The organism is Rhodopila sp., from assembly GCF_035548095.1.
Classification (GTDB): Bacteria; Pseudomonadota; Alphaproteobacteria; order Acetobacterales; family Acetobacteraceae; genus Rhodopila.
This window is the reverse complement of the sequence record NZ_DASZUV010000001.1, coordinates 230,687-288,357: the sequence shown is the minus strand read 5'-3', so window position 1 is coordinate 288,357 and position 57,671 is coordinate 230,687. Positions and strand designations below refer to the sequence as shown.

47 protein-coding genes (2 of these 47 running past the window's edge) are annotated in these 57,671 nt (G+C 66.6%); 23 read left to right on the top strand and 24 right to left on the bottom strand.

The genetic code is table 11. From position 1 onward, the window contains the following. Positions 1–1,489: the 3' portion of a tetratricopeptide repeat-containing glycosyltransferase family protein gene (locus tag VHC04_RS01240; RefSeq protein ID WP_325677104.1), read on the top strand. 17 nt of this gene lie to the left of the window's left edge; only the last 1,489 of its 1,506 coding nucleotides appear in the window; its start codon lies off the left edge, out of view; its stop codon occupies positions 1,487–1,489. A gap of 144 nt (positions 1,490–1,633) precedes the next feature. Here VHC04_RS01240 and VHC04_RS01235 read toward each other — a convergent pair whose 3' ends face one another. Further along, a complete protein-coding gene (locus VHC04_RS01235) occupies positions 1,634–2,806 on the bottom strand; it encodes an MFS transporter (protein WP_325677103.1) in 1,173 nt (390 codons plus the stop codon). 428 nt (positions 2,807–3,234) lie between these two features. Between VHC04_RS01235 and VHC04_RS01230 the strand changes: the two genes are divergently transcribed. Then, on the top strand, positions 3,235–5,202 hold the full coding sequence (locus VHC04_RS01230; protein ID WP_325677101.1) for a Hint domain-containing protein: 1,968 nt from the start codon (positions 3,235–3,237) through the stop codon (positions 5,200–5,202). A 228-nt stretch (positions 5,203–5,430) separates the two neighbouring features. Here the strand turns inward: VHC04_RS01230 and VHC04_RS01225 are convergent, their stop codons facing one another. Beyond that, positions 5,431–6,258 carry a nidogen-like domain-containing protein gene (locus VHC04_RS01225; RefSeq protein ID WP_325677098.1) on the bottom strand — a complete coding sequence of 276 codons (828 nt, stop codon included), beginning with the start codon at positions 6,256–6,258 and terminating at the stop codon, positions 5,431–5,433. Positions 6,259–6,758: 500 nt separating this feature from the next. Beyond that, positions 6,759–7,709 carry a thiamine-phosphate kinase gene (gene thiL / locus VHC04_RS01220; protein WP_325677096.1) on the bottom strand — a complete coding sequence of 317 codons (951 nt, stop codon included), beginning with the start codon at positions 7,707–7,709 and terminating at the stop codon, positions 6,759–6,761. A gap of 198 nt (positions 7,710–7,907) precedes the next feature. Here thiL and VHC04_RS01215 point away from each other — a divergent pair, with 198 nt between their 5' ends. After that, entirely contained in the window at positions 7,908–9,434 is a 1,527-nt protein-coding gene (locus VHC04_RS01215) for a hypothetical protein (protein WP_325677094.1), read from the top strand. A 31-nt stretch (positions 9,435–9,465) separates the two neighbouring features. Continuing rightward, positions 9,466–10,320 (top strand): isocitrate lyase/PEP mutase family protein, encoded by an 855-nt coding sequence (locus VHC04_RS01210; RefSeq protein ID WP_325677093.1) that lies wholly within the window; start codon positions 9,466–9,468, stop codon positions 10,318–10,320. Here the strand turns inward: VHC04_RS01210 and pdeM are convergent. After that, positions 10,268–11,011: a ligase-associated DNA damage response endonuclease PdeM gene (gene pdeM / locus VHC04_RS01205; RefSeq protein ID WP_325677091.1), complete on the bottom strand. Its 744-nt coding sequence runs from the start codon at positions 11,009–11,011 to the stop codon at positions 10,268–10,270. The genes VHC04_RS01210 and pdeM overlap by 53 nt on opposite strands. Beyond that, positions 11,008–13,596, bottom strand: coding sequence for a ligase-associated DNA damage response DEXH box helicase (locus tag VHC04_RS01200; RefSeq protein ID WP_325677089.1), 2,589 nt, complete (start codon positions 13,594–13,596; stop codon positions 11,008–11,010). Before VHC04_RS01200 ends, pdeM begins: the two co-directional genes overlap by 4 nt. Before the next feature lie 173 nt (positions 13,597–13,769). Between VHC04_RS01200 and VHC04_RS01195 the strand changes: the two genes are divergently transcribed. Then, positions 13,770–14,588, top strand: a complete 819-nt coding sequence (locus VHC04_RS01195; RefSeq protein ID WP_325677087.1) for an enoyl-CoA hydratase/isomerase family protein — start codon at positions 13,770–13,772, stop codon at positions 14,586–14,588. Between the two features lie 185 nt (positions 14,589–14,773). After that, complete coding sequence (locus VHC04_RS01190) at positions 14,774–16,180, top strand: patatin-like phospholipase family protein (protein ID WP_325677085.1); 1,407 nt, start codon at positions 14,774–14,776, stop codon at positions 16,178–16,180. A 25-nt stretch (positions 16,181–16,205) separates the two neighbouring features. On the opposite strand, the gene VHC04_RS01185 is transcribed toward VHC04_RS01190, so the two are convergent. Then, entirely contained in the window at positions 16,206–17,720 is a 1,515-nt protein-coding gene (locus VHC04_RS01185) for a tetratricopeptide repeat protein (protein WP_325677083.1), read from the bottom strand. Positions 17,721–17,850: 130 nt separating this feature from the next. On the opposite strand from VHC04_RS01185, the gene VHC04_RS01180 reads away from it, so the two are divergent. The 3 genes from VHC04_RS01180 to VHC04_RS01170 all read left to right on the top strand — a co-directional run bounded on the left by VHC04_RS01180 (position 17,851) and on the right by VHC04_RS01170 (position 20,478). Then, positions 17,851–18,882 carry a ligase-associated DNA damage response exonuclease gene (locus tag VHC04_RS01180; RefSeq protein WP_325677081.1) on the top strand — a complete coding sequence of 344 codons (1,032 nt, stop codon included), beginning with the start codon at positions 17,851–17,853 and terminating at the stop codon, positions 18,880–18,882. Between the two features lie 5 nt (positions 18,883–18,887). Continuing rightward, on the top strand, positions 18,888–19,400 hold the full coding sequence (locus tag VHC04_RS01175) for a cupin domain-containing protein (RefSeq protein WP_325677079.1): 513 nt from the start codon (positions 18,888–18,890) through the stop codon (positions 19,398–19,400). 283 nt (positions 19,401–19,683) lie between these two features. Then, on the top strand, positions 19,684–20,478 hold the full coding sequence (locus VHC04_RS01170) for a DUF4436 family protein (RefSeq protein ID WP_325677077.1): 795 nt from the start codon (positions 19,684–19,686) through the stop codon (positions 20,476–20,478). 112 nt (positions 20,479–20,590) lie between these two features. Here VHC04_RS01170 and pyk read toward each other — a convergent pair whose 3' ends face one another. Further along, entirely contained in the window at positions 20,591–22,024 is a 1,434-nt protein-coding gene (pyk, locus tag VHC04_RS01165; protein ID WP_325677075.1) for a pyruvate kinase, read from the bottom strand. Positions 22,025–22,090: 66 nt separating this feature from the next. After that, entirely contained in the window at positions 22,091–23,374 is a 1,284-nt protein-coding gene (locus VHC04_RS01160; protein WP_325677073.1) for a glycerate kinase type-2 family protein, read from the bottom strand. A 194-nt stretch (positions 23,375–23,568) separates the two neighbouring features. Between VHC04_RS01160 and VHC04_RS01155 the strand changes: the two genes are divergently transcribed. The 3 genes from VHC04_RS01155 (at position 23,569) to VHC04_RS01145 (ending at position 26,050) form a co-directional block, all read left to right on the top strand. Beyond that, a complete protein-coding gene (locus VHC04_RS01155) occupies positions 23,569–23,880 on the top strand; it encodes a DUF1244 domain-containing protein (RefSeq protein WP_325677071.1) in 312 nt (103 codons plus the stop codon). A gap of 524 nt (positions 23,881–24,404) precedes the next feature. Beyond that, a complete protein-coding gene (locus VHC04_RS01150) occupies positions 24,405–25,640 on the top strand; it encodes an ABC transporter substrate-binding protein (RefSeq protein ID WP_325677069.1) in 1,236 nt (411 codons plus the stop codon). Between the two features lie 143 nt (positions 25,641–25,783). Then, positions 25,784–26,050, top strand: a complete 267-nt coding sequence (locus VHC04_RS01145) for a DUF2312 domain-containing protein (protein ID WP_325677067.1) — start codon at positions 25,784–25,786, stop codon at positions 26,048–26,050. A 246-nt stretch (positions 26,051–26,296) separates the two neighbouring features. On the opposite strand, the gene VHC04_RS01140 is transcribed toward VHC04_RS01145, so the two are convergent. The 6 genes from VHC04_RS01140 to VHC04_RS01115 all read right to left on the bottom strand — a co-directional run bounded on the left by VHC04_RS01140 (position 26,297) and on the right by VHC04_RS01115 (position 32,148). Next, positions 26,297–27,208, bottom strand: coding sequence for a YeeE/YedE thiosulfate transporter family protein (locus VHC04_RS01140; protein ID WP_325677065.1), 912 nt, complete (start codon positions 27,206–27,208; stop codon positions 26,297–26,299). A gap of 193 nt (positions 27,209–27,401) precedes the next feature. After that, on the bottom strand, positions 27,402–28,334 hold the full coding sequence (locus VHC04_RS01135) for a branched-chain amino acid ABC transporter permease (protein ID WP_325677063.1): 933 nt from the start codon (positions 28,332–28,334) through the stop codon (positions 27,402–27,404). 1 nt (position 28,335) lies between these two features. Beyond that, positions 28,336–29,223 (bottom strand): branched-chain amino acid ABC transporter permease, encoded by an 888-nt coding sequence (locus VHC04_RS01130; protein ID WP_325677061.1) that lies wholly within the window; start codon positions 29,221–29,223, stop codon positions 28,336–28,338. A 38-nt stretch (positions 29,224–29,261) separates the two neighbouring features. Then, entirely contained in the window at positions 29,262–30,506 is a 1,245-nt protein-coding gene (locus VHC04_RS01125; protein ID WP_325677059.1) for an ABC transporter substrate-binding protein, read from the bottom strand. 201 nt (positions 30,507–30,707) lie between these two features. Beyond that, the gene (locus VHC04_RS01120; protein WP_325677057.1) at positions 30,708–31,403 is read right to left on the bottom strand and encodes an ABC transporter ATP-binding protein; all 696 of its coding nucleotides are present in this window, start codon (positions 31,401–31,403) and stop codon (positions 30,708–30,710) included. Next, positions 31,396–32,148 (bottom strand): ABC transporter ATP-binding protein, encoded by a 753-nt coding sequence (locus tag VHC04_RS01115; RefSeq protein WP_325677055.1) that lies wholly within the window; start codon positions 32,146–32,148, stop codon positions 31,396–31,398. The genes VHC04_RS01120 and VHC04_RS01115 overlap by 8 nt, the downstream gene beginning before the upstream one ends. A gap of 303 nt (positions 32,149–32,451) precedes the next feature. Between VHC04_RS01115 and VHC04_RS01110 the strand changes: the two genes are divergently transcribed. Beyond that, positions 32,452–32,574: a hypothetical protein gene (locus VHC04_RS01110; RefSeq protein ID WP_325677053.1), complete on the top strand. Its 123-nt coding sequence runs from the start codon at positions 32,452–32,454 to the stop codon at positions 32,572–32,574. Between the two features lie 107 nt (positions 32,575–32,681). Here VHC04_RS01110 and VHC04_RS01105 read toward each other — a convergent pair whose 3' ends face one another. The 3 genes from VHC04_RS01105 to VHC04_RS01095 all read right to left on the bottom strand — a co-directional run bounded on the left by VHC04_RS01105 (position 32,682) and on the right by VHC04_RS01095 (position 36,861). After that, the gene (locus VHC04_RS01105; RefSeq protein ID WP_325677051.1) at positions 32,682–34,451 is read right to left on the bottom strand and encodes a mechanosensitive ion channel family protein; all 1,770 of its coding nucleotides are present in this window, start codon (positions 34,449–34,451) and stop codon (positions 32,682–32,684) included. A 353-nt stretch (positions 34,452–34,804) separates the two neighbouring features. Continuing rightward, complete coding sequence (locus VHC04_RS01100; RefSeq protein WP_325677049.1) at positions 34,805–36,409, bottom strand: GMC family oxidoreductase; 1,605 nt, start codon at positions 36,407–36,409, stop codon at positions 34,805–34,807. Continuing rightward, positions 36,406–36,861, bottom strand: a complete 456-nt coding sequence (locus VHC04_RS01095) for a hypothetical protein (protein ID WP_325677047.1) — start codon at positions 36,859–36,861, stop codon at positions 36,406–36,408. Before VHC04_RS01095 ends, VHC04_RS01100 begins: the two co-directional genes overlap by 4 nt. A gap of 149 nt (positions 36,862–37,010) precedes the next feature. Here VHC04_RS01095 and VHC04_RS01090 point away from each other — a divergent pair, with 149 nt between their 5' ends. The 3 genes from VHC04_RS01090 to VHC04_RS01080 all read left to right on the top strand — a co-directional run bounded on the left by VHC04_RS01090 (position 37,011) and on the right by VHC04_RS01080 (position 40,069). Further along, positions 37,011–38,279 (top strand): amidase, encoded by a 1,269-nt coding sequence (locus VHC04_RS01090; RefSeq protein ID WP_325677045.1) that lies wholly within the window; start codon positions 37,011–37,013, stop codon positions 38,277–38,279. A gap of 14 nt (positions 38,280–38,293) precedes the next feature. Then, the gene (locus VHC04_RS01085) at positions 38,294–39,076 is read left to right on the top strand and encodes a metallophosphoesterase family protein (protein WP_325677043.1); all 783 of its coding nucleotides are present in this window, start codon (positions 38,294–38,296) and stop codon (positions 39,074–39,076) included. Between the two features lie 153 nt (positions 39,077–39,229). After that, the gene (locus VHC04_RS01080) at positions 39,230–40,069 is read left to right on the top strand and encodes an amidohydrolase family protein (RefSeq protein WP_325677041.1); all 840 of its coding nucleotides are present in this window, start codon (positions 39,230–39,232) and stop codon (positions 40,067–40,069) included. Between the two features lie 109 nt (positions 40,070–40,178). Here VHC04_RS01080 and VHC04_RS01075 read toward each other — a convergent pair whose 3' ends face one another. The 3 genes from VHC04_RS01075 to VHC04_RS01065 form a co-directional block, all read right to left on the bottom strand. Next, positions 40,179–41,936, bottom strand: a complete 1,758-nt coding sequence (locus VHC04_RS01075) for a monovalent cation:proton antiporter-2 (CPA2) family protein (RefSeq protein ID WP_325677039.1) — start codon at positions 41,934–41,936, stop codon at positions 40,179–40,181. Continuing rightward, entirely contained in the window at positions 41,936–42,916 is a 981-nt protein-coding gene (locus VHC04_RS01070; RefSeq protein WP_325677037.1) for a D-2-hydroxyacid dehydrogenase, read from the bottom strand. Before VHC04_RS01070 ends, VHC04_RS01075 begins: the two co-directional genes overlap by 1 nt. A 75-nt stretch (positions 42,917–42,991) precedes the next feature. Beyond that, positions 42,992–44,092: a TRAP transporter substrate-binding protein gene (locus VHC04_RS01065; RefSeq protein WP_325677035.1), complete on the bottom strand. Its 1,101-nt coding sequence runs from the start codon at positions 44,090–44,092 to the stop codon at positions 42,992–42,994. Between the two features lie 321 nt (positions 44,093–44,413). On the opposite strand from VHC04_RS01065, the gene VHC04_RS01060 reads away from it, so the two are divergent. Continuing rightward, on the top strand, positions 44,414–45,295 hold the full coding sequence (locus tag VHC04_RS01060; RefSeq protein WP_325677033.1) for a DMT family transporter: 882 nt from the start codon (positions 44,414–44,416) through the stop codon (positions 45,293–45,295). On the opposite strand, the gene VHC04_RS01055 is transcribed toward VHC04_RS01060, so the two are convergent. Beyond that, entirely contained in the window at positions 45,296–45,817 is a 522-nt protein-coding gene (locus VHC04_RS01055) for a GNAT family N-acetyltransferase (RefSeq protein WP_325677030.1), read from the bottom strand. A 169-nt stretch (positions 45,818–45,986) separates the two neighbouring features. Between VHC04_RS01055 and VHC04_RS01050 the strand changes: the two genes are divergently transcribed. The 5 genes from VHC04_RS01050 to VHC04_RS01030 all read left to right on the top strand — a co-directional run bounded on the left by VHC04_RS01050 (position 45,987) and on the right by VHC04_RS01030 (position 52,403). Beyond that, positions 45,987–49,190, top strand: coding sequence for an EAL domain-containing protein (locus VHC04_RS01050; RefSeq protein ID WP_325677028.1), 3,204 nt, complete (start codon positions 45,987–45,989; stop codon positions 49,188–49,190). 90 nt (positions 49,191–49,280) lie between these two features. After that, positions 49,281–49,574, top strand: coding sequence for a YciI family protein (locus VHC04_RS01045; RefSeq protein ID WP_325677026.1), 294 nt, complete (start codon positions 49,281–49,283; stop codon positions 49,572–49,574). A 98-nt stretch (positions 49,575–49,672) separates the two neighbouring features. Then, positions 49,673–50,590, top strand: a complete 918-nt coding sequence (locus VHC04_RS01040) for a nucleoside hydrolase (RefSeq protein ID WP_325677024.1) — start codon at positions 49,673–49,675, stop codon at positions 50,588–50,590. 16 nt (positions 50,591–50,606) lie between these two features. Then, entirely contained in the window at positions 50,607–51,737 is a 1,131-nt protein-coding gene (locus tag VHC04_RS01035; RefSeq protein WP_325677461.1) for a M20/M25/M40 family metallo-hydrolase, read from the top strand. A 6-nt stretch (positions 51,738–51,743) separates the two neighbouring features. Beyond that, positions 51,744–52,403, top strand: coding sequence for a DUF1345 domain-containing protein (locus VHC04_RS01030; protein ID WP_325677022.1), 660 nt, complete (start codon positions 51,744–51,746; stop codon positions 52,401–52,403). 155 nt (positions 52,404–52,558) lie between these two features. Here the strand turns inward: VHC04_RS01030 and VHC04_RS01025 are convergent, their stop codons facing one another. From VHC04_RS01025 to VHC04_RS01015, 3 genes are all read right to left on the bottom strand, one after another. Further along, the gene (locus VHC04_RS01025; protein ID WP_325677020.1) at positions 52,559–53,176 is read right to left on the bottom strand and encodes a carbonic anhydrase; all 618 of its coding nucleotides are present in this window, start codon (positions 53,174–53,176) and stop codon (positions 52,559–52,561) included. Positions 53,177–53,314: 138 nt separating this feature from the next. Next, positions 53,315–54,115, bottom strand: coding sequence for an SDR family NAD(P)-dependent oxidoreductase (locus VHC04_RS01020; protein ID WP_325677018.1), 801 nt, complete (start codon positions 54,113–54,115; stop codon positions 53,315–53,317). Positions 54,116–54,198: 83 nt separating this feature from the next. Then, complete coding sequence (locus tag VHC04_RS01015; protein WP_325677016.1) at positions 54,199–55,485, bottom strand: MFS transporter; 1,287 nt, start codon at positions 55,483–55,485, stop codon at positions 54,199–54,201. Positions 55,486–55,654: 169 nt separating this feature from the next. On the opposite strand from VHC04_RS01015, the gene parE reads away from it, so the two are divergent. Then, positions 55,655–57,671: the 5' portion of a DNA topoisomerase IV subunit B gene (gene parE, locus VHC04_RS01010; RefSeq protein WP_325677014.1), read on the top strand. 23 nt of this gene lie beyond the right edge of the window; 2,017 of the gene's 2,040 nt are visible here — the first part of the coding sequence; the start codon lies at positions 55,655–55,657; the stop codon falls past the right edge of the window.

Below are 57,671 nucleotides of genomic sequence, written 5' to 3'. Positions count from 1 at the left end.
CCATTCAGAAGACGCTGTCGCCCTCCATACGTTCGGCTTTGAGCTGCATCGTCAGGGGCGGGTGACCGAGGCGGAGGCGTTTTATCGCCGAGCGCTGCACCTGGAGCCGGATTTCGTAACGGCATGGATGAATCTGGGGCTCGCGCATGTCGAGCTGGGCAGCTACGATTCCGCCGAGGAGTGCGAGCGTGAGGCGCTGCGGCTCGACCCCGACCAGCCGGACGCGCATAACCAGCTGGGCATGATCCACTACAAGCGCGGCCGTCTGGCCGAGGCGGAGAATTGTTTCCGCTCCGCGCTGCGGCTTGACCCGGCTCACGCGAATGCAACCCTCAACCTGGGGTCTGTGCGCCAGGTCTTCGATCATCCCGAGGAGGCGGAAGGCCTGTTTCGCCGCGCGATCGCGCTAGGCGTCAATGCGGCGCATGCGCACAGCAATCTGGCGTTGTGCCTGATGGAGCAGGTGCGGCCGGTAGAGGCCGAGGCAATGTGCCGCGAGGCGCTGCGGGAGAGGCCGAACTACCCCGAGGCGAAGGCCAACCTCGCGCTGGCGCTGATGATGATGGGCAGGCTGAAGGAAGGATGGGACTATTACGAGACCCGCTGGGAGGTGGAGGGCAGAAACCGCCCGGTGCCGAAGCTGGATACCCCGCGCTGGACGGGTCAGCCGTTGAACGGGGAGACGGTGTTGCTGTTCGCGGAACAGGGGTTCGGCGACACGCTGCAGTTCTGCCGCTATGCACCGATGGTCGCCGCCCGCGGCGGGCGAGTCGTGCTGGTGGTGCCGCGCGCGCTGCGTCGCCTGCTGATGACGCTGGACGGCGTGTCGGTACTACTGGCCGAGGACGACGATACCATGCCGGGGTTTGACTACCATTGTCCGTTGCTGAGCCTGCCTTATGCGTTCGGGACCGAACTCGATACAATTCCGGCGGCGGTACCGTACCTGAAGGCAGATTCGCATGCCTGGCGGCCGTTTCTCGGCTCGCTGCCGGGGCTGAAGGTCGGGCTGGTCTGGGCCGGCCGGTCGCGTACGGACCAGCCGCACGCCGTGGCCCTGGACAAGCGCCGCTCGATGCACCTGTTCGACATGGCGGCGTTGTTCGACGTGCCCGGAGTCAGCTTCGTGTCGCTGCAACTGGGCCCGCCGGCGCGCCAGATGCGCTGTCTGCCGGAGGACGTACTGCTGCACGACGTGTCCGCTCGGATCGCCGACTGGGCGGACACGGCGGACCTGATCGCCGGGCTGGACCTGGTGATCGCGGTCGATACCGCGGTGGCGCATCTGGCCGGTGCGCTGGGCAAGCCGGTGTGGATGCTGAACCGTTACGATTCCTGCTGGCGCTGGTTCGTTGGCCGCGAGGACACGCCGTGGTATCCGACGATGCGCATCTTCCGGCAGAAGGCGCGCAATGACTGGACCGGGGTGATCGCCGAGGTCCATGCCACCTTGTCCGCGTACGCCAGCCGGGCTGGCGCGGGCGGCTGACCCCGCGGCGGGAGGGCAGCCTACTCTCCTGATATCATCCGGCACGACGTTTGCCCTATCGTGACCCCCGTCGTCATGGCGACGTATCCTCCGGCAGCCGCCTGCGGGGCTCAGGCGCCGGACCGCCTGGCTCCGCGGCCGGTATCAGGCCCGGGCGACGGCTGGCCGGGGTTTCGCCGCCCAGTGCCAGAGAACGACGACGGCGGCGATCGCGACCGGTGGCAGCGCGGTCAGGTTCAGCGCGTCCCATCCATACAATGCCTGGATGGCTCCTGACGTGACGGCGGTGCCGGCGACGCTGCCGAAAACGATGAAGTCGTGGGTCGCCTGCACGCGCACACGCTCCTCGGGCAGATAGGCGGTCGTCAGCAAGGTGGTGCCGCCGACGAACATGAAGTTCCAGCCAACGCCGAGCAGCCCCAGCGCGATCATGAAGGTGCTGAACAGCGGGGCAAGATACAGGTTGACGGCGACGCAGCCCAGGATCAGCGCTGCCCCGACCAGGATGATCCGATGCACGCCGACGCGCTGGATCAGCCGTCCGGTAACGAAGCCCGGGGCATACATGGAGATCGAGTGGGCTCGGATCACGTCGGCGCTGGCGGCGACGCCGAAGCCGCACAGCATCATCTCCAGCGGCGTGGAGGCCATGACGAGGTTCATCGCCCCATAGCCGGCCAGCGAGCTGACCACCGCCGCGACGAAATTCGGTCGGCCGACGATCGCCTTGAACGGCACTTTAACGCCGATGGTCCGCGTGGTCGGCGGCACCTCGACGAAGGCCAGCAACACCATGGTCAACACCGGCAGTACCGGCAGGTACAGGTAGGTCGCCAGGAACGGATAGTCTGGGATCAACGCGTTGGTGCGCTTGACCATTTCGGGCCCAACGACCGCCGCGATGAGGCCGCCGGCGAGGACCAGGGAGATGGCCCTGGCCTTGGCCTCGGGCGTGGCGACTTCCGACGCGGCGAAGCGCAGGTGCTGGGCGATGCCGAAGCCGAGGCCGGCCGGGATCGCCCCGGCGCAATACAGCGGAAAGTTGCGCAAGTAGACACCGGCGGCGAAGGTCAGACTGCCGCTCATCATGATGGCGCAGGCCAGCCAGAAGCCGCCCCGCCGGCCAAGCCGCGGGAAGGCATAGCCAGCGACGATCGAGGCGCCCATGACGGCTACCATCTGGATGGCCATCGGAAGCGTGTTCAAGGCGCTGCCGGACAGATGATAGCCGACCAGGGACGCCATGATCGTCTGGCCGGACATTACGGCATTGGTCAGCGCCTGGCAGACGAACAGCAGCCACACGTTGCGGTTCATGGTGCCCTTGGACCTCCCGGAACCATGACCGTAACCCGAATATGGCCGGACGCAAGTGCGGCGGCGTTTATTTTATTAACCGTCAATATATCTATTGATTCATGTCAAAGACAACGGTATGGCGGCAGCCGATCATTCCCAAGCGTGGTGGCGGGTCCGGCCGGGTCTGCCTGCCCTTGCATGGTCAAACGTATCATTCGTGAGTCTCTAACCACCTATAGAGACTTCCGATCTGTAACCAAACAATACATCACTCCCGATCTGTCGCACGAATATGGGGGATAAGTGCGGTTTTTGCCGCCGTATCTGGAAATATTTGTTGACGAAAGGTAGCGTCTTTCGGGTAAGTGGTGTCTAGGAAATGTGCCTCACGCGTTAGTGAGCGGACACCGGGAGCGACGATGGGAACGTATTCATGGCATACCGCGGTGAGCGGTCTCTGGAGCACGTCGGGGGACTGGTATCCGGTCGGCATTCCCGGATCTGGCAGCAGTGGCGATACCGTCACCATCGGTGCGAGTGGCGCTGCCTACACAGTCACATACGACTACGTTCCGCAGTACAGCCTCAGCCAGCTGCTCATCAACAGCTCCTACGCCACGCTGTCCTTTGCCTCGAATGAGACCCTGACGGTTACCGGCCAGACCTCGGTACGGGCGGGGACGCTCGACCTTGAGGCGGCGGGGGACGTTTTCAACACCGGCAGCCTCTACTCGTCGAGCGGTTCGCTCATCATGCTCGGGGCCGGCGACGTGGTCGGCTACTCCGCTGCGACAATCGGCGGGGTGGTCAACATCACCGGCACCACAAGTTTCGGCACGTCAGGCAACAACATCGCCCTGTCCGGCACCATCGAGGTGACGGGGGGTACCGGGACGGTCAACTTCTCCGGCCTCAACAACAGTACCAGCGGCGGTTGGTTCTATGCCAATGGTGCCACGATGGTCATCGCCGGTTCGCTGGCCAACGCGGCGGTCCACAACGTCCTTTCCGACTCATCGTCGTCGATCTTCCGCCTGACCGGCTCGCTGTATTACGGCAGCAGCATCATCGTTAATTTCCAGGGGACACACGGCGAGTTCGAGTACCAGAATACCCAGGATGACCACATCACGTTCAACGTCAGTGGCCTGAACGCCGGTGGCTCCACGATCACGCCGACCAACTTCATCCACCTGACAGATTCGTCCAGCATCACGATCGCATCGGGTGGAACGGGAACCAGTGCCGCGGGCAGCGTCATCCTGTCGAACGGCGATACACTCTCCCTCTCAGGCATCACCGGCTACGGCGCTCTCGGCTGGAAGGCCGTGGCCAAGGCCGATGCCTCCGGCGGTACCGACATCTTCCTGGCGGTGATCTGCTACGCCGCCGGCACGCATATTCGCACCCAGGATGGCGACAAGCGCGTCGAGGACATCGCCGAGGGCGATCTGGTCATCGCCGTAGCTGGCGGGGCTCCGGCCGTTCGTCCAGTCCGCTGGGTCGGCCGCCGCCGCATCGACCTGACCGCGCATCCACGGCCAGATGCCGTCGCGCCGATCCGCATCGCCCGCGGCGCGGTGGCCGAGAACGTGCCGGCTCGTGACCTGTTCGTCTCCCCCGACCACGCGATTCACCTGGACGGCAAGCTGATCTGCGCCCGCCAGCTGGTGAACGGCTCGACGATCCGGCAGGAGCAGGGCTGGACCTCGGTGGAATATTTCCACATCGAGCTGGACTCGCATGACATCCTGCTGGCCGAGGGGTTGGCGGCGGAAAGTTACCTGGACACCGGCAACCGGGGCTTCTTCATCAATGGCGACGCGCCGCTGGTGCTGCATCCGACGCTGCTGAGCGAGGCTGACGTCCCGACCCGCGAAGCCCGCTCTTGCGCGCCGTTCGTCTGGCAGGACGCGGATGTGCGTCCGGTATGGGCCCGCTTGGCGGCGCGTGCCGCGGAACTGGGCGCGCCGGTGGCAGAGCTGGAGACGACGACCGAACCGGCGCTGATCGTGATGGCCAACGGCAAGGTGCTGCGCCGGATGGCAACGGTCGAAGGCCGTCACCAGTTCGTGCTGCCCGCCGGGGTCAATGAGGTGCGCGTGGTATCGCGCGCGGCTGCCCCGAACGATATCCACCCCTGGACGGAAGACCGCCGCCGCCTGGGCGTCTATGTCGAACGGGTCGTGCTGCGCGGCCACAACCACGTGCAGGAAGTGCCGCTGGACCATCCGACCCTGCACCAAGGCTGGTGGGCGGTGGAGCGTGACGGCCAGGAACTGCGCCGCTGGACCAGCGGCGACGCCGTTCTGCCGCTGCCGGTGATGCAGGGACCGGTGGTGCTGGAAATCGCCGCGACCAGCTCCGGCATGTCCTACCCGGTCGACGTCGGCCCCGCGTGCCGCGCCGCCTGAGCGGTGCCGTCCGATCCGCTGGAAATGGCTCCCAGCCGCAACGGCTTATCCCATGCTTTTCGACGGCCTCGACCACCCGGACCCGCAAATCCGATGATAACGGATTAGAGAGATCTCAGCCTGATTGGAACCGCGTGCTGATCCTTGGGCTGAGAATGGTGCTCGTGAAATAGAAGCTGGAGCGTATCCGGTCATCCCGGACACGCTCCAGCTCGTTATAACGGGTTTTCAGCGCGCGCCGCGGCGGCCACGCTTCCGGAATACGCCGATGCCGGCCACGCCTGCACTCAGCAACGCCAGTGTGGCAGGCTCCGGTACGCTGGTGGACGGTGGTGGCGTTACGATGCCATTGCGGACTTCAAACAGATACTGCCCTGGAACGCCGTCATTGGTTCCGACATTCAGGGCATATGGACCACCGTCGATGAACGAGCCGGGCACCAATGAACCGGGGAGCTCATCATAAGTGCCAGCCGCGCCGGTGCCGGTCGCATAGCCGACCGCGGCCGAGACGCCACCCAAGCCGTCGCTGCCGCCGCTGGCATCGCCGGTTTCCCACTGAATCGAGCCGTAGTTGTAGTAGATGTCGAAGTTGCCGGCGCCGGTGTCTGAGCGATCGACCAGGATTACCTGGAATGTGTCAGTCTTGTCGGTGTGCGCACCGTAGTATCCGACATTGTTCCAGGTCACGCCGAAGGCGGAGAAGCCAGCGTACGTGCCGGTTCCATAGGTGGTCGTGCCGATGCCGCGTGTGTCGACGTCGGCATAGAACGGAGCGATGATCGGTTGCCCATTGTAAGAGGCAGAGAGGCCTGTCGGTGTGTAGAAGCCTTGTCCGGAATTGAAGGTCACATAGCCGTTGTTGCTGACATAAGTGTCCGTGTAGGTCGTTCCGAAGAAGTTGGCACTGAAGCCGAGGGACACGGCACCCGTGTAACAGTCATCGCACACGGGAACGGAAGAGGTATCGAAACCCGATGCGATCGGGTTGGCGAATGCAGCGGGTGCAAGCACACTCGACATCGCGGTGGCAAAAAGGAGCCGCCTCAGTTTCATCTTTATTCCTCTCTCTTCTAGGCGTAGTCGCATGGGACGCTCTGATACAAATAGAGAGCATGGGCTACTATTTGTGTCATAATGACCATAAGCAGAATTCATGCCAGGGAGGAAATTGTATATTTTTCAGTGAGATGCACGCCAATTGACAAAAGGCCGGGTGGGACCTGTAAAGTATGGCGACTATCTTATGTAACTGAGCCGACGGCTCAAGGTAGCTCTATGTGCTGGATCAACGCACCCCACTCAACGGGGAGTTGAGGGGTCGCCTGTCGATTTGCTCAAAAATCGCGCTCCAGCTGTCGAATCCAAGCAGGTTGTTCATCCGATCGAATGGGTTTGGTGGTTGATGCCGCTTGGGTACGGCTGGTGTTGTAGGCTGTGATCCATCGGCACAGACCACAGCTTGAGCGTTGTAGGCCTGTCGGTACGGCACGAAGTTCGACATGCCCGATTCCAACCAATCAGCATGGATTGGGGTACCTCAATCCGACAGCCTGCTAGAAATGGCTCCAGCCGCGACGGGTGAGAGCCATTTCACGACCGTCCGACCGCCGCACGGTCACCTCGGCTGGTCCGTTCATCAACCGGCCGATCCGGGTCACCGCGATTCCGGCATCCTGGGCCGCCACCCGCAATGCCGTGGACCGTGCGGGCGGAACCGCCAACAGCAGCTCATAATCGTCCCCGCCGGTCAGGCAGGTGGCCAGCCACGGCTCTCCGGCCGCGCGCGCGGGCGCTGACCGCGGCACCGAATCGGCGTCAATTTCCGCCGCCAGATCGCTGGCGCGACAGATATGCCCCAGATCCTGAACCAGGCCGTCGGAGATATCCATGCCGGCCGACGCCACGCCCGCAATCGCCAGGCCGACGCGTGGCCGCGGCAGGCGGTATCGCTCCAGCAAATACCCGCTGAAATCGCTCAGCCGCCCGGTGGCAACCGCCAGGCCCAGCGCGCCGTCCCCTATCGTGCCGGTGACCCATATCTCATCCCCCGCGCTGGCGCCGAAGCGGTGCACCGCCGTGCCGGGCGCCACGTGGCCGATGATCGTCAGTGACAGAGACAACGGGCCCGGCGTCGATGTCGTGTCGCCGCCCAGCAGCGTCACGCGGTAAGTCGCCTGATCCTCCGCCAGGCCGGAGGCGAACCCCGCGAACCAGGTATCCGCCGTGTCTCTGGGTGCCGATACCGTCAGCAGATAGGCGAGCGGAACCGCGCCCTTGGCAGCCAGGTCGGACAGGTTTACCCGCAGCAGCTTGCGCGCGACCAGATCGGGCGGATCGTCCGGAAGAAAGTGCACCCCGCCCACCATCGCGTCTGCCGTCAGCACAAGGTCCCGGCCCGGCGGCGGCTGCAGTACCGCCGCGTCGTCGCGCAGTTCCAGCGCGCCTGGCCCGGCAAGCGGCCGGAAATGCCGAGAGATCAGGTCGAATTCGGCTGGCAGGGGCATCCGAGCCTCGTTGATGATGATCGGGCTGTTTACTGCAAGCATCCATAGCAGTGCAGGGAAGGGATCGCGGTACCCGTTCTGCCGGCTTGCCGCCAGCCATGAGCCGGGTGATCCCGTCCCACCGGTCGCCGGCGGCCGCTTATTTACGCCGTCTCCGGTCGCAAGGCAGCTCGAAACCGGCTATCTCCGCAGCCCGCGATGACATCCGTTCCACCCGCCCGCGACCGGCTTTGGTTGGCTGCGCTGAGCGCCCTTTGCCTGGTCCTCCTGGCACCCCTCCTGGTGGTCGATATGCCGCCGCTGGTCGACTATCCCAACCATCTGGCGCGCATCCTGGTTCTGGCCAGTTTGCCTGACGATCCGGCGATGGCCCGTTTTTACGCGGCGCAGTGGGCGATCATCCCCAACCTCGCCCTGGACCTTGCCGGGCCGCCATTGCTGCGCGTGCTGCCCGTTCATGATGCCGGACGAGTCCTGATCGGCGTCGCCATCCTGCTGCCGGCCGTCGGGGCCATCGCCTATGGCACCATGCTGGGCGGGCGATGGTGGCCCCTAGGGGTGGCGCTGGTTGCCTATAACCGGACGTTGCTGGAAGGCTTTCTCAACTTCAACCTCTCGGTCGGGCTGGCTTTGCTGCTGGCGGCGGCGTGGCTTCGCTGGCGGCGCCATGCCGTCATCACCACCGCCCTGGTGGCGGTGGGCGCTGTGGCCCTGTTCGCCTGCCATCTGATGGGGCTCGTGCTGTTTGCGATCCTCCTGGGTGCCCAGGAATCCGTGCGCCTGCTGCGACTTCCCCTGACATGTCGGACATTGCTGCCGGCGGCGGCGCGTCTGCTGGCGATCTTTACCGTGCCAGTTCTGTTGTACGGCCTGTCGCCGCTGCACGGCATGGGTGGGGAACCCGTCTACCTCGACCTCGGCGGCAAGGTTGCCCAGTTGACCGCCGCGTTCACCAATTATGTCGACACGCTGGACGTAGTCACCGCCTGCGCCGTCCTCGCGGTGCCGTTGACCGCCCTGATATTGGGGCGGGGGCGGCTGGCGCCGCCGGTGGCGCTGGCGATGTCGGTCCTGTTGGCCGGCTACCTGATGGCGCCATATGCCTGGAAGGGTACCCAGCAGATCGACACCCGTTTCGCCATCATGCTGGGTTTCCTGCTGTTCGCCGGGTTCGTCCCGCTTCGCTGGCCGCGCTGGTGCGGCATTGCGGCGGCGGCGGTGCTGAGCGGCCTGTTGCTGTTCCGCACGAGTGTGGTCGCGACGGCATGGACGCAGCACCGTGACGACCTGGCGGATATCCGCGCGGCGCTGGCACCGGTGCACCCGGGCCAGGCTGTCTTCGTCGCGATGGCGCGTCCGGACGATCCGGCTGCGTATCAACGTGCCGGCCCGTGGTCGCGCCGCCTGTCCGGCGGTATCGTGACGCCGACCCATCTGGGTGCGCTGACGCTGATCGAGCACCGCGCCTGGTGGCCCTTCGCGTTCGACAATCCGGAACAGCAGCCGATCCGCACGCTGGACCCGTATCGCGGCATGGCCTTGCGGATCGGCGACCTGCCCGACCAGGATGGTCTCGCCCGGGCGGATCTGTGCGGCTTCGACGTGGTCCTGCTGCTGCAGGCGGACGGCACGCGGCTGCTCCCCGATCCGCGGCTGCTCCCCCTGGCCGGGCAGGGATTCGCGCGATCCTATGCCGTGCGTGACTGCCACGCGGCCGAGCCGTAGGCTGGCGCGAATAACCGGGAGGTCCTGTCCAATGCGTTCCACCAGCAGGCTTCGCGACAGGCTGCGCCAGCCGGGCATGCTGATCGCCCCTGGCGCCTATGACGGGCTGACCGCGATGCTGGTCGCCCAGGCCGGATTTGCCGCTGTCTACATGACCGGCGCCGGCACCTCGGTCGCGCACGGCTATCCGGATTTCGGGCTGCTCACCGAGACCGAAATGGTCACCAACGCCGCGCGGATGACGCGCGCGGTGGACATCCCGCTGATCGCCGATGCCGACACCGGCTACGGCAATGAGCTGAACGTGTTTCGCACCGTCCGCGACCATGAGGCCGCCGGCGTCGCTGGTATCCATATCGAGGACCAGGTCTCGCCCAAGCGCTGCGGCCATCTGGACGACAAGGAAATCGTGCCGCGCGAGGACTGGATCGCCAAGCTGCGCGCCGCCGCCGCCGCTCGGCGGGATCCTGATTTCCTGATCATCGCCCGGACCGACAGCCGAGCGGTGGCGGGGTTCGAGGAGGCGGTGAGCCGCGCCAATGAGGCGCTGGCGAACGGCGCCGACATGGCCTTCGTGGAAGCGCCGCAGACGTCGGAGGAGATCGCCGCGGTGCCGAAGCTGGTGCGCGGGCCGTGCCTGCTGAACGTGGTCTGGGGCGGCAAATCCCCGGCGGTCGATCTTCAGGCGGCCGAGGCGATGGGGTTCAAGCTGGCGATTGTGCCCGGGTTGCTGTTCAAGGCGGTGATCGGCGCCTGTGACGCGGCGTTGGCGGCGCTGAAGGGACAACACGCGCATCCCGAACCCGCCGGCCGCATGACCGTGCGCGATGCCTTCAACCGCGTTGGCGCGCGGGAGTGGGAGGCGCTGCGGACCCGGTTCCGGTGACACCTGCCACCCTGACAGCGGCGCCGTGGCTGATCTGAAAGCTGAACAATCGATCCTTGCCCAGAAGGAACGCCCGCCCGCCGCGCGGGAACAGGCGCCGGATTGCCGGGTCGTGCACATCCAGCCCGCCGGTATAGGCGCCGAAGGCCGGCATCATCAGCCGCCGTCCGTCGGATACGAAGCATGGGCGGCTGATGGCGCCGGCGCGGGCCTGGATCGTTGCCTTCGGATGGTGATGCCCGACGATCTCCCCCACGCCGGCCGCCACGATCGCCTGGTGGCGAAAGGTCATCGGCCCGACCGCATATTCGGTGACCGCCTCGCCGCCAATGCCCGCCGGAGGGGCGGGGTCGTGATTGCCCAGCACCCAGACCAACCGGTGCGTCTTTGTCATGGACCGCAGCCGCTGCGCCTCCGTGTCCGGCAGGCGCGCCGACCCGTCACTGTCATGGAACGAATCGCCCAGCGCGATGACCGTCTCGGGCGACCAGCGGCGCAGCAGCAGGGCCAGGCGGTCCAGCGTGACATGCGTGTCCCAGGGCGGCAGCAGCACGCCATGGCGGGCCAGCGAGGTTCCCTTTTCCAGGTGCAGGTCGGATACCGCCAGCAGCCGCATCGCCGGCCAGAACAGCACGCCCATGGGATCGAGCATCAGGCGCTCGCCGGCGATATGCAGCGGCGCGGCGGTCAATGGAACAGGTCCGGCTGGCCGGTTGGCTTTGCGCGGGATGACGCCGGGCGCGGCGCCGGGCGTTTCGGTAGCCAGGTGCGTTTCGCACCGGTGGGGCTCTGGCCGCCGGACCGGCGCGCGGCATTGGGACGGTGAATGGCAGGCACATGGGTGGTCGCGGGGGCAGGCGGCTCCGCCTCGCCGGTGGCTTCGGCGATGATCGCCTCGGCCTCGGCCAACAGCGCGTCCTCGTCCTCGCCGGTGCGCACGCTCTCGCGGCCGATTTCCAGCAGCACCGGCACGGCCAGCGGCGACACGCGGGAGAGCACCATGTGCGTGATATGTCCTTTCACCCGCGCCAGCATGCCGGCGATACGGCCGACATCAATCAGCCCGCCGGCGGCGTCGGCGCGCGTGGCCCGCAGCAGGATGTGGTCCGGCTGATGGCGGCGCAACACCTCATAGATCAGGTCGCTGTTCACCGTCACCTGCTTGCGGGTCTTCTCCGCCCCCGGGTGATGGCGCTGGATCAGCCCCGCGATCACTGCGACATTCCGGAAAGTCCGCTTCAGCATGGAACTGTCGGCCAGCCAGGTCTCCAGGTCATCGCCCAGCATGTCCTGGTCGAACAAGGCGGCAATGCCGGTGGGGCGGTTGACCGACCAGATGCCCAGCACATAGTCGGTCGCGACGAAACCCAGCGGCGCCATGCCCGCCCGCTCCATGCGCCTGGTGATCAGCATGCCCAGGGTCTGGTGGGCGTTGCGGCCCTCGAAGCAATAGGCCACCAGGTACCAGCGATCGCCGCGCGGAAATGTTTCCACCAGCAGGTCGTCGCGGCCGGGCAGCAGCGACACGCCTCGTTGCAGCCGCAACCACTCCCGCACCTGCTCGGGGAACAGGTCCCATTTGTCGGGGTTCTGCAACAAGCCGCGCACCCGGTCGGCCAGGTTGGTGGTCAGCGGCATCCGTCCGCCTTCATAGGCCGGCACCATCGGCTCGCCGTCACCGCCTTCCAGGCACTCGACGGCGTTTTCGCGAAGCCGGACGAAGGACAGCAGCCGGCCGGCGAACATGAAGGTGTCGCCGGGGCGGAGCATGGTGACGAAATATTCCTCGATCTCGCCCAGCACCGGTCCGCCCATGCCGCCGCGCCGTCCCACCAGCCGAACCTCCACCAGCGGCGCCTCGACGATGGTGCCGATGTTCATGCGGTGCAGCGCCGTGACGCGGGCGCCACGGACATGCATCCGGCCCTCGCTGTCGCGGAACAGCTTTCGCCACTGCTCATAGGCCCGAAGCGCGTAGCCGCCATGCTCGACGAAGGCCAGCACGTCGTCGAAATCTTTGCGCGGCAACGCGGCATAGGGGGCGGCCGTCGTGATTTCCGTATAGACATCGTCGGGCAGGAACGGGGCGCTGCACGCCAACCCCAGCAGGTGCTGCGCCAGCACGTCCAACCCGCCGGGGCGAGGCGGGTCCCCGTCCAGCTCCCGCGCGGCGACGCCGAGCATGGCGGCCTCGCATTCCAGCACCTCGAACCGGTTGGCGGGCACCAGGATCGCCCGCGACGCCTCATCCATCCGGTGGTTCGCCCGGCCGACCCGCTGCAGCAGGCGGGAGACTCCCTTCGGCGCGCCAACCTGGACGACCTGATCGACGCCGCCCCAGTCGATGCCCAGGTCCAGCGACGAGGTCGCTACCACCGCCCTCAGGGAGCCGGCGGCCATTGCGGCTTCCACCTTGCGGCGCTGCTCGACCTCCAGGGAGCCGTGGTGCAACGCGATCGGCAGCGTCGGATCATTCAGCTTCCACAACGCCTGGAACATCAGCTCCGCCTGCGCCCGCGTGTTGACGAAGACGATCGTCATCCCAGCCGCCCGGATCATGTCCATGACCTGGGGTGCGGCCTCCAGCCCCATATGGCCGGCCCAGGACAGGCGTCCCTCCGGCAGCGTCAGTGATAGTGCCGGCGGCGCGCCGTCGGCCACCTCGATGCGGCGGGGCGCGCCGACATAGGCCTGGATCGCGTCCGGGTGCGCAACGGTGGCGGACAGGCCGACGCAACGCGCGGCGGGGGCGAGGCGGCGGAGGCGGGCGACGCCCAGGGCAAGCTGGTCACCGCGCTTGGTGCCGGCCAGCGCGTGTACCTCGTCCATGACGATGCAGCGCAGGGAGGCGAACAGGGCGGGCGCGTCCGGCAGCGACAGCAGCACGGCGAGGCTTTCCGGCGTGGTCAGCAGGATATGCGGCGGGGTTGCCCGCTGGCGGGCGCGGCGGTTGGCGGGGGTGTCGCCATGGCGCGCCTCGATGGTGATGGGCAGTGCCATGTCGCGGACGGGCCGGGTCAGGTTCCGGGCGATGTCGGTGGCAAGCGCCTTCAGCGGGGAGACATACAGCGTGTGCAAGCCCGGATGACCGCCGCTGGCCAGCTCGATGAGGGAGGGCAGGAACCCGGCGAGCGTCTTGCCACCCCCGGTGGGGGCGATCAGCAGGACGCTGTCACCGGTGGAGCCGGCATTCAGCATGGCAAGCTGATGCGGCCGGGGCGTCCAGCCCTGGGCGGCGAACCAGGTCTGGAACGGTTCCGGTAATGTTCCTGACATGCGGGAAGATGTAAGCCGGAGTCGATCCGGGGGCAAGCGGCTTGTCAGGCCTGATCCGTGCCGCGATGCCGCGCGATCACTGCATCCGGCGACATCGTGCCGGTTGCGCATGTGACGGCCGGCCGAGTCTCCGCCATACTCGTCGCAACGACTCAACCACTGGGAGAAACACCATGCCATCGCTCGACAAGATCTACGACTATAGCCAGTACGGCGGCCTGAAGGTTGAGAAGCGGGACAAGGTGATGACCATCACCATGAACGAGCCGGAGTCGATGAACGCCTTCTCGGCCGACATGCACTATTCGATGTCCCGTATCTGGGAGGATGTGCACGACGACCCCGAGGTCAACGTGGTGGTCCTGACCGGGGCTGGGCGCGCCTTCTCGGCCGGCGGCAATGTCATTGCCATGCAGCAGAAGATCGACAACCCGGCACTGTGGGACGCAACATCGTTGCCGGAGGCGAAGCGGATCATCTTCCGCATGCTGGAATGCGACAAGCCGGTCATCGCGCGCGTGAACGGCCACGCGGTCGGCCTCGGCGCCACCATCGCGCTGATGTGCGACATCATCATCGCCGCCGACACGGCGAAAATCGGTGACCCGCACGTCAATGCCGGCCTCGTCGCCGGCGACGGCGGTGCGTTGATCTGGCCGCAGTTGATCGGCTTCGCCCGCGCCAAGGAATACCTGTTCACGGGCGACCTGATGTCGGCGGCCGAGGCGCATCGCATCGGCCTGATCAACCACGTCGTTCCGCCGGACCAACTGGACGAGAAGGTCTACACGCTCGCCCGGCGGCTGGCGGCGGGGGCGATGAAATCGATCCGCTGGACCAAGCAGGTGATCAACATTCCGCTGCGGCAGATCGCCCATTCGACGATGGATCTCAGCCTGAGCCTGGAGACGCAATCGAACCTGTCGAAGGATCACCAGGAGGCGGTGTCGGCCTTCGCGGCCAAGCGGGCGCCGAAGTTCACCGGCGGATAGCCCGCCGTCTGACGGCGTGCGCCGAACCGGGACCATGCGCAGCCGCTCGATGACCATTCCCCAGGGAGTGCGACGTGCCGGAGCACACCGTGCCGGAAAGCGAGATGGCCGAGCGTAACAGACCCAAGCGTAACAGACCCAAGCGCAACAGACCCGGGCGCGACAGATCCGGCGCCCGGCGCTTCGTGAGCCGGCGGGTTCGGGTATGGGCGGCCCGCGGGCTCGCGGCCATCGCGGCCGTCGCCCTGGCATCCGTGCTGGCCGGGTTCTTCTGGCAGCCGGCGCTGTTGCGCGAACCGGCCTGGACCCCGGCCTCCGGGCCAATGGAATTCGGCGGCGGATACCGGCTCGCCGACTTCCTCGGCGATCCGCACGCGCAGATCATGACGGCACTGGCCTTTTCGGGCGGCGGCAAGGGTGCCGCGGCGTTTGCCCATGGCGTATTGCGCGGGTTGCGCGACATCCCGGTCCCCAGCGTGACCGGGATGCCGATGACGCTGCTCAGCCAGGTCGAATACATATCCGCTGTGTCCGGCGGCAGTTTTGCCGCGGCGCATTACGGGTTGTTCCGAGAGGCGAGCTTCGAGACGTTTCCCGCCTTCCTGCATGCCGACGTGGATGCAGAGATCCGGCGGCTATACCTGCTGCCCTGGCACTGGGTCTGGTTGCTGCGAGGCGGGGCGTCCGATGATTATATGGCCACGGTCTACGACCGGTTGCTGTTTCACGGCGCTACCTATGCCGATATCGCGCGGCAGGGTGCTCCCGTGGTGTCGGTGAACGCCACGGACCTGGGCACCGGCGCCAGCTTCCCGTTCACGCAGGAAGGCTTCGATCTGATCTGCGACGACCTGGCCCGATTTCCCGTCGCGCGTGCGGTGGCGGCCAGCAACGGGCTGCCGGTGCTGTTCAGTCCGATCAACCTGAAAAGCCACCGGCCGGACTGTCCGCCGGTCACCGTCCCGGCGCCCCCCGATGACGGGTCGCCGGATGTCGAGCGCCGGTTGCGCTATATCCGAGCATGGGTGGCCCGTTTCTCGGACACCGACCAGGTGCGCTACCTGCATCTGGTGGATGGCGGCGTCGCGGATAATCTCGCCTTGCGGGCCCTGCTGACGATCGTGCTGACCAGCGATCTGCACAGCATCCCGCGGGAGAAGATCATATCGACGCGCCGCCTGCTGCTGATCAGTGTGGACGGTGAGGCGGCGACCGGGCGGGACCTGTCCCGCGAGGCGCGGATTCCCGGCCTGTCCGTGCTGGCGGCGACGGTTTCAGGCATTGTCATAGACCGATATAATTTCGATACGATCGTGCTGGCCGAGGCCGAGATGCGGCGCCTGGTCGACCGTCTCAAGGCCGCCCGGTGCAGGATTGGTCCGGTTCTGGCTGGCCATCCCTGCGACGATGTCGACGGTCTCATGGTGCACCTGGACCTGAGAGACATTCCCGACGCCAGGGTCCGGCAGCATCTGCTGGCGACGCCGCTGGGCCTGACCCTGCCGGATGCGGATATTGATCTGCTGGTGACCTGGGGGGAGCGGGTGGTGCAGGCGCATCCGGCAATCAGGCGGTTCCTGGCGGGGCTGTGATCCCGCCGTCGCCGGCGAGCATGCTTCAGGCCCGCTGCACGGCCCAGGCGTCCAGGTTGTGCATCACCTGTTCGATCACCGAATGCCAGTCGCCGGGATGCCGCTGGCGGAACAGGCGCATGGTGGGGTACCAGGGCGAATCTTCCCGCTCTCGCAGCCAGCGCCAGTTCGCGGGATGCGGCAGCATGACCCAGGCCGCGACGCCCAGGGCGCCGGCCAGATGTGCCTCCACCGAATCGACCGCGATGACCAGGTCCATCTCGGCGATCAGGCCGGCGATCTGGTCCACATGGGTCAGGCCCAGCGAATGATCGGCCATGTCGGCGGCCTGGGCAAAGGTCGCCTGTTCCTCATTGCTGGCGACGCGCTGCAGGGTGTGGCACTCGATGTCCGTACGGGCCAGCAGCGGCGCCAAAGCGCCCGGAGGAATGCTGGCCGACAGCATCGAGGCGGCGCCGCGCCACGCCAGCCCGACGCGCATCTTCCGCCATGGCTTCAGTGCCTGGCGCCATTGTCCGCGGACGAAGTCATCGGCTGTCAGATAGGGCACGGCATGCGGGATGGTCTTCAGTGAGGTCGCGAATATCGCCGGCAGGCTCAGCAGCGGGCAATGCAGGTCGAACGCCGGCACGGGATCCGCCAGTTCCGACGCCGCGGACACGCCGGGCACCGTGGCGCACAGGCGGCCGAGGTCCGGCTGCACGCGCAGCAGCACCGTCGCCCCGGTCGTCGCGACCAGGGTCGCGTAGCGGACGAACTGGACGGTATCGGCGTAGCCCTGTTCCGCGTACAGCAGGATTCGCCGCCGCTTGATCCGCTTCTGCCCGTGCCAGGCGGGCTGGGTGAAGGGAGCAGTGCCGAGGATGTCCAGCCGCGCTTCGTGGTCCCGCCAGGCGCCTGGCATGTCCCCGAGTTCCAGGCGGGCGAGGGCGCGGCCATAGCGGGCGCGGCTTTCCTCGGGCCGCAAGGCAAGCGCCTTGTCGTATTCGGTGATCGCCTCCTGCGCGCGTCCCAGCCGCGCCAGCACGTCGCCCATCAGGCCATGAGCGGCCGGCTGGTTCGGGTTTGCCGCTAGCTCCGCCCGAGCCCAGCGTAGCGCTTCCTGGTGGTTTTCCAGCGCTGTGTATGACGCTGCCAGGCTGGCCCGCAGACCGGGTGCGTCTGGAACCAGCGCCGCGGCACGCTCCAGGAACGGGACGGCCTGCCTGGGCTTGCCGGCCAGGCGCAAGGTCTCTCCCAGGTCCATCAGCGCATCGGCCTGCATCGGATTGACCGCGACGGCCTGCCGCAGCAGCCATTCCGCGCCGGCCAGGTCGCCGATGCGGCGCTGCTGCTGGCCAAGCAGAAGCAGCGCGTCCGCTTCCCGTGGGCCGAGCTGGCCGATCAGCATGCGGACGAGCGCCGCGGCCTCGGCGTGGTGGCCGGAAGCGACGGCGGCGAAGGCGACCTCCAGCAGGCCCTGCGCGTAGCCGAGGGTGGTCGAGGTATCGGTATGGCCTGTCACGAAGCGCGGCCCGTGTCCCGTCGGGTGATGGCGCATCCTACCCGTCCGAGGCGCCGCCGCGACAGGGGGCACGGTGGGGCTGGAAAGGCCGGCTCAGCGAGGCAGCCGGCCGGATGGTTCAGCCGGCGGTCTGGTCAAACCGGCCGAGGCCGCCCACATCCGCGGCATGCCGCATCCCGATACCTGGCTGAAAGTGCTGCCGCAGGGCCTGTATTGCGAGCCGGGAGGATTCTTCATCGATCCGCTGCGGCCGGTCGATCGCGCGATCGTCACGCATGGCCATTCGGATCATGCGCGGGCCGGGCATCGTGCCGTCCTGGCCACCGCCGAGACCCTGGCGATCATGCGCGCGCGGTTGGGTGACGGGGCCGGCGGGTCGCGGCAGGCATTGGGCTGGCACGAGGCACTGACCATCGGCGAGGTCCGCGTCTGGCTGGCGCCCGCCGGCCATGTGCTTGGCAGCGCGCAGGTGGCGATGGAGTATCGGGGTTCGCGCGCCGTGGTCAGTGGCGATTACAAGCGTACCACCGATCCGACCTGCGCCGGTTTCGAGCCCGTGCGATGCGACGTGTTCGTCACCGAGGCGACCTTCGCTCTGCCGGTCTTCGTGCATCCCCCGCCGGCGCATGAGATTGCGAAGCTGCTGGACAGCGTCGCGCTGTTTCCGGGTCGCACCCATGTCATCGGCTGCTATGCGTTGGGAAAATGCCAACGCCTGATCGCCCTGCTGCGCGGGGCCGGCTGGGACCGGCCGATTTTCCTGCATGGGGCACTGGCATCGATGTGCGATGTGTACCGGCAGTGCGGCGTCGAGCTGGGCGACCTGCGGCCGGCGACGATGGCCGCGAAGGCCTCGCTGGTGGGCGCGATCGTCCTGGCGCCGCCAGGGGCCATCGCCGACCGCTGGGCTCGGCGGCTGGAGGATCCGGTGGCCGGGCTGGCATCGGGCTGGATGCGGGTCCGCCAGCGCGCGAAATCGCGCGGGGTGGAGTTGCCGCTGGTGATTTCGGATCACGCCGACTGGAACGAATTGCTGGGGACCTTGTCCGATGTCGGCGCGCCGGAGGTCTGGGTGACCCATGGGCGGGAGGAAGCGCTGATCCATGCCGCCGGCACGATGGGGATTCGCGGCCGCGCGCTACGCCTGCTGGGCTATGGGGATGAGGAAGAGGGCGACACAATCACACCGGAGGCCTGACCGACATGACCGAGCCGCTGACCTTCACCTTCGCCGATGATGGCGAAATCCCGAACTCGCGCCTGCCCCTGCTGGTCTATCGCGCGGCCGTCCCGCCTGATCCGGTGGCCATCGAGCAGCTCTTCGCCCGGCATCGCTGGCCGCCGGCCTGGCGCAACGGCGTCTACGGCTTCCACCATTTCCACGGCAACGCGCATGAGGCGCTGGGTGTGGCGGGCGGTTCTGCCGGGGTGTTGTTCGGCGGCCCCGGCGGCCAGGTGCTGCGCGTGATGGCGGGGGACGTGGTTGTCATCCCGGCCGGTGTCGGCCATTGCTGCCAGTCCAAGTCGGACGACCTGCTCATCGTCGGGGCTTATCCCGATAACGGTCCGAATCCGGACACGCGCCGGGGTGATGCGCGCGGGCATGATGCGGCGCGCCGGGCAGTCGCGGCCGTTCCGGCTCCGGCGGCCGACCCGGTGGGCGGTGCCGATGGCCCGCTGCGCCGCCTGTGGAGCGACCCGCTGCCGGCCGTCTGACCCCGGTGAGGGTAGGACAGGGTCGGGTTGATCCTGTCATGCTCCGGCAATTCTTTAATTTCATTAAGAGTACGATCCGCAGAGTACGATCCGCGTCTTCTGGCCGCCGGCCTTGGCGACCGGACTCTAGCGGCGCCCTGGTCCGCCGTGGCAACAATTCCACGCAGTGGGGAATAGGGCAGTGGGAAATGAGGGCGCTCCGGCCGTGAGAGTTTCGCTACGCCGAACCGCAGCGCTGGCGGCGGGCCTGGGCGCCATAGCCCTGGCCTATGTGTTGATCACCATGACGACGATGGGGCTGCCACCACCGGACGAGCAGCAGTTCGAACGGCACGCCGGCGACGCTGGCCCGGCGCTGTGGGCCTACCTGGACATCCAGTCATTCGACCCGATGCGGTCGGAGCTGCAGGGGCAGCTCGATTTCTCGACCACCGCCGGCATGTTCGGCCACCGGTTCGGGGATCCGATCGCGCTGGATGCCGTCGTGATCGTCGCGGACGGAGCGTTCGAGCGGCACATTCGCCTGCGGCGGGACGAACCGGTGTCGCCCGTGCCAATTGGCGTGGACCTGAACCGTGGGCGGGTCGACGGGTATCCGTTCGATCACTACCGCGCGGAGGTGATGATCAGCGCGCGCGATGGCATTGACCTTGGGAAACGGCTCCCGTTGAAGGTCACCGTCTGGAGTCAGCACGCCGCGTGGCGCTACGACATCGCGCCAGCGGCCCAGGGCCTCGACGGGGACAGCATCGATCTTGATATCACCGTGCGGCGACCCAACCAGGTGCGGTTCTTCGCCGTCACGCTCTACACCGCGATGGGCGTGGTCGGCTGCATCGCCCTGACGATCGGTGTGCTGGTGTTCCTGCGCCTCCGCCGCGCGGACACCACGCTGGCGTCGGTGCTCAGCGGTATGATGTTCGCGTTGCCGGTGATGCGCTCGATCATGCCGGGCAGCCCGCCGCTTGGCGTGCGCGCGGACATTCTGGTCTTCCTGTGGGCCGAGGTGGCGGTCGTGATCGCGCTGATGCTGGTGGTCGTCACCTGGGCCCGCCACGGCGAGAAGGCTGCGCGCTGACGTGGCCCCCGCGAACCATGCGGAACCAGGGGCGGGATGGATAACGCCGTGAAGGGGATGCGGCGGATCAAAGGGGGAATGATCCGCCGGCCGGCGGCACCCATGCATCCGGCTATTTGACGGTTGCGACCCGCAGTGCGTTCGTCGTGCCGGACTGCCCGAACGGCACGCCGGCGGCGACGACGATTTCCTCGCCGTGGCTGGCAAATCCTTCCGACAGCGCGATGCGGGACGCGCGGTTGACCGCATCCGTCATCGAATGCGCGTCATGGCTGACGACCGCATGCACACCCCAGATCACCGCCATACGCCGAGCGACCTCGGCGGTGCGGGTCAGTCCGATGACCGGGGCGGCCGGACGCTCGCGGGCGACACGGAGGGCGGTGCTGCCGGAGTCAGTGAAGGCCACGATCGCCTTGGCGTGGATCGTGGCGGCGATCTGGGCGGCGCCGGCGGCGATCGCCGCGGCGGTGTGGGTTTCCGGCGGCGGGCGCGACGAATCGATCAGCGCCCGCCACTCGGCGTCCTGCTCCACCCGGGCGACGATCCGGTCCATCATGTTGACCGCTTCGTAGGGGTACTGGCCGGCCGCGGTTTCGCCGGACAGCATGACCGCGTCGGCGCCATCGAATACCGCCGTTGCTACATCCGAGGCTTCGGCGCGGGTCGGAGCCGGCGCGCTGATCATGCTTTCCAGCATCTGCGTCGCCACCACCACCGGCTTGCCCATCCGCCGCGCCAGCCGGACGATGCGCTTCTGCGCCAGGGGTACTTCCTCGGGCGGCAGTTCCACGCCCAGATCGCCGCGCGCGACCATCACCGCGTCGGTCAGGTCGAGAATGGTTTCCAGATTGTCCAGCGCCTGCGGCTTTTCCAGCTTCACCATGGTCCAGGCGCGGCCGGCGATCAGGTGCCGCGCCTCCATCACGTCCTCAGGCCGCTGCACGAAGGACAGGCCAATATAGCTGACGCCGTGGGCGACGGCGAAGTCCAGATCCTCCCGGTCCTTCGCCGTCAGGGCGGGAATCGGCAGCACCACGTCCGGGACGTTGACGCCCTTGCGATCGGACAGCGGACCGCCGACCACACATTCGGTCTCCAGCGCATCGGCCCGCTTGCGGGTGACGCGCAGGCGGAGCTTGCCGTCGTCCAGCAGCAGCGTCGAGCCAATGGCGGCGGCCTCGATGATTTCGGGGTGCGGCAGGTTCACCCGGTCGCGGTCGCCCGGTGTCGGGTTCAGGTCCAGGCGGAAGGTCTGGCCGGTCTGCAACTGCACCCGACCGCCGCCGAACCGCCCCACCCGCAGCTTCGGCCCCTGCACGTCGGCCAGGATGCCGATCGGCCGGTCGAAACGCTGCTCCAGCTCCCGGATCATCGCGATGCGGGCGGCATGATCCTCATGCGTGCCATGCGAGAAGTTCAACCGAAAGACGTCGGCGCCGGCCTGGAACAGGCGTGTGAGGGTCTCGATCGAGGAGCTGGACGGCCCAAGCGTGGCGATGATCTTGGTGCGCCGGCGGCGGCGCAGCTTCGGACGGGCGGCCATGACGGTTTCCCTTTGATGTGCGGTCCTGAGGGGGCGGCTTTCGGGGCGCGACCCCATCAGCCCGGGTCAGGCGATGATGATTGCTCTGATATCGTTAACATTTGTAAGGGTCGGTCCAGTGACAATCAGGTCATGCAAGGCACCGAAGAAGCCATGGCTGTCATGGGCGGCGAGGGAGGCGCGCGCGTCGAGGCCCTGAGCTTTCGCGCGTGCCAGCGTGTCGGGCGTCACCAGGGCGCCCGCGATCTCCTCCATGCCGTCGATGCCGTCGGTGTCGCCCGCCGTGGCCCAGATGCCGGGGGCGCCGGCCAGTGCGATCGCTAGACCCAGCAGGAACGTCGTGTTGCGGCCGCCCTTGCCGCTGGAATGACCGGACATGGTCACGGTGGTTTCCCCGCCCGACAGCAGCACCGCCGGAGGTCGCAGCGGATGGCCATGGGCGCGGACCGACCGCGCGATCCCGGCCATGACGGTGCCGACCTGCGCGGCCTCGCCCTCCAGCGCGTCGCCCAGGATAAGCGGCGTCAACCCCAATGCCCGCGCGCGCGCGGCCATGGCTTCCAGGGCCATCATCGGAGTGGCGATCAAGTGGAACTCGCTGTTGGCCAGCGTCTTCGGCGTCTCATCCGCGTCCTGGGCCAGACGCGCGGCCACGGCGGGTGAGGGGGTGATGCCGTAACGCGCGAGCAGGGACCGCGCATCGGCGAAGGTGGTGGGATCGGGGACCGTGGGGCCGGAGCCGATAACGGCGGGGTCGTCGTTCGGCACGTCGCTGATCGCCAGCGTCACCACCCGCGCCGGCGCCGCCGCCGCGGCCAGGCGCCCGCCCTTGATCGCCGACAGGTGTTTCCGGACCGTGTTCATTTCGGAAATGTTCGCCCCGCAGGCCAGCAGGGCACGGTTGATCGCCTGCTTGTCGGCCAGTGTCAGCCCCGCCACCGGCGCCGCCAGCAGGGCCGAGGCGCCACCCGACATCAGTGCGATCACCAGATCATCCGCGGTCAGGCCGCGGACCCGTTCCAGCAGACGCAGGGCGCCGCGCTCACTGGCTTCGTCGGGCACGGGGTGGGAAGCCTCGATGACCTCGATCCGCCGCGTCGGGACGGCGTGGTCATAGCGGGTGACCACGGTGCCTTCCAGCGGGACGTCGGGCCATGCCTCCTCCAGCGCCGCGGCCATCACCGCCGCCGACTTGCCACCGCCGACCACGATGCAGCGTCCCCTTGTCGGCTTGGGCGGCAGCCAGGCCGCCAGCACGCGCCGCGGGTCGGCTGCCGCGATGGCGGTGTCGAACAGGTCGCGCAGCGCGGCGCGGGCGGCCGTGTCAGTCCAGGGACCGGTGTCGCCCATGGGCGAATTCCTCCGTCATTCTCCGGTGCGGTGCCCGGTGGCGCTTTCCGGTGGCACTTTCCGGTGCGGCGAAGTATGGCGGACGCGCGCTGGCGACGCCATCTCTGCACAATCCGCCGCTTGGGCTGTATCAAGCAGCGTGGGATCCAATGTTCTGGATCGAACGCCTTGGTAGAGCATGGGAGAGAGACCGCATGTCCGCTCCGGACTTCGACACCGCGACCCGCACAGAGCTGGAGGCCGCCGCATTCCGCCGCCTGGTCCAGCACCTGCGGGAACGCACCGACGTGCAGAACATCGACCTGATGAACCTGGCCGGGTTCTGCCGCAACTGCCTCAGCCGGTGGTACCGCGAAGCCGCCGAGGCGAAGGGGATAACCCTGGCCGATCCGGACGCTCGGGAGATCGTCTATGGCATGCCCTATAAGGAGTGGCAAGCGAAGCACCAGACCGAGGCCGCGCCGGAACAGAAGGCCGCGCTCGCGAAGTCCCACCCGGGGCACTGACGGCGGCGGGACAGCCCCGGCTCTGCCTTATCGGCGCCGCCCTTCATCTTGACGCCGGTCCCGCGGACAGAACGCAACGATCGCGCACATGCCTGGGGTCGCCCACGAGACGGTTTCGTTAGCAACGAGGCGGACCGAACCCGTTCCCGCGGTTCCACGTGCCAGCTTCGGTGCGGACCTGGCGGCCCGGCGGCGGAGGCGCGGACGGCGCTGGAGTCCGCATTGTCGGCAATGGCCGGTCTTGCCGCGCCGGCCTTGCGCCGACTGTCTAATCGGATGGCGACCGCGAACCGATCGACGGGCCGGGCACCGGCCCGTGCGGCTTTTCGGAAATGCTGATGGTGAGCGGTTTCTCGGCGCGCCCGTTCGTTGGCGTGACATAGCGCAACGATGGGAAAGTGCTCGCGTCAACCGTGGCGGTGCAGGGTGCGGGATGCGCCGCAGCGTCTTGCATCTGTCGTGCGTCGCGTTGATACAGCGCCGGCAGGAACCCGTGCCATAGCGGCGCGGGAGGAGGATCGCCCATGAGACGACTGAAACAAGCCCTTGCCGCGGCCATGCTGTGCGCCGCCACCCTCACCGCCGGTCCCGTCCGGGCGCAGACCGCGCCGGCTGCTTCGGCGGAGCCGGTGCGCATCGGCATGATCCTGGACATGGCCAGCCTGTACGCCGACGTCACCGGTCCCGGCACCGAGCTGGCCGGCAGGATGGCGGTTGCGGATTACGGCGGGAAGGTGCTGGGGCGTCCGATTGAGCTGCTGATCGCCGACCATCAGACCAAGGCCGACATTGCCGCGTCGATCGCCTCCAAATGGTTCGATACGCAGAATGTGGTGGCGCTGATGGATGTGGCGGCGTCCTCGCCGGCGCTGGCAGTGATGAATGTCGCCAACCAGCGCAAGCGGATCGTGATGCTGAACGGGCCGGGCGCGGTGTCGATCACCAATGAGGCCTGCAACCCTTTCACCGTCCACTACACCTACGACACGTTCGGCAATGCCAACGCGGTGACCCGGGCGGTGCTCGCGAAGGGCGGGAAGACCTGGTACTATCTGACTGCCGACTACACGTTCGGCCATCAGCTGTCGCGCGACAGCGGGGCGGTCGTCACCGCCAATGGCGGCAAGGTGCTGGGCGAATCCCGGGCGCCGATCGAGACGGCGGACTTCTCCTCCTTCCTGATCGCGGCGCAGTCATCGGGCGCGCAGGTGATCGGGCTGGCGAATGCCGGGACCGACCTGATCAACACGGTGAAGCAGGCATCGGAGTTCGGGCTGACCAAGGGCGGCGCGACGCTCGCCAGCCTGGCGGCGAATATCAACGACATCCACAGCATCGGTCTACAGGCGACACAAGGCATGGTGCTGGCCGATACGTTCTACTGGGACATGGACGACGGCACGCGTGCCTTTGCCAAGCGTTTCTATGAAAAGTTGCACAAAATGCCGAACGGCCTGCAGGCAGGTGCCTATTCGGCCACCATGCACTACCTCCAGGCCGTGGACGCCGCCGGCACGACAGATGCCGAGGCGGTGATGGCCAAGATGCGGGAGATGCCGATCCAGGACTTCTTCGCGCATAACGGCAAGATCCGGGCGGACGGGCGCATGGTGCACGACATGTATCTGTTCCAGGTGAAGACACCGGCGGAGTCGAAGAGCGACTGGGATCTGTACAAGCTCGTGTCGACGATCCCGGGCGATGAGGCATTCCAGCCGCTGTCGCAGTCGCGTTGCCCGATGATCAAGGATCACAAGTAGCGTCTGACCGCGGGGCGGCATCGCTGCCGCCTCGCGCGCCGACCAGGGCGGCGGTTGTCCAGCCGGCGGCCGATTGCCGCCATTGACCGACCGGGACAGGGCGGTTATTGCCGCCCGCCCTGCTTGCTTGAAGGACCGGAGCGATGGCGAAAGCGGTGACGGAAGAGGAGATCAAGACCGGCGGCGTCGCGGCGGAGCGTCTGCGCAGCCTGGTCGAGCGCATCGAGCGGCTGGAGGAAGAGCGCAAGGCATTGGGCAATGACATCAAGGACATCTACGCCGAAGCCAAGTCGGCCGGGTTCGACGTCAAGGTACTGCGCCAGCTGATCCGCATCCGCAAGCAGGAACCCGCCGAGGTCGAGGAGGCGGAGACCCTGCTGGACGTCTATCGCCACGCCCTGGGCATGTAGCCGTCGGATCCGGCGGCGTTGATCTGACTGGTCCACCGTTGCTTCCTTTCAGGCGGGCGCAGAGTCCGGGCGGGGCAGGGCATCCGGTGCGGCGAGAGCCTCGTTCCTTCCCGTCATGACGGAGGGGCCTGCGCCCGCTGGGACGGACAAGGGTCTTTGCGCGCCTGGCGGAGGGCTTTGCGGCAGGGCGAACGCTGAGCGGGCCGCGATCGCCGGACCAAGCCCCTGCAGATCGGTCGAACCGGTTCAGGGGATTGGCCAGGTTGCCCAGCGACGGGTCGTTCGGATCAGGCCCAGCAGCAGCACCATGGTGGCGACAATCACCGCATAGGCGGCGACGGCGTGTGGGCTGCCGCTGGGTACGCCATAGACCAGCAGCAGGTCGTTGCCGCCGGGGATCAGCACGGCGCCGGCCGCCATCAGCGCGCCGCCGGCGGCTTCCCTCGCCATGGCGCCGGGATTGGGCCGCACCAGGCGAAAGGTGCGCCGAAACCGAGCCGTGACGGCTGCTCCCACCAGGACGGCGACGATGCACGCCACCACCTCCAGCCGGATCGGCAGGCCGGCTCTCGCTTCCTGGACCAGGCGCAGCCAGGTCCAGTCGCCGCGCAGGTTGGCCATCACCGCGAGGACCACGCCCAGGGTGGCATAGGCAAGGACGATCCGCCGTACGATATGGCGCCGCAGCATCACCAGCGGCGCCAGGGCGATGGCGGCGACGATGACGAGCCACGCCAGCCCGGCTTCGGCGGTGTCCGCCGCCGCGAGCCCGGGCAGCAGGGTCCCAGGCACCAGCAGCGTCGTGGCGATGGCTCCCAGCAGAGTGGCCACATAGCCCAGGTCACCCCGGCACAGGCGAGTGATGGTGCCGACCGCGCAGGCGCCGTTCAGCACCGCTCCCGCGCCGAACAGCGCGGCGCCGGCCAGGATGCGTGCCGTGGGCCAGGCCCAGGAAGCGGTCCGCAGCTGCCAGCCCATCGCCGTGTCAATGGTGAATATCGCCGTGGCGCACAGCAGGGTGACGAGGCAGCCCAGGACCAGGGCGAACTTGCGGTCGACCGCGTCGCGCACCGCTCGCACCACGCAGATGCTGCCGGTGTCGATCGCGCTACCGGCAATCAGGCAAAGCAGGATCGAAACCAGCAGCGGCCCGCTCATGCGGTTGAAGCCCTCTCATCCCATGGTTCTCGGTGGACGGTCCTGACGGCCCGCCCGAGCCGTTTGTCCGGGATGAGCTTGCCACGTTACGGAAAAGGCAGGGACCGCGCCGCCAAAAAGCGGCGGGTCTCTTCGGGTCGCCGCTGGTCGGGCCCATAGGGGTTGCAGATATCGGCGGTCGCGGGACCGCCGATCACAGCGCCAGTTTCAGCTTGGCGCCAAGCTCACCGATGATGCCGCGGCGGAAGGCGAGCACGCAGATCACGAAGATCGCGCCCTGGGTGACGGTAACCCAGGCACCAAACTGCGCCAGGTAGTTCTCCATCGCCGTGACCACGACAGCGCCGACGGCGGGCCCGAACACTGTGCCCAGGCCACCCAGCAGGGTCGTCAGCACGACTTCACCCGACGTGGAGTAGTGGACGTCGGTCAGTGTCGCGATGCCGAACACCAGCGCCTTGGTGCCGCCGGCCACGCCGGCCAGCGTGCAGGACAGGACGAAGGCGATCAGCTTGTAGTCGTCCGTCCGATAGCCCAATGAGGTAGCCCGCGGCTCATTCTCCCGGATACCCTTCAGCACCTGCCCGAACGGGGAGTGGATGATGCGGTGGATCATCAGGAAGCCCGCCAGGAATACGCCGGCGACCACCCAGTACATCGTCATGTCGTTGGACAGGTCGATCAGGCCGAACAGGGTGCCGCGCGGCACTTGCTGGATGCCGTCCTCACCGCCGGTGAAGGGCGCCTGCAAGCAGAAGAAGTAGATCATCTGCGCCAGCGCCAAGGTGATCATGGCGAAATAGATGCCGGAGCGACGGATCGCCAGGAAGCCCAGGACCAGCCCCAGCACGCCGCCAGTCAGGCCGCCCAGGATGATGGCGATCGAGGCGTCGATGCCCCAGTTCTTCATCGTCCAGGCCGAGATGTAGCTGCCCATGCCGAAGAACGCCGCCTGACCGAACGATAGCAGGCCGACATAGCCGATCATCAGGTTGAAGGAGCAGGCGAACAGCGCGGCGCACAGCACCCGCATCAGGAACACCGGATACAGCACGAAGGGGCAGAAGACGATCAACGCCACCATCACCGCGAAGGCAATGAGCTGCGGACGCGAAAAACCAAACATGTCAGGCCGTCCTTCCGAAGAGGCCACGCGGCCTGGCCAGCAATACGATCACCATCACCAGGAAGACGACGGTGGCCGAAGCCTGCGGATAGAAGACCTTGGTCAGGCCCTCGATCACTCCCAGCGCAAAGCCGGTGATGATCGAGCCCATGATCGAGCCCATGCCGCCGATCACGACGACCGCGAAAACGGTGTTGATGAAATTGGAACCCATGTTCGGATTCACCGAATAGATCGGCGCCGCCAGCACGCCGGCGAAGGCCGCCAGCGCGACGCCGGCCGCATAGGTCAGCGTGATCAGCCGCGGCACGTCGACGCCGAACGCCTGCACGATCGGCGCGTTTTCCGTCGCGGCGCGTAGCGTGGCGCCCAGCGACGTCTTCTCGATCGCGAACCAGGTGGCCAGGCAGACCACCAGCGCGGCGACGACGACCCAGCCGCGATAGACCGGCATGAACATGAAGCCCAGATTTACCGCGCCGCTGAACACGTCCGGAATGCGGTATGGCATGCCGGAGCTGCCATAGGCGTTGCGGAACAGGCCCTCAATGACCAGGGCGAGGCCGAAGGTCAGCAGCAGGCCATACAGATGGTCCAGCTTGTACAGGCGGCTGATGATGGTCTTTTCGAGGGCCAGCCCGAAGATGCCGACGATCAGCGGCGACAGGATCAGCGCCGGGAAATAGCCGATACCCAGGTAGTTCAGCAGCATCCACGCGACGAAGGCGCCCATCATGAACAGCGCGCCATGCGCGAAGTTGATGATGTTGAGCATGCCGAAGATGATCGCCAGTCCCAGCGACAGCATCGCATAGAAGGCGCCGTTAATCAGGCCCAGCAGCAACTGCCCGAACAGCAGCGGGCCGGGAATGCCAAAGATCATGATCATTGTGGTTTCCCGGCCTCGCCGTTCCCCCTCGGTGATGTTCAGGCTTTGATGAAAGAGCAGTGGCCGTCGGCGAGCGGGCGAGCCGCTTCATCCGCCGGCGTGGTCGCCACCAGGTTGTAGTAGTCCCAGGGCTCCTTGCTCTCGGCCGGCTTCTTCACCTGGAACAGATAGGCCGGAACCAGGTGACGGCCGTCCTCCCGGATCGTGGTCTTGCCGAAGCAATCGTCCTCGACCGGCATCTTCTTCATGTGGTTGACGGTGGCCACGCCGTCCTTCTTCGCCTCGGCGGCACCCATTTCGGCGACCGTCTTCATGTAGTGCAGCGCCCCCGAGTAGCAGCCCGCGTGGATCATGTTCGGGTAGTTGTTCGGGGTCTTCGGCAACACCCGCTTGGTCCAGGCGCGGGTCTTGTCGTTCATGTTCCAGTAGAAGCTTTCCGTCAGCATCAGGCCGCGGGCGATATCCAGGCCCAGCGCGTGCACATCGGTGATGAACATCAGCAGCGCCGCCAGCTTCATCGACTGGTCGAGGCCGAATTCATGCGCCTGCTTGATCGAGTTGACCGTGTCGCTGCCGGCATTCGCCAGGCCCAGTACCTTCGCACCCGAGGATTGCGCCTGCACCAGGAAAGAGGAGAAGTCGGTTGTGCCAGGGAACGGATACAGCGCCGCGCCCTTCACGTCGCCCTTGGCGGCCTTGACGAAGCTGGTGGTATCCGCCTGCAACTGCTTGCCGAACGCGTAGTCGGCGGTCAGGAAGTACCAGGAATCGCCGCCCGCCTTCACCATCGCGCCGCCGGTCGACTTGGCGAGCATGTAGGTGTCGTACACCCAGTGCAGGAAGTTCGGCGAGCACTGCTCCCCGGTCAGGGCCGAGGAGGCGGCGCCGACATTGATGTAGACCTTGTTCTTTTCCTTCACCACCGACTGCAGCGCCAGCGCCACCGAGGAAGTCGGCACGTCCAGCAGCATGTCGACACCGTCACGGTCGAACCACTGGCGCGCGATGGACACCGCGAGGTCCGGCTTGTTCTGGTGATCGGCGGTGATGACCTCGACATTGAAGCCCTTGGCCGACGGATTGAACTCCTCGACCGCCTGCCTGGCGCAGGCCACCGACGTCAGGCCGCCGGTATTGGTGTACGGACCGGACTGGTCATTCAGCACGCCGATCTTGATGGTCGGCGTATCGGCTCGGGCGGGACGGAGCAGCGCGGGGCTGAGCAGCGGCAGGGACGTGGCGGCGCCGGCTGCGGCAAGGACGGAACGGCGGGAGAGTGTCATGACTGCACCTTCATGCATGCGTCGGGTGGGTGCCACCCGTGGCCCCGCCACGCAAGCATCGTGGCGGCCGAACCAGGACGGCGGACGAAGACTGCTGGTTTCCCCCGAAATTGGCCTTGATGCCCCGCATGGACAGCGGGTGCGGCTTGCGGCCGGAACGGCCGGGATCGATCTGACAGCTGTCCATGCACACCGCCATGCTCACACCCCGAGATACTCGTGCAGCTTGTCCATGCTGGCTTCGAGTTTGTCGTTCGGGATCATGTCCACGATCTTGCCGTGTTCCATGACATAGTGACGGTCGGCGACGGTGGCGGCGAAACGGAAATTCTGTTCCACCAGCAGCACGGTGAAGCCGCGGTTCTTGATCTCGCGGATCGTGCGGCCGATCTGCTGCACGATCACCGGGGCCAGACCCTCGGTCGGCTCATCCAGCAGCAGCATCTTGGCGCCGGTGCGCAGAATCCGCGCGATCGCCAGCATCTGCTGCTCGCCCCCCGACAGGCGTGTGCCGTGCGCCGTCTTGGCGCGTTCCTTCAGGTTGGGAAACAGCGTGTAGATCGTCGGGATGTCCAAGCCGCCCGGCGCAACGATCGGCGGCAGCAACAGATTCTCGGTCACCGACAGCGAACCGAAGATCGCCCGTTCCTCGGGGCAGATGGCAATGCCGGCACGGGCGATATGGTTCGGCGGCAGGTCGATCATGTCCGCGCCGCGGAACTTCACCTGTCCCTGGCGACGGGGCACCAGCCCCATGATCGACTTCATCGTCGTAGTCTTGCCGGCACCGTTGCGGCCCAGCAGCGTTACCACCTCGCCCTCGCGAACCTCGAAGTCGACGCCATGCAGGATGTGACTCTCGCCATACCAGGCGTTCAGATCCTTGATCTCAAGCATCGGCGGTCCCCAGGTAGGCGGCGATCACGTCAGGATTTCTCGACACGGTCTCGTACGGTCCCTCCGCCAGAATCTTTCCGCGGGTCAGCACCGTCAGCTTGTCGCACAGGCCTTCCACCACCGACAGGTTATGCTCGACCATCAGGATCGTGCGGCCGGTCCGGATCCGCCGGATCAACTCCACGACGAGGTCCACGTCGCCATGCGCCATGCCGGCGGTCGGCTCGTCGAGCAGCATCATCTCCGGCTCGAGCGCCAGGGTGGTGGCGATCTCCAGCGCGCGTTTCCGGCCATAGGCCATGTCGGCGACCACCATGTCGGCAAATCCGGTCAGCCCGACGTCGAACAGCAGTTCCCGCGCCCGGTCGTCATAGACCTTCAGCGCCTTGTCCGACCGCCAGAAATCGAAGCTGGCGCCGCGGGCGCGCTGCAGCGCCAGGCGCACGTTCTCGAGCGCCGTCAGATGCGGGAAGACGGCCGAGATCTGAAAGCTGCGCACCAGACCCAGGCGCGCCACCATGGCCGGCTTCATGCCGGTGATGTCGCGACCGTTGAAGACGATCTTGCCGTTTGTCGGCGGCAGGAACGCGGTGAGCAAATTGAAACACGTCGTCTTGCCCGCGCCGTTCGGCCCGATCAGGGCGTGGATGCTGCCCCGCTCGACCTGCAGATCCACGCCGTCGACGGCTCGGAAGCCCCCGAACTCCTTGGTAAGACCCTGTGTCTCCAGGATGGTGTCTGTCACCCCGGACGTCTCCTCGAAAAAACTGTTGCTTCGATAAAGCGGAGCGGCGTGTTGCATAGACTCCCGCAAGGCGCAAGGCCGCTTTGTGCGGATTGCAATGATTGGCAATCATCAGCCGTCACGCTGGCGGCCGCGTTGCACAACCATACGGCGAGGTTGAGACTGTTTCGCCGGTCAGTGCGATTATCCGAACTGGTGCATAAATATAATGCCGGAAGCGGCTATTATGCTGACGGGTGCAAAGGTCCATCTCCGCCGCTGACAATTGCCGGCTACGCCGCCGGCGACTCCGGAGATCGACTGATGAGTATCCTGGTCCGTCTGGCCTTGCTGGGCCTCAGCCTCGCCACCATCACCCCGGTGGCACGCGGCGCGACGCTGGACGCGCCGCATGCCGCTTCCATGCCGATGGCGACGACTCGCTGAATCCGGCGGAGGCGCCCCGTCGAGACGCGCCTCCGCCCGTCCGGCGCCTCACCGCCGGCAACCCCGACGTGTGATGCAAGTAGATTCCGTGCCGGGTGGAGGCCCGGCTAGGTGAAGGAGAGGCCCATTTCCTCGGCGAGTGCCATGACGCGCAGCAGGATTTCGTGCCGAGCCTGCAACTCTGTTGCGGAGTCGGGGACCTGCAGGTGGAAGACGATCAGGATGTCCAGGCCCTTGTCGGTCAGATCGCTCAGCGACACCCGGATGCCGTCCTTCTCCGTCAACTCATGGTCGTGGATCAGCCGCCGGACACCATCGGTGAAAGCGTCCAGCGTGACTCGGGGCGTGGTGTAGGGCAGTCCGATCCTGAAACGCTGCCGCCGCATCGGCCGCAGCGACAGGTTTTCGACCATCGTGTTGATCACCGAGTCGTTCGGGATGGAGATCAGCGAATTGTCCGGCGTGCGGATACGGGTGCTGCGGAAGCCGACATCCTCCACCGTCCCTTCGTGCCCGGCGAGGCGAATGTGATGGCCGACGCGGAACGGCTTCTCGAACATGATGAGCAGGGAGCCGAGGAGGTTGGCCAGGCTGTCCTTGGCGGCCAGCGCCACCGCCAGACCGCCGACGCCCAGCCCGGCCAGCACCGAGTAGGCGGGGATGCCAAGGCTGTCCGCGCCTTCTACCAGGAAGCCGATGGCCAGCATGACGCCGACCAGCCGGCTGGCCAGCCGGACCAACTGCCCGTCCAACGTGCGCAACGCCAGACCCTCGGCGCCCGCGATCGTCTCACCGGCGACGGCGCAGCATGAGAGGGCCAGCCAGGCGCAGGCGCCGTAGAACATCGTCGTTTCCAGCACCTCGATCATGATCCGCGGCGTGCCGCCGATGCGCAGGAATGCGCATAATGCCGGCAGGGCCAGCCCGGCGATCAGCAGCAGCGCCGCCGGAACCGGGATCAGGTGCCAGCGGTGGCGCAAGGATTCCTCCGGCTGGGCCGACAGGCGAACGGCGAGGCGGCGGCTCAGCCACAGCAGGCCCGCGCAGAGCCCCGCGCCGATGGCGAGGCCGATCCACTGCCACACCGTCGCCCCGCCGACATGGGCGCGCGTCCAGCTCGGCCAGGCCAGCATCCAGCGCATCGGTAGGATGACCGCTAGACCCACCGGTGAGGCGATGAAGATGTCATAGATCGAGTTGGCGCTGGCGGGGTCGAAGTCATGATAGGTTTCGATCAGGCGGCGTCCAGCACCCGGCTTGTATGGGAGGTCCTTCACCCGGTCATAGAATTCCGGCAACCGCTCCACCGTCGCCGGTGACAGGACATAGTCGCCGGCGCGGGGGCCTTGCGGGATCTGCACGAACTCGATCTCGGTACCCGGCAGGCGCCACCGCTTGGCGGTCTGCTTTGCCATCGCCGTCGCGTCGGGGATGTCGGCCGGATCAGGCAGCGGAATCCGATCGAGGATCTCCCGGAACTGCAGCGTACGCTCCTGTCCGACATTTGGCCTCAGGATCGGCGGCACCCCCGAAAGGTCCAGGATGCGGCCGGCGTTCGGCGCATCGTTCAGCACGTCGCGGATGACCCGTTTCTGGCCGGGTGTCAGATAGAGCGTGCCGCCGTGCAGGTAATCGGCCATCAGGTCCGCCCAGCGTGCATAGATGCTGTCGGTCTCAGCCAGGAAGCCCTGCAGCGCCGCTCGCGGACTGGACGCGTCGGGAACCGCCAGCGGGTTCGCCTCGGCCGCCCGCGCCGGCGTCATCACGCCGGGCAGCAACAGCAGCACGATCGCGGCCAGTGCGACGCGCGACAGCAGATGGCGGGCCATACGCGGGATGGGCAAAATCGCTCTGTTCAAAACCAGGGGTTGCAGCATGGCATGTCCGTCCCGGCATTCGCCAGTTCCGTATCCAACCCGTATCCAACCCGCCGGACCATGAAAATCGGTGCACTGTCACGGCTGGGGCACCGGTTCAGCCGTTCCTTTCCTTCCGTCATGGCAGGCGCCCATGGCCGGCTGCCGGCCGGCAGCGACGCCCCTTGCCGAAGAGGCACCGGCGTGGAGCGGGATTTACGATGGCGAGCCGCCGCTGGGTTAAGCCGTGGCTGGGCTGAGCCGTGGCTGGGGCGAGCCGCGGCTGACTGGCCGGCGCCCGTGATGACGGCGACGCTCGCGACGGGTCGAGTGCCGCGCCGGCTGGTATCACGCCACCGGCACCCCGGCGGAACTCAATCGAACAGGTTCGCCAGGCGCTGCTTGATCTGGTCGGCGATGTATAGCGCCACGGCCTGAATCGTGGAGGTCGGGTTCACGCCGCCGCCGGTCACCCAGACGCTGCCGTCCACGATGAACAGGTTCTTCACGTCGTGGCTGCGGCCCCAGGGGTTCACCACCGATCGTTCCGGATCGGTGCCCATGCGGGCGGTACCCAGCATGTGGCCGGGGCTGTTGAGCAAGGTGCGCGACGTATAGATGTCCTTCGCGCCAGCCGCCTCCAGGATCTCGGTCGCCCGGGCGATCCCGTGCTCCATCATCCGCCGGGTGTTTTCGCCGATCGTGTAGTCGACCCGAGCGCCCGGGATGCCGTGGCTGTCCTTCAGAACCGGATCGAGCGTGACGCGGTTGTGCTCCTCGGGCAAGTCATCGCAGGCAATGCCAACCTGCAGCCGGTGGAACAAATGCGACCGATAAGCATCGTGGTGACCCTGGCCCCATGGCAACTGATCGGCGGCGGCGGATTGGATCGCCTCATTCACCACGCCGGTGCCGCGGGCGAATTGCAGCGTGTAGCCGCGAACGAAGTCGCGGTTCGGATCCGTCTCATAGAACTGCTTGCTCCACAGCACCGTCATCGGGGCGCGGTCGCCGTCCAGCTCATCCTCGACATAGCCGCGCACCTGCGGCCAGGGATGCAGCATCAGGTTGCGGCCGACCAGCCCGCTGGAGTTCGCCAGCCCGTTGGGAAAGCGGCCGGATGCCGAGTTCAGCAGCAGGCGCGGCGTGCCGATGCCGTTGCACGCCACGATGACCATCTCCGCCGGCTGGAAACATTCCTGCCCTTCGCGGTCATAGTAGATCACGCCCGACGCCATGCCGTGTTCGTTCGTGGTGATCTCCCGCACGCGGCAGCGCGTGCGCAGTTCCACCCCCGCGCGGATCGCCAGCGGCCAATAGGTGATATCGGTGCTGGCCTTCGCGCCTTGCGCGCAGCCCGGGGTGCAGTGGCCCAGGTTGATGCATTTGGCGCGGCCCTCATAATCCCTGGTGGCGACGGTGGTGTCGGACGGCCACCAGTGCCAGCCCAGCGTGTTCATGACCTTGCCGTAACGGGTGCCGGTGCGGCCCAGCGGGATCGGCGGCATGGGCGGGTTGCGCGGCGGCACGCCGGGGTCGCCGGGCAGGCCGGACGAGCCCATCATCCGGTCATTTTCCTCGAAGAATTTTTCCAGGCTCCAGTAGTCGATCGGCCAGTCATCGGCGATTCCGTCCAGCGACTTCACCCGGAAGTCCGATGGGTGCAGCCGCGGCCAGTGCGCCGTGTAAAACAGCGTTCCGCCGCCGACACCATTGAAATTGGCGATCTTCATCAGCGAGTTGTCGTCATTTACCGGATAATCGGTATCGCGTCCCCGCCGGTTCGGGCTGATGTCGAAATCGGCCCAGCGCCGCGCCTCCCAGTCCCGCCCGTTGCTGGGGTAGTCCGTCGGCTTCATCCAGTCGCCCTGTTCCAGGCAGAGGATGTGCATCTTTGTCTCGGCCAGGCTCCACGCGACCGCGGCGCCGGCGGCACCGGACCCGATAATCAGGACATCGACGATATCGTTGCGCTTCATCTCGGCGCGTCTCGCCACAGCTTCGGGCGGCTGCGCACCGCATCCAGCAGCGACCAGTCGCCCTGTTCCAGCGTGTGACCCTTGGGGAATGGCGGCCGCGGCTCAATGTTCAACGAGCGCAGCACGCGGTCATCGCGGTAGTAACATTGCAGGATCGCGCGTTCGATTGCCGCCCGCGGGGCGCCGCCGGCCTCCCGCAGGGCGGCGGCCGCGGCTTCGGCCTTGGCCATGTCCGCATCGGCAAAGCTGCCGCCGGCGGACGCGTTCAAGGCGGCGAGTGCCTTGCGCACCTCCGGCAGATCACGGCCGAGAGATTTGACGATGTCTGCGAAGATGGCGGGGTCATCGGCGCCGGGAACATCGTATTCGGCGCTGGCGGGGACCATCATGCCGGCCACGCGTTGCAGGTTGCGGGTCTCGGCGGACGACAGCGGTTCGGGATCGTTCCTCATGGTTGCCTCGGTTCGATGGCGTATTGCGCGCAGCTTTCCGCGTCGGCAGGGACCTGTCAAACACCGGTCGACGACGGCCGGCCATGGGGCCGACAGGGCGGCGAAACCCTGCTAAACAAGGGCCGTCACGCATCGGGGATCAGCCAGCCATGACCAATCCGTCGACACTCTCCGCGACCGAGGCCGCGCGTCGAATCCGGTCAGGCACGCTGCGCGCCGAAGAGCTGATGGAGGATTGCATCGAGCGCATCGACGCGCGTGAGTCGGAGGTGCGGGCCTTCACCTGGTTTTCCGCCGATCAGGCGCGCTATGCGGCCCGGGCGGCCCAGGATGGTCCGCTGAGGGGATTGCCGGTCGGGGTCAAGGACGTGCTCGACACCGAGGATATGCCCAGCGAATACGGCTCGCCGATCTGGAACGCATGGCAGCCTCGCGCCGACGCCGCTGCGGTCGCCTGGGCTCGGCGGGCCGGCGCGGTGGTGATCGGCAAGACTGTCACGACCGAGTTCGCCACACGCAGGCCGGGGCCGACGGCGAACCCGGCCAACCCGGCGCATACCCCCGGCGGGTCCTCGTCCGGATCGGCGGCCGGCGTCGCGGCGGGATTCTTCCCGCTGGCTTTCGGCACCCAGACGGCCGGCAGCATCATCCGGCCGGCGGCGTTCTGTGGCGTGGTTGGCTACAAGCCCAGCTACGGCACGATCAGCCGGATCGGCATGAAGATCATGTCGGACAGCCTGGACACGGTCGGCGTCATGGCCGGAACCGTTGCCGATTGCGCCTTGTTCGCCGGCGCCGTGTCTGGTCGCGACCTGGGCGATCCGGACGAGGCCCTCGATCGCGCGCCGCGTATCGGCATCTGCCGGTCCCCCACATGGTATGCCGCGGCAGAGGAGACCCACGCGCTGCTGGACCAGGTGATCGCCGCCGTTGCCAAGGCCGGCGCGGCCGTGTCGGACATCGATCTGCCGGAGATCTACAGCCGGCTGATCGATGCGCATCCGATCATCATGAACGTGGAAAGCGCCCGGGCGCTGGGGTGGGAACTGGCGAACCACGCGGACCTGCTCAGTGACGATCTGCGTGCGCGGATGGAATTCGGCCTGCAGCAGACGCCTGACGACCTGGACAATGCCTATGCAGTGTTCGACGCGACGCAACGGGGCTTTCCCGAGACGATGGGAGAGGTCGATGTACTGCTGACTCCCTCGGCCCCCGGTGAGGCGCCGGAAGGTCTGGGATGGACCGGCGACCCGTGCTTCAACTTCATCTGGACGTCGCTGCGGGTGCCGTGCGTGACGGTGCCGGCGGGCTCCGGGCCGCGAGGGCTTCCTTTGGGGATTCAGATCGTCGGCCGCCGTGGCGAGGATCGGGCGGCGCTGGCCTGGGCGCGCTGGGTGCAGGCTGCCTTGGGGTGACGCCGACGGAATTGATGCCAAGCGAGCTGACGCGGAGGCTGGTGACGCGGAAGCGACCGGCGCAGGACGGGCCGGCGCAGAAGCAGCCTGCGCGGGACGAGGTGGCGCCAGGACGGCCGCTGGTTTTTGCCGGCGATCCGCATCGCAATTTCTCTCCCATCCTGCGGGCCTGCGCCGCCTTGCCCCCTGGAACGCTGGTCCTTTTGGGCGATTGCGACCTGCCGGCGCCTCTGGCCGAGGTGATGGCACCGGTGCTGCGGGCCGGCTGGGATGTGCGCTGGATTCTGGGCAACCACGATACCGAAACCGAGGCGGCGTATGACCACCTGACCTCGGCCGAGGGCGATCTGGGCCTGAAGGTCGCGACTATCGGCGGGCTGCGTGTCGCCGGCCTGCCCGGCGTCTTCCGGCCGCGCGTATGGGTGCCCAGGCCCGGGGAGGGCCCGCCATCCTTTCAGACCCGCGCCGCGTTCCAGGCCGCGCTGCGGCCAGGCGAGGCGTGGCGCGGCGGGCTGCCGCTCTGGCATCGCGACACGATTTTCCCCGAGGATTTCCGGCGGCTGGGTGCGGAACGGTTCGACATCCTGGTGTCGCACGAAGCGCCGTCCAGCCATCCTCACGGCCATGCCGTCATCGATGACCTGGCGGCACATTGCGGGGCCAGGCTGATCATCCATGGCCACCATCACCAGAGCTACGACGCGGTCCTGCCGAACGGTGTGCGGGTGAAGGGCCTGGCGATCGCCGAGACATGGATTGCCGAGGGGATTCCGGACGGGGTGCCGGATGAGCGGTAGACCTTCGCGCGGCGGGGACGCCGAGCGGTGTCGATGCCGACCGTTCCGCCGTGCATTCTCGCCATGATGAGGGCGGCCGCGACGGGTCGAACCGTGTGCCGGCTGCCATGACTCCATGATAGCCTGACCGCGAACGGACGCAGGAGGAAAGCGATGCGCGTGATCGATGTCCAGGTGCATACTTACGAACGAAGCCACCCCGGCCGGCCCTGGGTCGGTGCCAAGGCGCACGGACCGGACTCGGCCGACGGGCAGGAGATGGTCGCCGCAATGCGGGAGGCCGGTGTCGACGCTGCCATCCTGGTATCGGCCTACAGCCTGTATCGTTTCGATCCAAGCTATGCGATGGAGGTGTATCGGCGGTATCCGGACCGGTTCCGCGTGGTGAAGCCGGTCAACGTCACCGATCCCGCGATGGATGAGCTGGTGGCGGATTGGGCCGGGACCAGGGGCGCCGTCGGCATCCGCGTCATGCTGCGGAATGAGCTGCTGAGCGATCCCGCCGATCCGCGGGTCAGCCGGCCGTTCCAGGCCGCAGCCCGGCATGGGCTGCCGGTGAATTTCCTGTGCTGGGGCCGGCTGGATGATGGCGCCGAGGTGGTCAGGCGCAATCCCGATACGGTGATCGTGATCGACCATCTGGGCCTGCTGCAGCCGAATCACCCGCCGCCGCCGGCGGAGCCCTGGGCCGACCTGCCGAAGCTGCTTGCCTTGGCGGCGTATCCGAATGTGCGGGTGAAGATCAGTGGCGCCTGTACTTTGTCGCTCCAGCCCTATCCGTACGGCGATATCTGGGACCCAGTGCTGCGGGTCATCGACGCTTTCGGGATCGATCGTTGCATGTGGGGCACCGACTGGACGCGGACGATCGGCATGCTGACCTATCGGCAGGCCACGGCACCGTTCCTGGAGACGACACGGCTGTCGGACAGCGACAAGGCGAGGCTGATGGGCGGGACGCTGGAAACGGTTTATCACTGGAACGAACGTTAAGCGGCACGAGCACAGGGGCGGCGGCGGATACCGGGCAGACCCAGATGATCGTGCCCGGATCGGATCGCCTGATCCGGCCGGCCCGGCGGCCGGGCGACGGGTTCCGGCGTCAGCTCTTCCGGTCGGACTCGAACAGCGCGGCCAGATCGGCGGCCTCCTGCTGCCCCGACTGGATCAGCCGGCGCTCATCGTCATAATATGCATGCGTCTCCATCAGCACGCGCTCGTCATGTTCCTGGAACAGATGCACCGAGCGGCGGGCTTCGTGCTTGGGGACGCCAAGTGCGATCAGCGCTTGCTCCGCCAGATAAAGGCTTGAGAAAAATGTATCGCGCACGAACCCATCGACACCGCGATCCATCAGCAGATGCGCGTGCCGGCGGTTCCGGGCGCGGGCAAAGACCTTCAGGTTCGGAAATAGCCGCTTGGCCTCCTCGGCGATGCGCAGCACGTTCTCGGCGTCGTCCTGCGCGATCACCAGCAGCCTGGCCTGTTCCGCGCCCGCGGCGCGCATCAGTTCAGGGCGGGCCGGATCGCCGAAATAGACCTTCAGGCCAAAGCGGCGCACGACGTCCACCTGGCCCGGATCGCGCTCCAGCGCGGTGAACGGGATGCCGTGCATGCGCAGCACGCGGCCGACGATCTGCCCGAACCGGCCGAACCCGGCGATGATCACGGGGGCGGTGGCGGATTCGATCGTGTCGTAATCGGGCGGGTCGTCGGGTTTCAGCCGTGGGATCAGGAATGCCTCCGACAGCGCGAACAGCACGGGCGTGACGGCCATGGACACCGCTGCCACCAGCGTCGCCAGTGCGGCATGGTCCGGCTCCAGGGCGCCGGCCGCCACCGCGGCGCCGAACAGGACGAAGCCGAATTCGCTCGCCTGCGGCAAGGCAAGGGCGAAGCGGACGGCGTCCGGCAGCGGCTGCCGCGCGATCAGCGCCAGGACGAAGCAAATGCCGATTTTCGTCATCAGCAGTGCCGCGGTGGCGGCCGCGAGCAGGCCGGGATGCACCAGCGCCAGGCTCAGATCCGCCTCTACGCCGACGGAGATGAAGAAGAACCCCAGCAGCAGCCCTTCGAACGGGGCGATATCCGCTTCCAGCTCATGCCGGTATTCCGACTGCGACAGCAGAACCCCGGCCATGAAGGCGCCCAGCGACATGGACAGCCCGGCCACCGAGGCGATGAAGGCCGCGGCGGCGACGATCAGCAGGGAGGCGAGGGTGAACACCTCCGGGGTACGCTTGCCGCCGATGGCACGCATGAAAGGCGGGATGGCGAAGCGCCCGCCGATCAGGATGACGGCGATGGCGGCGGTGCCCCTGAGGACGTCGACCCAGGGCACGTGATGCGGGACGGATTTCTCGGCCAGCAGCGGGACGATCGCGACCAGCGGGATGAAGGCGACATCCTGGAACAACAGCACGGCGAACCCGTCCCGCCCGGCTCTGCTTTGCAGCAGCTCCGCCTCGGCAAGCATCGGCAGGACGATCGCGGTGGACGACATGGCGAGGCCCGCGCCCAGCACGGCCGCGCCGGCCCAGCCGATTCCGGCCAGGTGTGCGAGGCACGCCAATGCGAGCGCCGAGAGAGCCACCTGCGCGGCGCCCAGGCCGAAGACCGCATTGCGCATCACCCACAGTCGAGCAGGGCGCAGTTCCAGCCCGATCAAGAACAGCAGCATCACCACGCCCAGCTCGGCGATCGCGGCGATATCGTGGACGTCGCCCACGAGGCGCAGGCCGAACGGGCCAATCGCGACGCCGGCGAGCAGATAGCCCAGCACGCTGCCCAGCCCGGCCCGCCGGGTCAGCGGCACTGCGATGGTCGCTGCCGTCAGAAGGGCAACGAGTGTTGGCAGCATCAGTAGCCGCGCCCGGTGTCGAAGCGGTTGGGCAGCGGCCTGCCTTCCTGAAGGGCGCGTAGATTGGCGAAGAAGATATCCAGGCTGTCGGCGTTGTAGGTGTGCGGGTCGTCGGCCGAGGTGTGCGGGCTGATGATCAGGTCCGGTGTGGTCCAGAGGCGATGGCCGGACGGAATCGGCTCTGGCGTGAAAACGTCCAGCACCGCGCCACCCAACGTGCCGGCATCCAGCCGGTCGCACAGCGCGTCCTGATCCAGCAGCGCACCGCGGCCGATATTCACGACGCCGGCGCCCACCGGCAGCAGGTCGACGCGCCGTCGATCCATGATGCCGTGCGTCGCCGGTGTCAGGGGACAGGCGAGGACCAGGAATTCCGTCTCTGGCAGAATCGCGTCCAGCTCCGTGGTGCCGGCCACGCGGGCACAGGCCTCATGCGGGGCCGGGTTGGCGCGGACGCCGGTGACGTGCATGCCAAGGCGCGCGGCGTGGCCGGCAACCGCCCCGCCGAGCGTGCCGAGGCCGATGATGGTCACGGTACGGCCGGCGAGGACGCTGCCCCAGATTTCCGTCCACACGCCCTGGCGCTGTTGCGTCACCATGCGAGGTACGCGGTTGGCGAGCATCAGCAGCGCCATCAGGCCAAACTCACCGGCCTTGGCCGCGTGCGTGCCGCGATTGTTCAGCAGGATGGCGCCGGGCGGCAGCCAGTCGAAGGGCGCGAGCGAGTCGAGTCCCGCATTGGTCAGGAAGATCAGCTTCAGGTGCGGCGCCCGGAGCGGTAACTGCGCCCGCAGAACACCGGCATCGGCGATGACGGCCTCGGCCGTCCGCATCGCGTCGGCGAAAGCCTCCTGTGTGCTGCCGATGCTGACCGTGTGACCCTGGCCGCAGGCGCCGGCTCGGTCGCAAGCGGCGGCCCATATCGGCTGGGAAAACGCGAACAACGTCTGCCCGAGCGGGTTCTGAAGATGGATGTGCATACCGGAGCGTCGCACAGCGGCGGCGCGCTCGTCACCACACAAGCGCCGAATGATCGTACCCGCCGGCTCGGGCGGTCAGTGGTCTTCATCCGTGGCGGTGAGGCGGATCATCAGCTTGGGACCCAGCGTGGCGTTCCAGGCGTCGGCACAGTCCTGGCCGCAGCGCTGGATCCATTTCGGCAGGATGGTGTGGATCAGCAGTTGCTTGCGTTCCTGTTCATCCACCGCGGCAGCGGGCACCAGTTTCATGGCGTAGCTCTTGCCGCCTTCACAGCCCGCCGCGCCCGTATCGCAGGCCAGGCCGGCCGCGGTCTCGTGATCCGCCGCCTCCCAGATGGTGCCTTCCAGCCGGCGGACACCATCCTGCAACTGGTTCCGCGTCTCCTGCGGCAACTGGTTCCAGGCCTCCCGGTTGGCGCCGAAGAAGGACAGACCCCAGCTGATGGCGAGGGGCGAGATGTAGGATGTGACCTCCGGCAGGCCGATTTCGGCACCGCTTCTCGTGCCGGTGATCGCGCAGTCGACGACTTCGCGGTGGAACGAGTCGACGATCTTGGCGAACGGGATCTGGATCGGGATGGCGCCCAGCGCTGCCATCATCTCCGACTGGCCGACGGAGGATGTCCGCACGCGGCGCCCCGCGAGGTCGTGCAATGTCTTGAACTCAGTGGCGCAGAACAGGACCTGGGCCGGGTAGGCATAGATCGCCAGCAGCTGCACGTCGTAGCGCTGTGCCAGCAGTTGCGAGAGATGCGGACGATAGGCTTCCACCGTGCGGCGCAGGCTGTCCATGTCGGGATTGAGGGTCGGCAGGTCGACCACGTTCAGCTCCGGCTCATCCGCCGCCACCTGTGCAAGCAGGGCAGTGCCGAAGCCGACGACGCCGAGCCGCATGAGCTGCAGCATTTCCTGCCCGGCAAAGCCACTCTGATCGAACGGGTGGATGTCGGCGACGACGCGGCCGCGGGTGATGCGCGGCACGTCATCCTGCCAGAACGGCTTTTCGAACTTGGTGAACTGCGTCACGCCGGCCAGCCCGCCGACGACGCGGAGATAGGCTGTCTGGTCCGGTGGGTCGGCGCCGACCGCACCGGCCGGCAGCAGGGCAAGCACGGCGATCAACAAGGCTGTGGCGGGGCGGGCGCTGATACGGACTCTAATGACGGATGCAATCATGACGGCGTCAGCCTTCACAGCGTCTGGATTTGTTACGCGGTCTGTTCGACCGGTTGATGACGGTTATCATATCGCCCGGCCTTCGATCAAAATAAACCAACAGGCACCCCGGTTAAATGTGGGTGCAGACACGTTTTTACATACAAACGAATTCATGAAAGAAAATGTGAATTGCCACGGACGGCATGGTGTCGTAATGGTACTGCATCAAATCGTATCGCAGGCCCGGTCATCATATTCATGTCTTCAGCCAACAGAATTCATCTGGCCCTTCCGACCCTGGGTTCCCGGCCGTCCATCCGTCCGCAACGGGTTGGACAGTTGTGTGTCGCGTTCACCGCGCTCGGCTGGGGGCTGAACTGGCCGGCCACGAAGCTGCTGCTGGCGGCGTTTCCGCCGCTTTCGGCCCGTGGCGTCAGCGGTTGCGTCGCCTGCCTCATTCTGTCCGTAGCCGCAATGATGCGGCGCCAGTCGCTGACCGTGCCCCGCCGGGACTGGGGCTGGCTGGTGCTGGGGTCGTTGCTGAACGTCACGGTCTGGATGGGGGGTACGACGGCCTCTCTGCGTTGGCTGCCGGCCGGGCAGGCAGCCACGCTGGCCTATACGATGCCGATCTGGGTGTGCCTGCTGGCCTGGCTGATCCTGCGTGAAACGCCCAGGCCGCGGCACATCCTGGCGATCGGCATGGGCATGCTGGGTGTTATCGTGCTGCTGGGTGGTGGCCGCCTGTCGCCATACCGCCACGACGGTCCCGGCCTTGCGCTGGCGTTGCTGTCCGCAACGTCGTTCGCGTTCGGTACCGTCCAGGCCAAGGCGCGCCCACTGGGGTTGCAGCCTTTGGCTCTGACGGCGTGGCAGGTCGGGTTGGGCAGCATTCCGCTGGGGATCGCCGGATGGCTGTGGGAGGAGCCGTCATTCCGCGGCCTGCCGCCCTTCGGCTGGGCTGTGCTGGGCTATACCGCGCTGGTTTCCATGGGTTTGTGCTACGTCACCTGGTTCATGGCGCGCAGCCGCCTATCCGCGCTGGGTGCCGCAACCGGTACATTGCTCACACCCGTCATCGGCGTAACGGCGTCGGCCCTGCTGCTTGGCGATAGCCTGGGCTGGTCCCAGCTCGTCTCGATCGGCCTTGTCGGCGGCGGTATCCTGCTGTCCGCCCAGTCCACCGGCGCATCTCGGCCGGCTGGCCGCGAAAGGCGCTGATCAGGCGATCAGATCCTCCCGCGCGAGGCGATAGTAGAACCGGGCCAGCAGGCGCGCACCGCAGCTTTCGTACATGGACTGCGCGGCGTCATTCGTTGCCTCGGTGGTCCAGTCCAGCGCCGAGTATCCCTCGGCGTAAGTAAGCCGCGCCGCCGCATTCACCATGGCACGGCCGACGCCACCGCGCCGCGCCGAAGCCGAAACGTACAGGTCGCGGATATACAGCGCCCGCGTCAGTTCATAGGCGGGGAACGTGACGTTCATCACCACCGACCCGACGATCTGGCCATCCTGCAGTGCGATCAGCACCCGTGGATCGAACGTGGTGGTGGGTGGCTTGCAGGCAAGTTGCGCGGCTTCCAGCGCCTGCTGGTCGGTGACCGGCCTGCGGTAATGGCGCTGCATTTCCGAGAACAGCGCGGCGAGGCCGGTGACGTCGTCTTCGGTTGGTGGCCTGACCGTCACGTGTTGCGTCGAACGGCCCGGTGGTTCGGCAAGGGGGGTTTTGAATTCCTGGTCCATTGTTGTCTCGGCCTCTGAGGAACGCAACGCAAAGTAGCGGCCAGTATATGAAGTGCAAGTTTTTTCCGAAGAACCCGACAGATATTAACCATTTTCTATCGCGGCTTATGGCAGATACGCGATGTCGGCCGCAATGCTGGCTCCCAGGGCAGGCGGGTATGGATTTGAGATGCTGCAGCAAGATGCCTCGCAACCGTCATGGCCATGCCCGTGGAAGCAGGATCCCCGCACCGACGACAAGGCGAGCCTGCGGCATTTTACGCTGATCGTTTCTAGTGCAGTTGTATTCATCCTCGCCGTACTGGCGGCCGGAACCTGGCTCTTGTCGCGGCATAACAGAGCCTCCGCCCTGCGCGCGGCCGAAGGCAATCTGCGGCAGGCATCCCTGATCGTGGAAAGCGTCGTGAACCACCAGTTCCTGCAGGTGGATGGTGCATTGGCCAGCCTGCCCGATCTGTTGGGCACGATCGTGCCGGAGCAGGGTTCACCGGAGCCACGGGCGGCGTCCCGTCTGCTGCGTAGCTTCAACTTTCAGACATTTGCATTTCGAGACATCATGCTGCTGCGTCCGGACGGTACGATCTGGGCCTCGGCCAGGCCGAATGCGTGGAACCACCATTTCCCGTTGCCGCTGGCGGATCAGGACCCGGCCCTGCTGCGCGGTGCGGCCGCGGTGCTGGGCCCGGTCCGCAATGCCGTTACCGGTGACTGGGTCGTCTTCGTCACGCGCCAGGTCACGGTCCCCGGGGCCGGCCCCATGAGCGCGGCGGCAGAGTTGCCGCTGCCGATCTTTTCGAACCAGTTCGCCGCGGTTGGCGGCACGCCCGGCCTGCGCGTGTTTCTGCAGCGGCACAACGGCATCTTGCTGGTCTGCCAGCCGTACAATGAGATTCAGGTTGGCAAGCCGCAGCCGATCCGGATCGGCCCCACGCAGTTGAACGGACAGCCCTTCGCGGTTCCGGCGGAGCTCGCCGGAGCGCCGACGCTGGCGATCGCACGGCCGAGCCTGTATGCGGACGTGCTGATCGTTCTGACATTGGATCTGGATGCGGCCCTGGCGGATTGGAAACGGGACCGCGACCGGTTGATCATCTTCAGCGGCAGCTTTGCCACGCTGATCTGTGCGCTGGCGTTGACCCTGGATGTTGCGCATCGCCAGCGGGGGCGCGCCGAGGCTGAACGCAATCGTGCTCGGGCGATGCTGGACAGCGCGATCGAGTCTATGTCGGAGGGTTTCGTGATGTGGGACAGCAGCGACAGGCTGGTGACCTGCAACGAGCAGTTCCGCCGCATGTACGATAGAAGCCGGCCGTTCATCATCCCGGGCGCGCACTTCGAAGACATCATCCGGGAAGGGGCTCGGCACGGCCAATACCCCTCCATGGGCGACGACCTGGAGGCGTTCGTCCGGGAAACCCTGGCATGGCATCTCAACAATGACGGTCCGCTGGAACGGGAACTGCCGGACGGCCGTTGGGTGCTGATCACGGAACGCCGCACACCCGATGGCGGGATTGTCGGCATCCGGACCGATATCACCAACCTGAAAGCCGCCCTGGCCGAACTGGCGGACGCCAATGAACGGGCCCAGGCGGCAATGGAGGCTGCGCAGCAGCAGAACGTTGCCTTACGGGAGCGGGACCGCGCGCTGAACATCCAGAACGTGCTGTTCGACGCCGCGCTGAACAACATGTCGCAGGGTCTGCTGATGACGGACGCGAACCAGCGCCTGATCATCTTCAATCGCCGCTTCGTCGATCTGTTCGGCATCGACGCCGGCAAGTTTTCGATCGGCCTGCCGATTCAGCAGGCCCTGACGGAAATCAGCACCGCCGGTTTTCTGCCGGATACGGTTGTGCAGGACATGCTGATCCGCCAGCGTGTCCTGGCTGATGCGCGGCAATCCGGCAATTTCCTGGTTACCGGGTCGGATGGCTTTGCCGTCTCGGTATCGCAGCGGCCGATCGCCGATGGCGGATGGCTCGCCACCTACGAGGATGTGACGGAGCGGCACCGTGCCGAGGAGAAAGTGCGCTATGCCGCGCATCATGATGCCCTGACCGGCCTGCCCAACCGGGTCCTGTTCCATGCTCGCCTCGCCGAAATGATCGAGAGGCTGAGGCATCGTGAGACCGGCTTGGCGCTGCTGTGCCTGGATCTCGACCGCTTCAAGCAGGTGAACGACACGCTGGGACACCCGATTGGCGATCGTCTGCTGGATTCTGCCGGACGCCGCCTGATGGGGTGTGTGAAAAGTGACTCCATCGTGGCCCGGCTGGGCGGCGATGAGTTCGCGATCGCCTTCGTCGCCCCCGATGCCCGTCGTACGGCCGAGGTCGTGGCCGATCGGATCATCGCTGAACTCAGCACACCGTACAGCATCGAGGGGCACATGATCGCCGTGAGCGCCTCCGTCGGCATCGTCATCGCCGACGGCAACGGCACCGATGCGGACACGCTGCTGAAGAACGCGGATATGGCGCTGTATCAGGCAAAGTCGGAGGGGCGCGGCGTCTATTCTGTGTTCGAATCGGACATGGAGCGCCAGCTGCTGGCCCGGCTCGCCATCGAGGAAGATTTGTCCACCGCGCTGGATCGCGGCGAATTCGAGCTGTACTACCAGCCGCTGTATGACCTGGGCAGTCATCGGATCAGCGGGTTCGAGGCGCTGTTGCGCTGGATCCATCCGCGCCGCGGTATCGTTTCGCCCGCCTATTTCGTCCGCATCGCCGAGGAAACCGGCATGATCCGCCGCATCGGTTCCTGGGTGATCCAGCAGGCATGCGAGGATGCGCTGAGATTGCCGCCGGATGTGAAGGTCGCGGTCAACCTTTCGCCGGTCCAGTTCCAGCAATGCGATATCGTCGGTACCATCGCCAGGGCGCTGTCGACGACCGGGCTGCCGGCGAACCGGCTGGAGCTGGAGATCACCGAGAGCACGCTGCTGGAAAGCAACGCAGCGACGCTGACCGCGCTGTTTCACCTGCGCTCCATGGGATTGCGGGTGGCGCTGGATGATTTCGGAACCGGCTACTCCTCGCTGAGCTATCTGCGCCGTTTTCCATTCGACAAGATCAAGATCGACCGCTCCTTTGTCTGCGAGATGGAAGCGCGGGAGGATTGTGCCGCGATCGTCATGTCGATCGTCACTCTCGCCAACCGCCTTGGCATCACCACGACGGCCGAGGGAGTTGAGACGCTTGATCAGCTTTGGCTGGTGCGAGAGGCGGGCTGCACCGAGGCGCAGGGATACCTGTTCAGCCAGCCCATGCCATTGCGCGAGGTACTGACCTTCTTCGATGGATCCGATCCGCTGCGCCGCGCAGTGCCCCAGGCGGCGCGGGAGGCGCCGCGAGGAAGCGTCGCGGCCTGAGCCGGCAGCGGAATCTCGCCGCCATGTTGCAACCCCCCGGAACGATCACTACCGGAACGATCACCACCGGACGACCAAGGGAGAACCACCATGCATTTCATCGTCACGCGCCACGACAAGCCCGCCAGCCTGCAGCTCCGCCTGACGGAGCGGCCGCGCCATCTGGTGTATCTGGAGACCGTGCTGCACCAGATCGTGTTCGGCGGCGCCCTGCTGGGACCCGATGGCACGCAGAACGGGTCCATCCTGGTGATCGACGCCCCCGATCTGGCGGCGGCACAAGCCTTCGCGGACGCCGACCCGTATGTCGATGTGGGGTTGTTCGCGGAGACGCGGATCGAGCCGTTCCGCCCGGTATTCCGGGACGGCGCCTGGCTGAAATAGCACGTCCATCTGACTCATCCCATCTGTCGTGGCTATCCGGATCGGGGCATGATGGTTGTCACCAGTCGGGCTCGGCCCGATGAAGGAGGCAGCCGCCAATGCCCATCCCGATCATCCTGGATTGCGATCCGGGAACCGATGACGCCCTGGCGATCCTGCTCGCGCTGGCGTCGCCGGAACTGAACGTGCTGGCGATCACCGTGGCCGGCGGCAATGTGGGCCTGGAGATCACGCTGCCGAACGCCCTGGCCTTGGTCGCCCTGGCAGGCGCCCGGGTTCCCGTGCATGGCGGCGCGGACAACCCATTGCTGGGCGAATTCCTGCCCGCCCATCACATCCACGCCGATAACGGCCTGGGCGGCGTGATCCTGCCGCCCGGACCGCCGCCGGCACCTGGCATCGCCGCCGATGCAATCCGCGACATCCTGCGCGGTGCGCCCGAACCGGTGACCCTGGTCGGCATCGGCCCGGCCACCAACCTCGCCCTGGCTCTGGCGACGGAGCCGTCCCTGGCGGTCCATGTCCGCGACATCGTGCTCATGAGCGGTGGCTGGGTTCGGGGCAATATTACCCCGGCGGCGGAATTCAACGCCTATAGCGACCCCGAGGCTCTCGCCATCCTGCTGGGCACTGGCCATCGCGTGGTGTTCGCCGCCCTGGACCTGACCGACCAGGCACTCGCCACGCCCGCTCGGCTGGCGGTCTGGCGGAGCCTGGGGCCGGGACGCTGCCTGCGGGCGGCCTGCGACATCCAGGTGGCGGTGCCGCCATCCGCCCGGTTGGGCGGCCAGGGCGCGCCGCTGCACGATCCGTGCGTGATCGCCTGGCTGGTGCGGCCCGACTTGTTCACGGCGTTTCCCGCCCATGTGTCCGTCGACCTGGCAGCCGGCCCCGACCGCGGTCGCACCCGGCTCGACCGGTCCGGCCGGACGGCGGACAATGCGCTGGTGCTGGATACGCTGGACGCCGATCGTTTCTTCGCCCTGCTGGGTGACCGTTTCGCTTCCCTGCCTTGATGAAAGAGACCGAGTGATGGATCCAGAAGCGCTGCCCTTCGACGCCGACGCGATGCTGGCCGGCCTGCGAGGCTGGGTGGAATGCGAAAGTCCCACCTTCGACGCGGCGGCGGTAAACCGCATGATGGACATGGCAAGCCGGGAGCTGGCGCTGTCCGGCGCACGGATCGAGCGGATCGCCGGCCGCATGGGGTTCGGGGACTGCGTGCGCGCCACGTTTCCGCATCCGACGCCGCACCTGCCGGGCATCCTGGTGATGGGGCACCTGGACACGGTGCATCCGGTCGGTACCCTGACGAGCCTGCCGTTCCGACGAGACGGCAACAAGGCGTGGGGCCCTGGTATCCAGGACATGAAGGGCGGCAATTACCTGTCGCTGGAGGCGATCCGCCAATTGCAGCGCGCCGGCGTGCAGACCAACCTGCCGGTGACGGTGCTGTTCACCTCGGACGAGGAAATCGGCAGCCCTTCGACTCGTGACGTGATCGAGGCGGAGGCCGCTCGCCACAAATACGTGCTGATCCCGGAACCGGCGAGGCCCGATGGCGGCGTCGTCACCGGCCGCTATGCCATCGCCCGCTTCAACCTGGAAGCGACAGGGCGTCCGAGCCATGCCGGGTCGCGCCCTGGCGACGGCCGTTCCGCGATCCGCGAAATGGCCCGCAAGCTGATCGAGATCGAGGACATGACGACCGAGGACTGCACCTTCAGCGTCGGCGTCATCCATGGCGGGCAGTGGGTGAATTGCGTGTCCACCACCTGCACCGGCGAAGCGCTATCGATGGCGAAGCGGCAGGATGATTTGGACCGTGGCGTTGCCGCCATGCTGGCGTTGCGCGCCTCGTCGAACGAAGTTCAGTTCAAGGTGTCGCGCGGCGTGACGCGGCCGGTCTGGGAACCGGATGCCGCGGGGATGGCTCTGTATGAGCGGGCGCGCGGCATCGCGGCCCGGCTGGGCTATCACATCAACGCACAAAGCTCCGGCGGCGGGTCCGACGGCAACTTCACCGGCGCCATGGGCATCCCGACGCTGGACGGCCTGGGCGTGGCCGGGGCAGGAGCGCATACGTTGGATGAGCACATCCAGGTCGACAGCCTGGCCTATCGGGGCAAGCTGATGGCAGGCCTGCTCGCCACGCTCGATTAGTCCGGCATGCGCGCGATCTGGCTGTCGCTCCTCGCGCGCAGGCATCTGTTTGCTGGCGTGCTTGCCGGCCTGCTGGTCTATCCGCTTCTGAGTGCCGCCTGGCCGGCGACGACACGCGCAATCATCGCCTGGGATGTCGGCGTAGTGGTCTACCTGGCGTTGTCGTCCTTCCTGTTTCTGACCGAGCCGGTGGAGGCGATGCCGGACCATGCCAAGGCGCAGCAGGAGGGTGAGTGGACGATCTTCGCCCTGACGATCGGCGTCGTGGTCATCAGCTTCGTCGCGGTGACGCACCTGTTCGCCGGCCTCAAATCGATATCGCCCGCATGGCGCGGCGCCGCGGTCGGGCTGGTGGCGGTGACGCTGCTGACGTCCTGGCTGATGGCGCATGTCAGTTTCGCTTACCGCTATGCGCACGAATTCTATACCAGGCAGGACGGGAACGATGAGGTCGACGGAGGCCTGGACTTCCCTGATGAGAAGCGGCCCGACTACCTGGATTTCTTTTACTTTTCCCTGGTGCTGGGAATGACGTTCCAGGTGTCCGACGTGCAGATCACCAGCCGGAAGCTGCGCCGTGTGGCGACGGTGCACGGGTTGCTGAGTTTCCTGTTCAATACCGTCATCCTGGCGCTGACCGTCAACATTGCGGCGGGTTTGTTATAGAATGAGAAACGGAGACCGGCACGATTCGGGGACGGCACGGTTACCCCGATCCCTGACGGTGATGGCCAACCGATGTGATGGCAAGCCGACTGGGACGGCACCCCGCCTCTCGAATGGTTACCCCACGCGTTGATCGCCCGCCGCGTCGGCGCACCTCAAACCTGCAGCGCGGCGAGCTCGTCCGGGTTGCTGATCCGGATATTCAGATCCGTGACCAGCCCGTTCTCCAGCGAATACACCCACCCATGTACCGCGAGTTCCTGCCCGCGATCCCAGGCGGTCTGCACGAAGACATCGGCAGCGACGTTGCGTACCTGGCTGATCACATTCAGTTCACACAGCCGGTTCAGCCGGGTCTGCAGCACCGGGATCGCTTCCAGTTCAGCCTTGTGGGCGCGGTAGGTTTCGCGGATCGGATGCAGCCAGTGATCCACCAGGCCACGGCGGCGCCCGTCCACAGCCGCGGCAACACCGCCGCAGCCGTAATGCCCAACGACGATGATGTGCTGGATTTTCAGGACATCGACGGCGAACTGCAGCACGGACAGGTAGTTGGCGTCCTGTGGCGGCGCCAGGTTGGCGACGTTGCGGTGGACGAACAGCTCGCCAGGATCCAGTCCGACGATCTCATTGGCCGGAACACGGCTGTCGGCACAGCCGATCCACAGATACTTGGGCGCCTGCTGTGCCACCAGGCGTCTGAAGAAGGATGGGTCGCTCGCGATCTTGCGGGCGGCCCAGGCGCGGTTGTTGGCTTTCAACTCGTCCAGCATGCAGGCGTCCATACGGTTGCCCGGATTGCGACACAGACTGCCGGCGGTTTCAAGCGATTTGCTGCGTTGCGGCAGACGCCTGCCGGACGGGACCATGCCAGACAGGACCATGCCAGACAGGACCATGCCAGACCAAGGTCAGGTTGGCTCGATCGGCATGCGGGCGATGTCGAGCCAGGCGATCGGGGCGCCGGCTTCCTTGGCTGCCTGGACCGGCGGCAGCGTGGTTTTCCAATCCGCCGCAATGAACCGGCGCCCGTTCACGGCGGCGGCGGCGTTGGAGACAAGGTAGAGTAGGGGCGGCACCATGATCTCGGGGCGCAGCATTTTCGACCGGTCTCCCGCCTCGCCCACCAGCGGCGTATCGGTCACGCCGCCCGGCACCAAGACGTTCGATGTCACGCCGGTCCCCTTCAGGTCCGCCGCCAGTACCGCCATCGCCGATTCCGCCGCCGCCTTGGAGGAGCCGTAGAGCAGATAGCCCTCCCGCACCATCGTCCCCAGGCTGGTCGTGACGGTGATAACGCGGCCACGCCCGGCCTTCAGCATGTGCGGCACCACGGCGTTTGCCAGCAGGATCGGCCCGGCGGCGTTGATGGTGATGAAGCGCCACCATTGCTCCGGCGTCGCTTCCCAGAATCGGATCGGGCTGCGGCGCTGGTCAGGCTTCAGGGATGCCTGGCCGATGCCGGCGTTGTTCACCAGGACATCGATGCGGCCGAAGGCGGCCAGCGCGGCGTCGACGACCTGGGCGAACGAGTCAGGCCGCGCCAGATCGGCGCGCAGCGGCCTGATGGTGGCTGGCAAGGTGTCGAGGCCGGTCTGGTTCACATCCACAGCCAGGACGTCGAAGCCCGCCTGGGACAGGCCAAGGGCCATGGCGTGTCCCATGCCGCTTGCCGCGCCGGTGACGATGGCTGATTGGCGTTGTGATGGCATGATTGGTTCCTCCCGCCGCGACTGTGCGGCGGAACCGGGCGGCTGCCAACAGCAGCCGCCGGTGAGCGGCTGGCAGGTCCGGGCTAGTGCAGCAGGGTCACCTGTGACGCCAGCACCTGGCTGCGCCGCACGTAGCGCTGGATTCCTGACACCAGGACCAGCGCGGCGGCGGTCAGCATCACCCCGCCGGTCACCACCATCGGGACCATGTAGCCGCCGCTGGTGTCGCGCAGCAGGCCGGTCACCTGCGGGGCCACGTAGCCTGAAATATTGCCGACCGAGTTGATCAGGGCGATGCCCCCGGCGGCCGCGCCGGCGCCCAGATAGGCTGTCGGCAGGTTCCAGAAGACGGGCAGGCTGGCAGCGATGCCGAAGGTGGCGAGGCAGAATGCCGCGATCGTCAGGTAGACGTTGCCCAGCACCAGACCGGCCGCCATGGCGCCGATCCCGGCTAGCGCCACCGGCGCCACCACATGCCACACCCGCTCACCGCTGCGGTCGGAGCTGCGCGACACCAGCAGCATGCCGATCGTGCCGCACAGGTTCGGCAGGATCAGCACATAGCCGATCGTCAGGTTCGACAAGCCCAAGGTCTTGACGATCAACGGCAGGAAGAACGCCATCGCATAGACGCCATAGGCCATCAGCATATAGGCGATGGTCAGCACGATCATCTGCGGGTTGCCGATGGACCGCAGGATGCCGTGACCATGCCCGGGTTTCGCTGATGCCTCGGCATCCAAATGGGTCTGCAGCCAGTTGCGTTCCTCTTCCGTCAGCCATGCCGCCTCGGCGGGCCGGTTGCACAGCGTGGCGAAGCCGTAGCAGGCCAGCAGGACGGCCGGCAGCGCCTCCACCAGGAAAATCCATTGCCAGCCGGCCAGGCCGAAAGTGCCATCCAGCTTCAGCAAGTTGCCGCCCAGTGGACCGCCGACGATGCCGGAGGCGGCGCCGAACGCATAGAAGATGCCCATCATGCGGCCGCGATACAGCGCCGGGAACCAGCAGGTCATGAAATAGGCGACACCCGGAAAGAACCCCGCCTCGGCCACGCCCAGCAGAAAGCGCGCGGCAACGAAACTGGTCTCACCGGTCACGAAGGCGGTGCCGGCGGAGCATATGCCCCAGAAGGCCATGATCAGGCTGATCCAGACGCGCGCGCCGATGCGTGACAGCAGCAGGTTCGCGGGAAACTGGAACAGCACATAGCTCCAGAAGAACGCGCCGGCGCCCAGGCCATAGGCCGTGGCGGACAAGCCGAGGGCCTTGTTCATGGTCAGCGCTGCCATCGACACATTGAAGCGGTCGAGCGCATTGATCATGTAGCCGATGCTGAGAAACGGGATCATGTGCCACGCGACCTTACGCATGACCGCGGATTCAAAAGAGCGCGCCACCCTGACCTCCCTGCTTCCTTTATCCGTTATGGATCAGCTTAGGGTTGTCGTACGGCAAATGCCAAGCACGCCGCGCACTCGGTGGTTGCGGACTCCAGCAGGCCCCTTGTAGTAGGGTGCGGCCGTGAGACGGGAACGCAGCATGAACGATCTGTTCGAATCGGAGAAAGGCAAAGGCAGGCGCGCGGCCGCGCCGCCGGCGAAGGCTGCCGCCAAGGCCGCGGTGCAGCCGGTGGTGAATGGCGCAGACTCCGACTATTCGGCGAAGGATATCGAGGTGCTGGAGGGGCTGGAGCCCGTCCGCAAGCGCCCTGGCATGTATATCGGCGGCGTCGATGAGACGGCCCTGCATCACCTGGCGTCCGAAATCCTCGACAATGCCATGGACGAAGCGGTGGCCGGCCATGCGAGCTTTATCGAGGTCAGCCTCGAAGAGGGGAACTGGATTACCATCCGTGACAATGGCCGTGGTATTCCGGTCGATCCGCATCCGAAGTTCAAGGACCTTAGCGCGCTGGAGGTCATCCTGACGACGCTGCACTCGGGCGGGAAGTTCAGCGGCAAGGCCTATAATACATCGGGCGGCCTGCACGGTGTCGGCAGCTCGGTCGTCAACGCATTGTCGGAGATGATGGAGGTGGAGGTTGCGCGGGACCGGGTCCTGTGGAAACAGGGCTACGCGAGGGGCAAGCCGACCAGCAAGCTGCTGAATGCGGGGACAGTGCATAACCGGCGTGGCACCTCGATCCGTTTCAAGCCGGACCCGGATATCTTCGGATCCCAGCAGTTCCAGCCCTCTCGGCTGTACCGGCTCTGCCGGTCCAAGGCCTATCTGTTCCGCGGGGTGGAGATTCGCTGGGCCTGCGCGCCGGCGCTGCTGAAGGGGGACGGCGACGTCCCCGCCGAAGCGGTGCTGCATTTCCCGGGCGGGCTGCGGGACAGCCTGGAAGCCGACATCGCCGACGCACCCAGGGTGCTGCCGCAGATCTGGGCCGGCGAGGCCGCGTTGCCCGGAGAGAATGCCGGCCGCGTCGAATGGGCGGTCGCGTGGCAGGAAGAAGGGAACGGTTTCCTGCATTCGTATTGCAACACCGTCCCGACGCCGCAGGGTGGCACGCATGAAACGGGCTTTCGCGCGGCGCTGGTGAAGGGGCTGCGGGCTTGGGGCGAGCATCGCGGGAACAAGAAGGCGGCACAGCTCATCGCCGACGATGTGCTGGATCCGGTGGCCGCAAAACTGTCGCTGTTCATCCGGGATCCGCAATTCCAAGGTCAGACCAAAGAGAAGCTGACGAGTGCCGAAGCCGCCCGCCTGACCGAGACGGCGTTGCGTGACCGGTTCGATCATTTTCTGGCCGGCGACCCCGGTTCGGCGGACAACTTGCTGGCTTTCGTCATCGAACGGGCCGAGGAACGCATCCGCCGCAAGGAGAACAAGGATGTCGCCCGCAAGTCGGCGACCAAGCGTCTGCGTCTGCCGGGCAAGCTGACGGATTGCTCGCGGGAGAATGCCGAGGACACGGAAATCTTCTTGGTGGAGGGCGACAGCGCCGGCGGATCGGCCAAGCAGGCGCGCAATCGGGAAACCCAGGCGGTGCTGCCGCTGCGCGGCAAGATCCTGAACGTGGCGTCCGCCTCGGCGGACAAGCTGCGGCAGAACCAGGAGCTGAAGGATCTGATCGAGGCGTTGGGCTGTGGCGTCGGCGACCGCTTCGATCGCGCGCGGCTGCGCTATGGCCGGATCATCATCATGACGGACGCCGACGTGGACGGCGCCCATATCGCCTCGCTGCTGATGACGTTCTTCTATCGGGAGTTGCCGGAGCTGGTGCGGCATGGGCACATCTACCTGGCGCAGCCGCCGCTGTACCGACTGACGCAGGGCGCAAGATCGGTCTACGCGATGGACGATGCGGACCGGGAACGGAAGGTCAAGCGGGAGTTCAAGGCCGGATCGAAAGTCGAGGTCAGCCGCTTCAAGGGTCTGGGCGAGATGCCGCCCAGCCAGTTGAAGGAGACCACGATGGACCCGGCGAAGCGGACGCTGCTGAAGGTGGTGGCTCCGTCGGAGGAGCGCGCGGACACCAATATTCTGGTGGAAAGCCTGATGGGACGGCGGCCGGAACTGCGCTTCCAGTTCATCCAGGAACGGGCGAGGA

Excerpts from the sequence above, each read along its gene's own strand:
- VHC04_RS01120 (WP_325677057.1), bottom strand. The coding sequence starts at position 31,403 with ATGCTTGAGATCAAGGATCTGAACGCCTGGTATGGCGAGAGTCACATC.
- VHC04_RS01050 (WP_325677028.1), top strand. The coding sequence starts at position 45,987 with ATGCTGCAGCAAGATGCCTCGCAACCGTCATGGCCATGCCCGTGGAAG.
- VHC04_RS01130 (WP_325677061.1), bottom strand. The coding sequence starts at position 29,223 with ATGATCATGATCTTTGGCATTCCCGGCCCGCTGCTGTTCGGGCAGTTG.
- VHC04_RS01030 (WP_325677022.1), top strand. The coding sequence starts at position 51,744 with ATGCGCGCGATCTGGCTGTCGCTCCTCGCGCGCAGGCATCTGTTTGCT.
- pyk (WP_325677075.1), bottom strand. The coding sequence starts at position 22,024 with ATGGCCGCCCGTCCGAAGCTGCGCCGCCGCCGGCGCACCAAGATCATC.
- VHC04_RS01185 (WP_325677083.1), bottom strand. The coding sequence starts at position 17,720 with ATGCGCCATCACCCGACGGGACACGGGCCGCGCTTCGTGACAGGCCAT.
- VHC04_RS01095 (WP_325677047.1), bottom strand. The coding sequence starts at position 36,861 with ATGAGGAACGATCCCGAACCGCTGTCGTCCGCCGAGACCCGCAACCTG.
- VHC04_RS01035 (WP_325677461.1), top strand. The coding sequence starts at position 50,607 with ATGGATCCAGAAGCGCTGCCCTTCGACGCCGACGCGATGCTGGCCGGC.
- VHC04_RS01025 (WP_325677020.1), bottom strand. The coding sequence starts at position 53,176 with ATGCTGGACGAGTTGAAAGCCAACAACCGCGCCTGGGCCGCCCGCAAG.
- VHC04_RS01175 (WP_325677079.1), top strand. The coding sequence starts at position 18,888 with ATGACCGAGCCGCTGACCTTCACCTTCGCCGATGATGGCGAAATCCCG.
- VHC04_RS01195 (WP_325677087.1), top strand. The coding sequence starts at position 13,770 with ATGCCATCGCTCGACAAGATCTACGACTATAGCCAGTACGGCGGCCTG.
- VHC04_RS01105 (WP_325677051.1), bottom strand. The coding sequence starts at position 34,451 with ATGCTGCAACCCCTGGTTTTGAACAGAGCGATTTTGCCCATCCCGCGT.
- VHC04_RS01225 (WP_325677098.1), bottom strand. The coding sequence starts at position 6,258 with ATGAAACTGAGGCGGCTCCTTTTTGCCACCGCGATGTCGAGTGTGCTT.
- VHC04_RS01015 (WP_325677016.1), bottom strand. The coding sequence starts at position 55,485 with ATGCGTAAGGTCGCGTGGCACATGATCCCGTTTCTCAGCATCGGCTAC.
- VHC04_RS01110 (WP_325677053.1), top strand. The coding sequence starts at position 32,452 with ATGAGTATCCTGGTCCGTCTGGCCTTGCTGGGCCTCAGCCTCGCCACC.
- VHC04_RS01070 (WP_325677037.1), bottom strand. The coding sequence starts at position 42,916 with ATGCACATCCATCTTCAGAACCCGCTCGGGCAGACGTTGTTCGCGTTT.
- VHC04_RS01145 (WP_325677067.1), top strand. The coding sequence starts at position 25,784 with ATGGCGAAAGCGGTGACGGAAGAGGAGATCAAGACCGGCGGCGTCGCG.
- VHC04_RS01135 (WP_325677063.1), bottom strand. The coding sequence starts at position 28,334 with ATGTTTGGTTTTTCGCGTCCGCAGCTCATTGCCTTCGCGGTGATGGTG.
- VHC04_RS01055 (WP_325677030.1), bottom strand. The coding sequence starts at position 45,817 with ATGGACCAGGAATTCAAAACCCCCCTTGCCGAACCACCGGGCCGTTCG.
- VHC04_RS01170 (WP_325677077.1), top strand. The coding sequence starts at position 19,684 with ATGACGACGATGGGGCTGCCACCACCGGACGAGCAGCAGTTCGAACGG.
- VHC04_RS01210 (WP_325677093.1), top strand. The coding sequence starts at position 9,466 with ATGCGTTCCACCAGCAGGCTTCGCGACAGGCTGCGCCAGCCGGGCATG.
- VHC04_RS01085 (WP_325677043.1), top strand. The coding sequence starts at position 38,294 with ATGCCAAGCGAGCTGACGCGGAGGCTGGTGACGCGGAAGCGACCGGCG.
- VHC04_RS01090 (WP_325677045.1), top strand. The coding sequence starts at position 37,011 with ATGACCAATCCGTCGACACTCTCCGCGACCGAGGCCGCGCGTCGAATC.
- VHC04_RS01140 (WP_325677065.1), bottom strand. The coding sequence starts at position 27,208 with ATGAGCGGGCCGCTGCTGGTTTCGATCCTGCTTTGCCTGATTGCCGGT.
- VHC04_RS01235 (WP_325677103.1), bottom strand. The coding sequence starts at position 2,806 with ATGAACCGCAACGTGTGGCTGCTGTTCGTCTGCCAGGCGCTGACCAAT.
- VHC04_RS01215 (WP_325677094.1), top strand. The coding sequence starts at position 7,908 with ATGACATCCGTTCCACCCGCCCGCGACCGGCTTTGGTTGGCTGCGCTG.
- VHC04_RS01080 (WP_325677041.1), top strand. The coding sequence starts at position 39,230 with ATGCGCGTGATCGATGTCCAGGTGCATACTTACGAACGAAGCCACCCC.
- VHC04_RS01125 (WP_325677059.1), bottom strand. The coding sequence starts at position 30,506 with ATGACACTCTCCCGCCGTTCCGTCCTTGCCGCAGCCGGCGCCGCCACG.
- thiL (WP_325677096.1), bottom strand. The coding sequence starts at position 7,709 with ATGCCCCTGCCAGCCGAATTCGACCTGATCTCTCGGCATTTCCGGCCG.
- VHC04_RS01160 (WP_325677073.1), bottom strand. The coding sequence starts at position 23,374 with ATGGGCGACACCGGTCCCTGGACTGACACGGCCGCCCGCGCCGCGCTG.
- VHC04_RS01065 (WP_325677035.1), bottom strand. The coding sequence starts at position 44,092 with ATGATTGCATCCGTCATTAGAGTCCGTATCAGCGCCCGCCCCGCCACA.
- VHC04_RS01155 (WP_325677071.1), top strand. The coding sequence starts at position 23,569 with ATGTCCGCTCCGGACTTCGACACCGCGACCCGCACAGAGCTGGAGGCC.
- VHC04_RS01075 (WP_325677039.1), bottom strand. The coding sequence starts at position 41,936 with ATGCTGCCAACACTCGTTGCCCTTCTGACGGCAGCGACCATCGCAGTG.
- VHC04_RS01045 (WP_325677026.1), top strand. The coding sequence starts at position 49,281 with ATGCATTTCATCGTCACGCGCCACGACAAGCCCGCCAGCCTGCAGCTC.
- VHC04_RS01180 (WP_325677081.1), top strand. The coding sequence starts at position 17,851 with ATGCCGCATCCCGATACCTGGCTGAAAGTGCTGCCGCAGGGCCTGTAT.
- VHC04_RS01020 (WP_325677018.1), bottom strand. The coding sequence starts at position 54,115 with ATGCCATCACAACGCCAATCAGCCATCGTCACCGGCGCGGCAAGCGGC.
- VHC04_RS01100 (WP_325677049.1), bottom strand. The coding sequence starts at position 36,409 with ATGAAGCGCAACGATATCGTCGATGTCCTGATTATCGGGTCCGGTGCC.
- VHC04_RS01150 (WP_325677069.1), top strand. The coding sequence starts at position 24,405 with ATGAGACGACTGAAACAAGCCCTTGCCGCGGCCATGCTGTGCGCCGCC.
- VHC04_RS01040 (WP_325677024.1), top strand. The coding sequence starts at position 49,673 with ATGCCCATCCCGATCATCCTGGATTGCGATCCGGGAACCGATGACGCC.
- VHC04_RS01200 (WP_325677089.1), bottom strand. The coding sequence starts at position 13,596 with ATGTCAGGAACATTACCGGAACCGTTCCAGACCTGGTTCGCCGCCCAG.